Here is a 54,721-nt window from a genome sequence, read left to right as displayed (position 1 = left end):
GAATGAGGTGACCGCAGTCCGGCAGCAGGTGCGTGGTCAGGTCGTCGGCAAGCGGGCGCAGTTGCCGTTCCAGCGCGTCGCCGACCGGATGCGCGCCGACCGTCATCGCCGGTACGGTCAGCCGGGTCCTCGCCGCCTCCTCGGTGAGCTGCCTGGCGTTTTCCGGGAACGCGCGGTAATAGCCGAATGCGCACCGCAACGCCTCCGGACCGGTGTAGGCCTCGGCGAAGGCCGCGCGCAAGTGCGGTGCGATACCGCGGCCGTGCGTGCCCTGGTCCACGAACCAGCCGACGTACTCCGCCTCGTGTCCGGAAAGGACGGTCTCGGCGAGACCGGGTACCGCGTGGAAGCCGAACCACCACGGCGGCCCGCCGGCGAGGAAGTCCTCGGCGCCCGGCAACGGGCCTGCCAGCGACTCCATCAGGACCAGCCGGCGGACCCGCTCCGGACGGCGCAGCGCGAACAGCAACGCTGCCGGCACGGACAGGTCGATCGCGACCACCGCGGCGTCCGGTTCGGACAGTGCGTCGAGCAGCGCTTCGAGATCACCGCCGATCGTGGCGGCGTCGAATCCACCTTCCGGACGGCTGCTCGCACCAAGGCCGCGCAGGTCCGGTGCGACCACGCGGTACCGCTCCGCCAGCGGGCCGAACACCTCGCTCCAGAGCTCGCGGGTGTGCGGAAACCCGTGCAACAGGACGACAACGGGGCCGGTTCCGGCGAGCGCCACGCTGAGCCGCACCCCGTGCACCGCGATCTCGCGCACCTCGACCGGCGCAGCGCCGGCGGGAACGAGGGTGTCCATGACTGCCTCCCGTGGTTACCATTGGTTACCAGCACACGTTAGGCAACCAGCGCCGTGCCGCCAAGAACGCACTTTCCGATCAGGTGGTGAACCCGAGGTGACCTCCCCCGCCCGCCGAGCTCCCGGTGCCCGCGGCGACCTGTTCGATCCGGCCTGCCCGACCCGGCAGCTGCTGGACCGGATCGGCACCAAGTGGACGTCGATGACGGTCAAGGTGCTCGCCGAGGCCGCACCGGACGAGGTCCGGTTCGCCGACCTGCGGCGCCGGATTCCCGGCGTGTCACAGAAAATGCTCTCGGTCACGCTGCGCAGCCTGACCCGCGACGGGCTCGTCGACCGCCGCGTCGAGGAGTCCGTGCCACCGCGGGTGCACTACCGGCTGACCGCGCTGGGCACGTCGCTGGAGGCGGCATTGGCGGTGCTGCGCACCTGGGCGGAGGACCACATGGCCGAGATCGACCGGACCAACCTCTCGGCCGACCGCCCCGGTTGAACGGCCCCGGTGCGGCGAGGCGCGTCCGCGGCAGCGGAACTGTCCACCCGGTACAGTCCGAGCGTGCTCAAGAAGACACTCTCCGCAAGTTTCGTGCTCGTCGCCGCCGCCGGACTCGCGGCCTGCTCCAACCCGACCGGGAAGTCCTGGGCGATCAGCTACGAGGTGACCGCCGACCACACCGCTACCGCGACCAGGATCAGCTACGGGCAGTCCGCCGACCGCTATCAGGACGACGTCGCCCAGCACGAGCTGACCGGCCCGCTCGGACTGCCGTGGAAGCAGGACGTGGTGGTCAGCGCCGGCCGTGACGCCTCGGTGACCGCGACCCCGTCCGGCGCCGTCACGCTCAGCTGCCGGATCCTGCTCGACAAGGAGAAGGAACTCGCGAAGTCCACCTCGCCCTCCCCCGGCAAGCCGGTGACCTGCACCCACACCACGGATTCCTGACCGCGGCACGACACCCGGCCGTCGACCGGGTGTTTCCGGCGCCCGGCCCACCCTGCCGGAGTCCGAAATGGAGGGACGGACCTGCTCGCCGGCGCACCCGGACGGCCACCGCTGCCCCGGGCATCTGCGGCCCCCGGATCGCCACGACGAACGGCGAGCTCGCGGCACAATCTCGGGCAGCCACCGGAAAGCGTGCGCATCCTGTCCACCGAACCCGCTGCGGTGGAGGACGGTCTGACCATCCAGTCGCCGTCCTCCCGACCCTCGCGCCCGCCAACGCCGGCCGCAAACGCGAACCGGTCGCGCCCGGCCGTCCAACCCTGCAGCGCTCCGCCACCGCTACGCAGACGCGCTCAGCACCAACCCCAGCACCCCGCCGACGCGCTGAACCGGGCACTTCCCGGGCAACCGCGCACCGGCCGGTGCCTAGGGGTGCCGGACAGACGTTTGTGGGTGGTGGCTCGGATGTTGCCGGGCGTGTCGGGGGTTTCAGTTGTTGCCAGATCAGCAGTGTGTGTTGATCGAGGATCTGCTGCCGGTGGGTACTGGTGAGCGAGTGCGTCCGTTGTCGGATGGCCGGTGACGGCATGGAGGGCACGGTGCTGCAGCGGTTATTGGCGGCAGCGGATGCGGCCGGGGAGATCGGCTGGGCGGTGTCGGTGGATTCCACGATCGCGCGGGCGCATCAGCGCGCCACCACCATCAGGCGTGTCACCGGGGACTGAGCCGAACTACACGGATCTGCTCACCGAGTCGCCTGACCACGCGAAGTGTCGCTCCCGCATCGGCTGGAGCACAAAGGCCCACCGTGATATGGCCGACGGCAACGGCCGGCCGCTGGTCACCGTGATCGAGCCCGGCCAGGCCGGATACGCAGCAAATGTTCCCGCACCCTCATGCGGCGGCTGCACGTCACTGGCGCGGTCGGGCCCGCACCCGGCCCGACCACGCCCCGGGCCGACAAGGCCTGCTCCCCACCAGCGATCCGCCGGCATGCACACCGTGATCACCCAGACCAACGCCTAGCCCGGCAGATCGCCCGTTGCGGCGAAGTCCAGGCGTCGCGAGACCGATACGGCCTGGTCGGCGAAACGCTCGTAGAACCGGGTGACCAGGGTCAGCGCCACTGCGACCCGCTGGTCGTGCGGCCACTGCGGTGCGGTGATCGTGGCCAGGACGCGGGCGTGCAGGGCGTCGACCGTCTCGTCGGTGCGGCGCAGTTCGGCGTAGCCGCCCTGTCCGCCACCGCGGATCAGCTCCGCCACGCGGTCGGCCATCCCTGCGGTTTCCGCGCCCAGTTCGGTGAACACCGATTCCAGCTCGGACGGCACCACCCGGTCCGGGTGCATCCGGCGGGCGGTGCCGGCGATGTGTGCGGCCAGGTCACCCATCCGCTCGACCTTCTCCGCGCAGTAGACCACCGCGAGCACGCCGCGCAGATCCCCGGCGACCGGGGCCTGCAGCGCCAGCAGGGCGTATGCGTCCTCCTCGCAGGCCGCGCGCCGCGCGTCGAGCTCGTCGTCGGCACCGAGGACTTGTTCGGCCACCGGCAGATCCGCGGTCAGCAACGCCCGGCTGGCACGCCGCATCGCCTCGGCCGCGGCGTCGGCCATCTCCGCCAGTTGCCGGTTCAGCCGGTGCAGATCGTCCTGATAGCCGTCGCGCATGTCGCGACTTTACTGACGCTCGCCGACCAAGTCGGCTTCGGCCGGCTCGAACCGGTGCCCGCCTTCGTGCCCGCCCGGCACGCGGCAGGCCACGCCGTCGTCCGACCGCGCCGCACACCCGGCCGCTGACTCGAGCACCCGGCGGCCCGGCCACCAGCGCAGCCACCACTGGCCCACTGCGACCGGCGCGGCATGTTCGTGCCCGTGCCCGGCTTCGAGCTCGCAGTACAGCTCCGGGTCCGTGCCGCGGACCGCCATGCTCCGCAGCACCGACCGTTCCCGTCCGGAAAGCTCCACCGATTCCCGGCACAGCACACCATCGGCCATGGCACCAAGCCTAAGCGCTGTGCGCCGTCCGGGCGCACCGGACGCCACCACCGGCGCGTCGCCGCAGGTCCCGGCCGGTCACCCGGCCACGAGCAGCTCGATCGCGGTGCCGACGGAGGCCAGCGCGGACTCGTCCCGGGCGGCCAGCGCGACCACGAACGCACCCTGGATCAGCGCGAGCACCGCGTCCGCCAGCAGCTCCACCGGAGCCTCGCCGCGGACCTCCCCACGTTCCCGGCCGAGGCGCAGCAGCTCCGCGATCCGTTCCCGCCAGCCGGCCAGGTCCCCGGCCAGCTGCTCGCGGAAAGCGTCGTGTTCCGCGGCCATCTCGGTGGCGAGCTTGCCGGTCAGGCAGGCCCGCCGGTGCCCGGAGGCGACGAACCGGTCGGCCATCGCGCGGAAGTACCCGGCCAGCAACGCGGGCACCGGCAGATCGGCACGCCCGCTCCATTCGGTCAGCTGGTCGAACTGGAACTGCATGTACCGCGTGAGCACCTGGCGGGCGAACGTCTCCTTCGACCCGAAATGGTGGTAGAAGGACCCCTTCGGCACACCGGAACCTTCGAGGATCCGGTCGATCGTCGTGCCGTGGAACCCGTGTGCGTACAGCTGCCGCAAGCCCTCACGCAGCAGCTTCTCGCGGTGCGGAACGGTGGTCGGCGTGCTCATCGGCGGCCTTCTTCGCGGTCCGGTGTCGGCGCCCGAGAGTGTAGCGTCGGTGATCTTCGGCAGCAGCCCTCCGGCGACGCCGCGAAGCCGGACCACCGGACGCCAACCGTCCACCCGGTCCTCGACGGCCGCCGGTACGCGGCTTCGCCCGGCCGTCCACACCGGAGCCGGCACCGGCCCGGAAGCGCGGGCGGAAGCGGATTTCCGTTGCCGGGAAACACTTCCCCCGCAGCCCGGACCGGCAGACGGCAGTGGATCAGCCGTTGACCCGCGCCAGGAGCGCGAACAGGTTCTCCCAGTGCCGCTTCTCGCCTTCTTCGTGATAGGCCGCGGTGTCGGTCATCGTGTAGCCGTGCTCGGCGCCCTCGTAGACCTCGGAGCGGTAGGTGACCCCGGCATCGTCCAGCGCCTGTTCGAGGGTCTTGATCTGCTCGGCGCTCATCGAGTGGTCCTGGTCGGCGTGGCCGAAGTAGACCTCGCCGGTGATCGCGCCGACCCGCCGGTGCGGGCTGTCCGGTTCGTCGGTGGCCAGCCGCCCGCCGTGGAAGCTCGCGATCGCCTTGACCCGGTCCGGCAGCGCCTCGATCACCTTCAGCGCGTTCAGCCCGCCCATGCAGTACCCGGTGATCACGACCGGGTCCGCGGCGACGCCGTCCTGCGCGTGGAAGTAGTCCAGGTACTTCTCCGCGTCCCTGGTGATCGCGTCGGTGTCCAGCTGCCCGATCAGCGGCATGATCTTGCCGAAGATCGCCTCGCGCTTGCTCGCGTCGGCCAGGTCCGCCATGTCCGGCACCAACGGCGACCGTGCGCCGCGGTAGAGCAGGTTCGGTACGAGCACCGCGTAGCCCGCTTCGGCGATCCGGTCCGCCATCTCCTCGAGCCGCGGGCGGACTCCGAACGCGTCCATGAAGAGCAGCACTCCCGGGTGCGGCCCGCCGTCCGGGACGACCAGGTACGAGTCGGCGACCCCGTCACCGGCCGGAACGTCCACGTTTTCCTTGCGCATGCGCTGTCACTCCTGACACTCGTCACTCGTGTGCGCGATCAATCTATCCCCGCTCGGCGCAGCGGCGTTCTGCGGGGATTGGTGCCGCTCCCGGTGCTGCGAGGCGGAAAAGATCAGCGCCCGAAGAGTCCGGAGGAAGTGGTGAAGTCCGCTTTACCCGGCTGTGGACCGGGCCGCCGCCAGCTCCCGCACCCGGCCCCGTGCCGCGGCCAGTGACGCGGCGGCGAGATCTGCCAGCCCGGCCAGCGCCGGAAGGTCACCGACCCTCGTCAGCTCCGCGTGCACGAACTCCAGCCGCCCCGGCGACACCCCCAGGTTGGTCAGGTAGGCCCGCAGATACGGCTCCTGGAAGTCGAAACCCTCCCGCGGGGTGCCCGGACCGTAACCGCCTCCCCGCGCGCTGACCACGACGAAGTCCTTGTCCGCCAAGAGCTTCCGGCCGGTCTCCGGATCGGTGAACACGCCGGGGAAGGAGATCCGGTCGATCCACAGCTTCAGCGCGGCGGGCACGCCGAAGTTGTACATCGGCACACCCAGCAGCACGGTGCCCGCATCGCGCAGTTCGGTGACCAGCGGCCGGGTCAGCTCCCATTCGCGCCGTTCGGCTTCGTCGGCGACCAGACCGGCGATGGCGGCCAGGGACAGCACGCCACGGCGTTCGGTGCGGCGGCCGAGACGGGCGTAAGCAGCACTGATCAGCGCTACCGGATCGGCCGAAAGGTCGCGGTGGCACACCTTCCCGCCGCCCCGCCGCCATTCCCCGGCGAACTGCGCGGTCAGCCGCCTGCTCACGGATTCCGCGCGGTCCGCACTCGAATCCAGGTACAGCAGGGGCGCTAACATCTCGGGCATCCGGCTCCTCTCCTCGGCACGGCCATCCGGGGTTCCCACCTGCACGACGGATCAGGACGGGGAAAGGTGACCGATGAGTGATCACGACCGGCTCGCACGCGGGTTCGAGGCACAGCGCCCACGGCTGCACGCGCTGGCCTACCGCATGCTGGGCTCCGCGGCCGAAGCCGAGGACGCCGTACAGGAGGCCTGGCTGCGGCTCGGCCGTGCGCCCGAGCCGGGCAACCTCGCCGGATGGCTCACCACCGTGGTCTCCCGGCTGTGCCTCGACATCCTGCGTGCCCGCCGGGAGACGCCGGTCGAGCAGATCCCGGAAACCGCCGCACGGAACGCGCCGGAGGACGAGATCGTGCTCGCCGGAGAGGTCGGGCGCGCACTGCTGGTGGTGCTCGACCGGCTGGCCCCGGCCGAACGGATCGCGTTCGTGCTGCACGACCTCTTCGCGGTGCCGTTCGACGCGATCGGCCCGATCCTCGACCGCACGCCGGCCACCGCGAAGAAACTCGCCAGCCGGGCGCGCGGGCGCGTCCGCGGCACGCCGGCGGTGCCCGCCGCGGACCTCGCCCGGCATCAAGAGGTGGTGACAGCGTTCCTCGCCGCCGCCCGCGGCGGGGACCTCGGGACCCTGCTCGATGTGCTCGCGCCGGAGGTGGTCCGGCACGCCGATCCGGCCGCCCTGCCGCCCGGCGTCCCGGCGGTGCTGCGCGGCAGGGCCGACGTCGCCCGCGGGACCAGGACTTTCGCCGGCCGGGCCGCATTCGCCGAACCGGCGCTGATCGACGGGGACGCCGGCCTGGTCCTCGCTCCGGCGGGCCGGCTCGTCGGCCTGCTGAAAATCGAGGTAAGGGCGCATCGCGTCGTTGCGTATGAAGTGGTTGCGGAGCCGGCACGGCTGGCTGCCAGCACAATTGCGCTGCTTACCGGCAACGCGGTATAGGTCGTTTTCTGTCCGCCCCCCGATCTACGGGTGAACAATCCGCAGGTCAGAGTGCAGTTTTCGGCCAGTCGGCGGGGTGTGAGGGAAACCGGGTTTTTCCCACAACTCCGCCGAAGGGGTAGCCTCCCCGTCTGTATGGGGTGGCCGCCCCGGTCCTGCCTGGTTTCGCGACCGGGAAGGACCCACTCGCATGACCAAGCACGACCTGCCGTACGGAGTCGAACGCTCCGGACGCGGCGCACTCCCGTTCAAAGCCCGCCTGAAAGACCCGATCACCGGCGAGCGATGGCGCGGCGGCGACGGTTTCCCCGGTTCCAAGAACTTCGCCGACGAGTGGGAAGCCGACGCGTGGCGGCGCGGCAAGCAACGCGAACTCGACGCCCTGTACAGCCGGTACCAGCCGCTCGACACGACCACCGCCGCCGGACGCCGCCGGGACATCCGCCTGTCGGCTCTGGCCGACGCGGCGCAGAAGTCCTATCCGAAGGGCAAGACCACCGGCGAGCTGTACAACCGGCGCGTCAAGTTCTGCGCAAAGCACCTGGGCGACCCGTTGATCCGCGCCGTGACCGAGGCCGACGCGCACCGGGCGATCATGTCCGGCGCAGCCTCGACCCGGCCCTACACGCTCTCTGCCCTGCGCACAGCGTTCAAGCACGCGGTGCGCGAAGGTTGGATCGACACCGACCCCACGGCCGAACTGGAGTACGTGCAGCCGCCGCGCAAACGGCAGCCGGTGCACCTGACCGACGCGCAGACGCTGGAGCTGGCCGAGCATCTCCCGCCGTCGCTGGCGATCGCCGCGAAGATCAGCCATTGGGCGGGTCTGCGCGTCGGGGAGATCCTGGGCTTGCGCGCGGACCAGCTACGCCTTGACGAGAGGGGTCTGTTCGTCAGCCGAGTGATGCTCGACAACGGGGAACTCCAGGACTTCCCGAAAGGCAGGGAGGTCACGTGGCGCGGCCTCACCGCGAAGCTGGCCGACGCGCTCGCCGAGCACATCGACGTCCACGGGGTCGCCGCCACCGGCGAACTGGTGCACCTGGACGGACGGCGGATGAAGAACCAGCGGGAGTTCCGCACGCTGTTTTACGCGGCGCGCGACGCGGCGGGAATGCCCTCCGATCTCCAGTTCCGTGACGGCAGGCCCGCGCTGGTGACCCGCCTCGCCCGTTCCGGCGCGCCGGTGCTGGCGGTCATGGACGCGGTCGGGCACAAGAACGTCGCCACGACCCAGCGCTACTACCGGGCCACCCCTCGCCGGGATCAGCTGGACATCCTCGACAAGGCTTTCGGCTGATCCCGGCAACACTTCGGCAGGCCCCGGTTCCCTCCACTCCGGAGCCGGGGCCTGCGACCGTTGGCGGACCCTCGCCTGCTGCCCGGTTGCCGCGACGCTTTCCGCGCCTGCCTCTCGACTGGACGCCGAGTGACCGCCGCTGCTACGGTCAGTATGCAAGTTGTTACGGCAATTGAGCGCCGCCCCTCACTGGGCGGCTAGAGCCCTAGGCGTCCCGAATGGACGGACGCACAAATCGGAATCGCTGTCCGAGGCTCGAATCTCGCTTTCGCGAGGAGCGCGCGGCTCCCGGCGGTGAGGCTGGCCCCCTGCACCGCACCATCCGGCAGGACGGTGCGGCCACCCCCTGCCCGAAGTGCGAAAGACAACACCCTCATGGACGACACCACTGTCGGCACCTACGCCGACCATTCCGAACGCACTGGCGTACCGGAAAACTCGCTCCGCTACGCAGTGTCCAAAGGCGACATTGCCGTGTTCCGCCAAGGACGCTACGGCCAGCCCACCCTGCTGACCAAGGCTGCGGTCGACGACTGGATCAACGCGAAAATCGTGGCCAGCAAACGCGAAGCCGCCCGTAAACGCAAACTCGCCACCGCCCGCGCCGCCCGCCGGGCCAAGACCCGCGCCGCCGCATGAACCCGACAGAACGAACCCGCCCGGCAGCAGATGACCGGGCGGGCACGTGCGACGCGATCGACACCGACGAAAGTTCGATCACAGTGGACGATACCGAAGTTGACGCGGTTGTGCGTCAACCGGAACAGACCTACGACCCCCGCGAACTGGCCACAGTCATCGAGAAGAAGCTGACACGGCGCGGCCTCGATCCGGTCGGCTACGACGACGGCACGTGGATCGCTAAATGCCCCGTCCACCGCGACGACGCCGAATTCGAATGGGCGATCGACGCCTACGGCGTGTACCTCGGCCGGTGTACCCGCGAATGCCTGCCGGGCGAGCTGATCGACGTTCTCGGCCTCGATCGTGGGCCCGCCTTCCCGTTCGTCACGCCGGAGAAGCGGGCAGCGCTGCGGCACGCCCGGCATGACGAAGCCGTCGAACTCGCCCGACGCGCAGCATCCGGCGAACCCGGCCGGTTCGGCGACGACACCGCCACGATCATGAAAAAGCTGCGCGTGGCGCTGAAAGACGGCGGCCTGTGGTTCGGCCGGTCCCCGCAGCGGTGGAAATGCCCCAGTTGCGGCGACACCGAACACGGTGGCATGAGGGTCACGCAGAAGCAGCGCCGGGTGCTGGCGCACTGCTACCACTGCGGCGACGAACTCGCCGGGCTCGCCCGCCTGGGCATCACGCCCGCCGACCTGTGCGTGCCGGGCCTCCGGCGCGACTACGACGGGTCCAGCCTCTTGTTCGAGTACGAAGATGCCGAAGGTGCTAAGCACTCAAAACACGGAATCTTCGGAACCTTCGTGGAATCTTCGGGCACCGCGGACAACCCGACGGAATCTTCGCCCGCTGTGGTGCGGACGCTCGCCGACGTGGAACCGGAGACCGTCACGTGGTTGTGGGGGCCTAACCGGCTGCCCGCCGGAAAGCTCATTATCCTCGACGGCGACCCATCCCAAGGGAAGTCCACCCTCGCCGTCACGCTCGCCGCGCACCTATCGACCGGCACGACATGGCCGGACGGGCAGCCATGCCCACTCGGTGACGTCGTCCTCATGTCCGCCGAAGACGGGCTAGGCGACACCGTCGTGCCTCGCTTGCTGGCAGCAGGCGGAGACCGCTCCCGGGTGCATGCCCTCACGTCAATGTCCACCGTGGACGAAGACGGCAACCGGTACGAGCGGCCCGTCACCCTCGCCGACATGGGCACGATCCACGAGACCGTGAAGCGGTACCGTGCCCGGCTGCTGATCGTTGACGTCCTCATGGCCTACATGCCGGGCACGGTGGACTCACACCGAGACCAAGACGTGCGGACCGTCCTCGCCCGCCTGGCAGCAATCGCCGACGAAACAGGCTGTGCCGTTCTTCTCCTGCGGCACCTGAACAAAGCCAGCGGCGGAAACGTCGTCTACCGGGGTGGTGGGTCCATCGGCATCATCGGCGCGGCACGTGCCGGATACGTTGTCGCACCAGACCCCGACGACGAAACACGGCGAGTCTTGGCGTGCACGAAAAACAACCTCGCCCAGATGCCGTCGAGCCTCACATACCGGCTGGAATCCACGCCGGACAGTCACGTAGCGAAAGTGGTGTGGTATGGCGAATCAGCGCACCAGGCATCCGAGTTGTTGACCACCACCACCGAAGAGGCGTCCGAGCAAAGCGACGCCGTCGCGTTCATCGACAAGTACCTCGTTGACTGCGGCGGAAAGTCCCCCGCCAAAGACGTCCTTACGCAGGGCGAAAAAGGCGGATTCACACGGTCCACTATGTACCGAGCCGCAAAGACCCTCGGGGTGAGGAAGGAGAAGGACGGTATGCGCGGCCGGTGGTGGTGGACTCATCCGGCCGACGCACCCGCCGAAGATTCCACAGACTCCCCCTCAGCTCCCGAAGATTCCACGAAGGTTCCGAAGATTCCGCGTTCTAAGGGCCTAGCACCTTCGGAACCTTCGCGGGGTGCGGCATGAACCGGGCCGAACGCCGAAAGCTGGGCCGGAAAACCTCACGCCTCCACACCCGTCACTACGCACCCGGCACGCTCGCCACCCTCATCCTCAACGCGCCCGTATGCCCGGACTGCAACTCGACGCCCGGCGTGTGGCACGACGACGCCGGGCGGGTCCTCACCGCCGGGGACCAGCTCGTGGTCGGCATCGAGCACGCCCCCACCTGTCCGACGTGGCAGCAGATCACAACGCACCGGCCGGCGTAACGGCCGAGGCACGCGGCCGGCGGGGAACCCCGACGGCCTGACCAGATGCTCCACCCCAATCCGAGAAAAGGACAGAACGAAATGACCGCAATGAACGAACCGTCCCCCAGTGCCCTGTACGCCCCCGGCACGGCGACCTTGTACGACCGGTACATGGACCGGTTGCCGGATTACCCGGCCACCCCCGGCGGGATCACGACGCCAGTCGTGGAGCAGGCGAACGCGGCGGCCGCAACGGCGATCAACGCGGTGAACGAGCTGCTGGCCGAGCACTACGACGTGCTCACGCAGGACGTCGACCAGCTAGCCGAACGCCGATACCGGGAAGCCGTCGCCCTCGCCGTCCGCGCCGGGGAACCCACCGGCGGAATCGTGCACCCGCAAGCGGCACTCCGTGAAGAGCTGGCCCGGACGCTCGCGCAAGCCGACGACCTCATCGGGGCCGCCAGGAAAGCCGCCAGCAACGTGAAAACAGTGGTTCGCGCGGAGGCTCGGGAGTGCGGCCGAAAGGCGCTCACGGCCGCAACGGCGACCCGGAAAGCCTACTTGGACAAGGTCAACTCCTACCGCACCGCCGAAACCGAGTGTGCCCGTGCGTACGACGCCGTAGGGAAATGGCTCGTCCTCGGCGCGTGGGACACCCCAGTGGTGTCGCTGGGCAACCTGACCACGACGCCGTTCGGAGACGCCATCCGTCACCGCTCCCATGTCGACACCCCCGAAGACGCGGTGTTGCGACTGCTGGCCCGGCTCGAATCCTACGGAGTAACCGAGGAACGGACGGAGGACTGACCACTATGGACGTTAACGAACACCTCGACGGGCACCCGCCGGAACTGTCCCAGATCACCGACCGGGCCGACCTGAATCGGATGACCCCGTCCGAAGTGGACGCCGCCCGCAAGGCCGGACGGCTCGACACCCTCATGGGCAAGACGCCACCGCCGGTCGACGCACCCCCCGACGCGGCGTAGCCCCTGCCCGCAAGCCCGCCCCCGGCAGGCTCCCCGGTGTGCCCGTGCCCCGCCCCGGAGACAGCCACCTCCGGGGCGGGCACAGGGGAAACGGTGCGGGTCTGCTGCCTCTCACGTTGGCAGCAGACCCGCACCCCTGTGACCAGGGCAGAACGTCGCACGCTTGCTGCTGTTCGCCGAACGCGTGATCGAACCGTGATCAGCGATGCGGCGAACAGCCCAGCGTTCGCGGACCAGACATGACCGCAGGTAAACGAACCGTGCGTACTGTCCATTCAGGACGCAGCAGCAGAAGAGCGAAACGAAACACGTTGAGACGCAACACGAGTCGTTCGCGTGTCACGCGCTCGCGCAACTCACGGCGAAAACGTGCGTGAACGTCGGCGAGCGAGCAGGAAGGGGTGGGGTGGAACCCCTGGGGCCCCTGTCGCTCCCTGGTAGGTGCTGTGCTTATGCAAACGTACGGGTTCGACACTTTCGGCATGACCGCTCGCGCACCCCGGAATGCCCCTTCCTAGCGGCGCATCCGGCCGTAGACGGCACGTCGGCGGCGTCCGGCGTCAGGGGGACACCGGCGGGGGCGTGTCACCGTTCAGCGCGCCCCGGACGCACCGCCGGAGGCTTCACAGCATGAAGACCCTTCTCGTCGCCTCCTGGTCTTCCTCGGGCCGGGGGCGTCTCGTTGCACTTCCGGGATCAAGTCCCCAGTCGATGCCGGACGTACTGCCGGGCAACGTCGGTGAGTCCGGGGAACACACCACGGTAGGCCCACATTCCGAAGACCAGCACCGCGTATGCGGTCGCTGCGTCGGCGGGTGCGTCCCTGTACGCGGGGATCGTTTTCGCCCATTCTTCGGCCTGTTCCGGGGTGTGGCCGTCGGCGATGAGCCGCAGCACCAACGCGGCCGGGTCAAGCCATGGCGCGCCGACGCTCGACCACGCCCAGTCGACAACCCGCGCGCGGTCGGAGACGAGAATGTTGAGCGGGTGCATGTCGCCGTGCACGAGACTGTTCCCGCGAACGGCTTCGATCCCGTGCTGCTCCCAGTCCAGCAGTTCGGGCAGGTGGTCCTTGTCCCAACTGTCGAGTTCACGGTCTGATGTGGACAGTCGACGCCACGGGGCGGACCATGCCCATTGGTCCGTGGACTGTTCCAGTTCCACGGGGGACGGGGTCAGTTCCCGTGTCATCGCAGCGACGATGTCGGCGACCATCGGGAGGTCCGGCGATCCCGGCGCAAGACTGGGGTGGTGGCCGGTGACGGCCTCGAACCCGAGCACGTGCCACCTGTCGGCGGTCACGTCCCAGAGGAGACGCGGGGCAGCAGAGTTCGGCCGGGCCCCGACCCGTGCTTCCGTCTGCTGCGCCCGCGCTCGCCGTGTGCCGGTCAGGACGCCCTTGACGAAGCAAGGGCCTTGCTCGGTCTGGAGCGTTGCCAGGAAATCGGAGTTCCGGCCGTTGTCCGGGGACACCGTCGCGGCCACGGCACCGGTCCGGTTTTCGATCGCTCGCCGGACGGCGGCGGGGAGGTTCGCCCATTCCTGGCTGACCATGTCTGCCTCTTCGGTCTAGTTGCGGGCGGGAGGCGGGGGCGGGTCGTCGGTGCACCCGTTTTTGCACTGGGAGCACTTGGCGCATTTCGCCGCGCCAGTGAACCACAGGGGTTCGTCCACCGCGAACCCCGCCGCCCGGATGGCGTCGGTGGTTCGGCGCATCATGTCGGCGAGCGGAACGTCTCCGGTGTCGTCGCTGTCATTCGGCACGTGGTGGATGAAGCTTCCGGATATCCGTTCGCAGAATTCCGCGTATTCGTGCGTGTACAGAATGAACGTGTGCCATCCGATGTCGACGGTTTCGCTCGGGGCGAGGGGGCGGCTGGTCCGGGCGCACGCCACAAGGAACGCGAGCGCCTGGTCCATGATTCGTCCCGCGTACTCCAGGGAAACGACGTTCTCTTTCGCGATGCGGGCCCGGAGCCTGCGGAACAAGTCCTCCGGGATGAGTCCCTGCCCGGTCAAGTCCTCTACTGCGACAGTCAGCTGTGAACATCCTTCCGATCTAGTTGGCGCTGTTGCCTTACGTGCCAACGGAATCCCGGTAGTCGCCGCCGGTTCCCTGGCAGTCCAGTGGCCTTTTTCGTTGTCGAGCATGGAACCCGGCCGGTGCGGGGCGGTCGGGGAAGCGGCCCGCACCGGCTAGGCGTTTCAGGGCAGCGCTTGCGGCGGCAGCGGCGTGGCCGCAAGGCAGCGCACGCACGGCATCCCGGCGGGCCGCTCGCACCATTCCAGGTCGCCGGTCCAGAACTGCGCGCCGCAGAACGCGACGATGCCGCCGGGATACATGGCCGGTTCCGGGAACACGTGCATGACCCGCTGAGTTTCGCGGACCGTGCCGGGAAGCGGCCTGCCCAGCATGATCCGTCCCGTGGCCTGCTCGCACCCGTGTTTGCCCATGCGGTCCAGGTTTCGTGACTCGGGCGGTTCGGCAGAGGGACGCCGTCGGGGATGTCAAGGGGAGGATGAGGGGAGAGTTGCGGTTCGGTGGTTCTGTGCCGTGCTGGTTACACTCCGCGAAGAGGTCAGCCGGAGGGGGCGGTCATGCCGGACGCGAACGACGCACTGCGCGCTGCGCGGGAGCGCGTCGAGTCGCCGTCGTCGCCGGGGCACCCGATGACCCGGCAGGAACTCGCCGAGGCCGTGAACGCGCAGGTGTACCGCGCCAGCGGCGGGGACACGGTCACCACGGTGGACGCCAACCACGTGGGCAAGTGGGAACGCGGCGTGATCCGCTGGCCAGCGGCGTACTATCGGGCTGCTCTGCGCGCCATCCTCGACGCCGCGACGGATGCGGATCTAGGTTTCGCGCGCCCGACTACCGGCAAGCCTGACAACGTGGACCGCAAGACATTCCTCAAAACCGCGCTCGGCACGGGCGCGGGTGTCCTGGTGTCGCGCCACGCGCCGGGCCCGGCCGACGACCCGGGCGCACTGGCCGCCGCAATCTCCGGCCCCACCGCGCACTATCGGCGCATGGAATCGGCGGTGTCGTCGGCACAACTCGCACCGGCCGTCGACGCCCACCTCGCACTCGCCGCCAGCGTGGTCACGGGCAGTCTGCGCAACTCGACCGGGTACGCGGTGCTCGCCGAAACCGCCGGTCTGGCCGCGTGGATCGCCGCCGACCGGGGCGACAACGCGGCCGCGCGCCGCCGCTACAGGGAAGCCGTCGCCCACGCCGAACGCGCACACCACCCGCTGCTCGCGTCCTACATGACGGCAAGCCTCGGCTCGTTCGCCGTGGACGCCGGGCACCCCCGGCAAGGCGTGACCCTGCTGGACCGCGCCGCCGCCCAGCTCGACCCGACCGCCCCGGACGCCGCCCGCGCATGGCTGTCGTCGCTGCACGCCGTCGCGCACGCCGCGCTCGGCGACAAAACCGCGACACTGGCCGCGCTGCGCTCCGCCGAACGGTTGACCAGCCGCCAGTCCGGCGAGCCGCAATGGCCGTGGGTGTTCACGTTCGACCGCGCCAAGGCCGCCCGATACCAAGCAGGGGCGCTCGCCCGCCTCGGCGACCTCCGCGCCGCCAGCACCGCCTACAGCGCCGCAAACCCCGCGCTCACCGCGCCGAAACCGCGCGCGCTCGCCCAGCTCGACCACGCCCGTGCCCTCGCCGCTGCGGGCCGCGCCGGGGAAGCTTCCCGACTGGCCGCCGCCGCGCTCCGCATCGGGCGCGAGTACGGCAGCGAACGCATCACCGCACGCGCCCGCGACGTGCGCGCCGTGCTGCCCGCCCGCACCGCCGAGGCCGCCGAGCTGGACGACGCATTAACCGCCCTCTACGACACGGAGAGCTGAGAATGACCCGCATAGCCATCACCGGGCACCGTGGCCTGCCCGACGCGTCCACGCGCCTTGTGGACGCCGCGTTGCGTGCCGCGCTCGCCGAGAACGCGGACGGGCAGCTGGTGGGCGTGTCCTGTATCGCTGACGGCGCGGACACCCTGTTCGCCCGCGCCGTCCTCGACGCGGGCGGACGGCTGGTGGTCGTGGTGCCCGCACGCCAGTACCGGGACGGGCTGCCCGCCGACCACCACCCGGTTTACGACGCGCTCATTGCGCACGCGTCGGACGTGATCCGGCTCGACCATGAGGAATCCACCTCGACCGCGCACATGGACGCGAGCATCCGAATGCTCGACGGCGCGGACCGCCTCATGGCCGTATGGGACGGGCAACCCGCACGCGGCTACGGCGGCACCGCCGACGTCGTGGACGCCGCCCGCCAACGCGGCTTGCCCGTCACCGTCGTGTGGCCCGACGGCGCGACCCGGGACTAAGCCGCGCCGGTACGGACGACACCGCCCGAGGGAAAACGAGGGAAAAACACCCTCACTCCTGACTCAGGGCTGACTCACTGCTGTCCTGCGTATCTGCTGGTAGAGTCGCAAATCGACCGAAGAAACAGCAGGTCGCAGCACCAGGCTCGGTATAGGGCGTTATACAGCCGTGCTGCCGGGCGGGAGCTTGAGCAGGAGATCGGTGGCGCGGGCGAGGACCTCGGCCCGGCTGCGGCCGGGATGGTCGGCGGCGAGGAACTGGCTGCCGATGGCCGCGCAGAAGGCGAGCAGGCTGCGGGCTTCGACCTCGTCCGGGTCGTCGCAGAAGGTGCCGATCGCGTCCCGCGCCAGCTGGATGCGCTTGTTGTCCACCCGGCGCAGACGGGCGGCGACCGCATCGTCCCGGCGGGCCCAGTCGCGCACGGCGAGGTCGATCGGGCGCAGCCAGTCGCCGGAGAAGGTGAGCCGCCCGGCCGCCCGGACCCGCTCCCGCGGGTCGGGATACTCCCGTTCGACCCGTTCGATCACGTCGTCGGTGGCCTCGCGTTCCCAGGTGTCCAGCATTTCGCCGAGCAGCGCATCGCGATCGGCGAAGTAGCCGTAGAACCCGCCTTTGGTCACGCCGAGCCGTTTGGCCAGCGCCTCGACCCGCACGGCCTCGGCACCGCCCGCAGCCAGTACCCGCAGCCCCTCTTCGACCCACTTCTCCCGCGGTGTGCGCAATGCGCCCATCGATGCCCCGTTTCACCTTCCGACCCTGTTGTGCGTACCCGTACAACGGGGTTAACCTCACCTTGTACGCAATCGTATAACCTGGGGGAAGGCAGCACACCATGAGACTCCCGAAGACCGCGCACACCGGCCTGCCGTGGCGGATCCACGAGATCGCGCCCGATTTCCGGCTCATGGACGTCTGGGCGTTCCGCACGCCCGGCGCCGGGCCGGACGACTTCCCCGCGATGCTCGCCGCGTTGTGGAACAGCGGCGGACCGGACGGGCTGCCCGCGCCCGCCCGGTTCCTGTTCGCCGTGCGGTGGCGGCTCGGTGCCCTGTTCGGCTGGGACGAGCCGGACGCGAGCCTCGGCACCCGGGTCCGTTCGCTGCGCGAGCGCCTGCCCCAGGACCTGCGTGAGGCCCCGGCCGGGACGACACCGCGAAGCGTCCCGTTCGCGCCGGTCTACGAACTGCCCGACGAGAGCGCCCACGAGCTGGCCAACCGGACCGTCCACACGATCCTGCACCTCGGCTGGGTCCGCAGTTCCGGCGGTGACCACGAGCTGCGGATGGCGGTGCTGGTCAAGCCCAACGGCCGGTTCGGCGACCGCTACCTCGCCGCGATCCGGCCGTTCCGCCGGCTGATCGTCTACCCGGCACTCACCCGGCAATGGGAACGCGCCTGGCGGAACCGCCCGGTTGCCGAGGAGCGCGCATGATCAAGTGGGCGGGCCGGCTCATCACGCTGTACGGGGCGGCGCACACCTTGCTCGCGTTGACCCTGCTGGGTGCCGCGCGCCACGCGGGCGCGTGGTTCAGCGGGGCGCTGTGGCACGACGACCTCGCGCACATGAGCACCGCGAACACCGCGTACTGGCTGAGTGTGTTCAGTTTCGGACCACCGCTGGCCACGGTCGGGTTGATCGTGCTGTGGCTGGACCGTCGTCAGCTCGCCCCGCCGCAGTTCCTCGCCTGGGCGCTCGGCATCTGGACGCTGCTGGGCGCCGTGGTCCTCCCGCTCACACCCTGGCCGATCCCCCTCGTGGCCGGCGTCCTGCTGCTGGCCGGCACCCGCCGTGCGGTCCGCCGGGCCGCTTGACGAACAGGACTTTCGTCGGTTCCGCGGTCCGGGCGTGGTGACCAGGCTGTCCGGGTGTCCCCGCAGCCCGCCGGATCGTTCGCGGTCACGCTGGACGCCGCCATCGAGGAGTCCGGGCTTTCGCTGGAACGGCTCCAGCACCACCTCGCCGAACGCGGTGTGCCGTTGTCGCGTTCGGCGTTGTCCTACTGGCGCCGCGGCCGGTCCCGCCCGGAACGGGAAGCGTCGCTGCACGCGGTGATGCACCTGGAGCAGGTGCTCGGCCTCTCCCCCGGTGCGCTGACCTCGCGGCTCGGCCCGCGGGCCCCGCGCGGACGCTGGCTCGGCCGTCCGCCGGAATGCGTCGAACGCCGCCGGCTGTGGCCGGAGCTGCGTCCGCTGTCGGCCGAGCTCAAACCGCCGCCGGACGGGCAGGTCGTGTTCTGGTCGGTGCACGAGCGGGTGCTGATCGACGACGAGAGCCGCGAACGTTCACTGTGGACACACCTGGTGGCGGAGGCGACGCTCGACGGAGTCGACCGGTTGATGACCTACCACCAGTCCGACGGCCCGCTCACCGGCACGCCCCGCTACCAGGGTGTGCGCTCGGCCCGGCTCGGCCGGGTGCGGATCGACCGGGATACCGGGATGACCGTCGGCGAGCTGCTGCTGGACCGGGTGCTCGCGGCGGGCGAGGTGACCGCCGTCGACTACGAAGTGCTGCTGCCGCCGGGTGCGCCGACCGTGGAGTACGGGCGGCGGTTCACCCGTCCCGTTCCGGAGTACGTCTGCCAGGTCCAGTTCGGGCTGCGCGCACCGCACCGGGTGCGGGCCTTCGAACGGCGCGGGCCGGGCGGGCCGCGGCACCCCGGCGCGGCCCTGCGCGTCGGCTCCGGGCATCAGGTCACCCTCGCCATCCGCGACGTGCGTCCCGGCATCACCGGGGTGTGCTGGTCGTGGTGAGGCAATTCTGTGAACGCCGCCGGATGACCTGCGGATCCGTCCGGTCATCCGGCATCCGTCCACAGTTGTCTGGCACCGCGCGTCAGCCGCTGGCTACCTTCCGCCGCACTGGTTCCCGTCCCCCCCGGCACGAAAGGCATCCTCATGCGCCGTCTCACCAGAGCACTCACCGCGACCGTCGCGGCGGCCGCGTTCGCGGTCACCGGAGCCGCCACCGGGGCCACCGCTGCGTCGGCGGCCCCGCAGGCGCAACCGGGGTCGATGGCCGCGGAGTTCGGTACCGCCGCGCCGAGTTCGTCGGTGCGGCTCATCGGCGACACCTACCCGTCGAAGTGGCGCGACATCCCGCAGGACTCCGTCGTCGACGACTGGAACATGTACAACCGCGAGTGCGTCTCCTGGGCCGCGTTCAACATCGACCAGCACGGCCAGAGCGCGAACAACTACGGCGACGCGAAGTACTGGGACGACAACGCAGGCCAGAACGGCTACCAGGTGGACGCCAACCCCACTCCCGGCTCGATCGCACAGACCGATGCCGGGCAGTACGGCCATGTGGCCATTGTGGACAGTGTGCACGGCGACACCGCCACGGTCGAGGACTACAACTGGGCCGGCGACGGGCACTACCTCGTGCACGACATCCCGATCGGCGACTTCCGCTACATCCACTTCTACGCGTGAGGCCCGCCGGGCGCGGGGTGCTGCGCCCCCGTGCCCGGCTCACCCGTCACGGCTCGGCGCCGCGCTGCGGCTCGGCACCCCGGCGCGGTTCGGCGGTGACCGGTGCGTCCGCTGCCGGGGCCCGGTTCACCACCGCGATCGCGACCGCGCCGATCGCGGCCACCACGGCGAACAGGTAGAAGCCCCACGGATAGGCCAGTCCCGCGGTGAGCAGCACCCCGGTCACCATCGGGCCGGAGATCCCGCCGAACCGGCCGATCCCGCTCGCCGTGCCCAGCCCGGTGCCCCGGGCGGCCGCCGGATACACCTGCGACACGTAGGCGTAGACGAGCACCTGCGCGCTGAAGGTGAAGATGCCGGCCAGCAGCACGCCGACGTACACGCTCGCCCCGGGCAGTTTGATGCTCAGCAGGGCCAGGAACACCGCCGCGGCGGCGAACCAGACGATCGCGGCGCGCCGGTGCCCGATCCGGTCCGCCACCCGGCCGCCGATCAGCAGGCCGAGTACCGCGCCGATGTTGAGCACCAGCAGCAGCGCCAGCGCCGCGCCCAGTTCGTAGCCTGCCGCGCGCATGATCTGCGGCAGCCAGGTGTTGAGCCCGTACACGAGCAGCAGCCCCATGAACGACGTCACCCAGAACGCAATGGTGGCCCGTGCGTACCCGTGCCGGAACAGGATGGCGATCGGGTTGCGCGCCGGTGCCCGCCTGCCGGATGCGGAGCCGCCACGGGTGCGCAGGAACGCGGCCGATTCGGGCAGGAACTTCAGCATCAGCGGGACCAGGACCACCGCGGGCGCGGCACCGAGCACGAACATCCATTCCCATCCGGACCGTTCGATCAGCAGGATGCCCAGCAATGCGGTGAGCACCGCGCCGACGTGGTACCCGGTCATCAGCACGGTGGTCGCGCTGCCACCGCGGCCGGCCCCGGCGTACTCGGCGATCAGCGCCAGCGCGGTCGGCAGCACCCCGCCGAGGCCGAGTCCGGCGAGAAACCGCAGCAATCCGAACAGCCACGGCCCGTCCACGAACGCGCACAACAGCGTGCACAGCGAGAACCAGCTGACCGTGAGCAGCATCGTGCCGCGCCTGCCGAACAGGTCGATGACCGGTCCGGTGGCCAGTGCCCCCACCGCAACGCCGAGGAGGCCGACCACGGAGATCAGCGATGCGGTGTTCGGATCGAGGCCCCAGTCCGGATCCTTCAGCAGCGCGGGCAGCACCACACCCAGCACCACCAGATCGAAGCCTTCCAACGCCACCGCCGCCCAGCAGAGCGGGGCGACCCAGCCTGCGTGCCGGGCCGGAACGGGGACCGTCATGTCATCACCTACGTCATCGGAGGGGACCGGGTCGGGAAACGCAGTACTGCGGGCGGGCACCGCGCCACGCGGCCTGCCGTCGCCATGCCGCAGTATGGCGGACCGGGCCGGATCCGGGCAGGGCTCGACCGGCGCTGCCCCGCGCCCGGTCGCGGCGAGCGGCTCCGCAGTGTCGGCGGTACCGGCCCGCCCGGCCAGCCCCGCTTCCACTGAGCGGAACGGCGGTTCACGGCTGCAGGGCGCGGGAGACCCCCATCGCGGCCATCCGGACCGCCGGCACGAGCGGCAGGAGGTTCGGCGTGCGGCTCGGCACGACCACCGAAATCGCCGCGACGACCCGGCCTGCGGGCCCGCGCACCGGCGCCGCGACCGACGACGCACCTTCGGTCATCTCGTCCCGCGACAGCGCGAATCCCTGCCGGCGGATCTCGGCCAGCGCCTCCCGCAACCGCGCCGGATCGGTGATCGTGCCGCTGGCCCGGCGTTCCAGTCCCGCCGCGAGCACCGGCTCCACGACGCCACGCGGGGCGTGCGCGAGCAGCACCTTGCCGGGCCCGCTGGCGTGCATCGGCAGCCGCAGGCCGACCCGCGAGGTCACCACCACATCCGGGTGCGCCTCGAGTTTTTCCAGGTACAGCGCGCGATCCTGATCGCGGACCACCAGGTGCACGACCTCGTTGCTCACTTGGAGCAGGTCCTGCAGGAACGGCAGGGCGAGATCCCGCAGCCCGCGGCCACCGGGGGCCTGCGAACCGAGCTGCCACAGCCGCAGCCCGACCCGGTAGCGGCCGCGGGCAGTGCGTTCCAGCGCACCCCAGCCGGTGAGCTCGGCGAGCAGCCGGTGCACCGTGGCCGGTGCGAGCCCGCTCGCTCTGGTGATCTCGCCGTGCGTCTTGTCGACGGGAGCGTCCAGGAAGGAATCCAGCACCGCGAACGCACGGCTGAGCACCGTGCGCCCGGGTTCGGCGGCATTACCCGCGATCGTGTGCCTCCGGGACCTCGGCGGGACGGGTGAGCCGCCCATCATCCGGCACCGCCGGGCGCCCGGCAACCCACCTCCGGACGGTCTTCGCCGCTACGTCCTTTGTGCACGGTCGCGGACGGCGATGTCGAGCAACGCGGCCGCGGTGGCGAACGCACCCGGCAGGTCGTGCGCGAGCCCGGCGACGAGCGCGTCCAGCTCCCGCAGACCCGCGCGGGCGAGCAGGGTTTTCTCGTTGGTCACCCATTCCCCGCGTGCGGCGAGTACCGCGTGCGCGGTCTGCAGGCCCGCGACCCCCACCGACGCAGCCGTTTCGGTGATCCGCCCGTGCGCGACGTAGCCCGACTTGGCGTAGGCCAGCGTCCGTTCCGCGGCGGCGTGCCAGAATGTGGGAGCGCTTTCCCGCAACGGTTCCGGGTACTGCGGGCGGGGCAGCTGTCCGCGCAGCACCCGGTTGCCCGCCAGCTCCGCCACCACCAGGTAGCTCGGGATCCCGGCGAGGTGGAAGGCGAGCGGTTCCCAGTGGAACCGTCCCTGCCGTGCCTCGGCGAGCTGGTGTTCGACCGAGGCGAGATCGCGGTAGTGCACGTCGACCGGGCGGCCCTCGACGGTGAGCCAGGCGCCGCCGTTGAACACGCCGCCACCCCACTCGCCCAGTTCCGACACCTCGCCCGGCAGCCCGAGCGCCCGCAGATCCGCGGGGTCGAACGAGCCGCGGTAGTAGAGGGCGAAATCCCAATCGCTGTCGTCGCGGTGCGTACCGGCCGCCCGCGAGCCGCCGAGTGCCACGGCGCGTACCCCCGGCAGTCCGGCGAGCAGATCGGCGACATGCTCGGCAAAGGTTTCCTCGAAGTTCTCCGGCATCTCGGGATGCTGCCACGAAACCCGGGCAGAATCGCTACGCTTTTTCCGGTTCGCCACCACGATCTGGGGGTTTCATGCACCGTTTCGCTCTCGCCGCGCTCGTTGCGGCCACCAGTGCCGCGCTCGTCACCGCCGTCCCGGCCTCCGCCGCGGCGCAGCCGTTCCCCTCGACGACGTTCCTGGCCACGCACAACAGCTACTCCGGCGACGTGGACGGCGCCAAGGGAGCCATCGGCTACCAGCTCGACCACGGCGTGCGCTTCGTCGAGTTCGACGTGCACGACAACGGCTACGCCACCGCACACGACTACGGGGTCGGCCACGGGTCCCCCGGCGATCTGGTCGACCACGACGGCAATCCGGCGTCGAACAACCTCCGGGACTGGCTCGACGTGGTCGGCAGCTGGTCCGCAGCGCACCCCACCGCAGCGCCGATCGTGCTGATGCTCGACCTCAAGGACGACCTCACCGACAATCCCTCGTTCGCCGACGGCAACCTCGCCGCGCTCAACGCGGAACTGCAGAGCGCGTTCGGCACCCGGCTGCTGCCTGCATCGGAGTACCCGGCGGACGCGACCACGGATTCGTTGCGAGGCAAGGTGCTCACGCTGCTGTCCGGCGACAGCGGCACGCGCGCGGCGTACCGGCGCGACGTCGGGCAGCACCCGGCGGTAGCGCTCAACGGACGTGGCCAGGTCGTGGAAGTGCACGACTCCGGTGCAGGCGCGCTCTGGTACTGGACCGGCAGCTACGGCGCGGACGGCCGGGTGAGCTGGACCCGGCACGGCCGCTACGACAGCGGCCGGACCCCGGCGATCGCGCTCGACGACTCCGGCCGGATCGTCGAGGTGCACCAGTCACAGAACGCGGCCACCCTGTGGTACCGCACCGGCCGGCTCGGCGCGGACGGCGAGATCACCTGGGCGGCGAGCCACCAGTACGACAACGGGGTACTGCCGACCGTCGCGTTCACCGGCGACGGGGTGCGGGAGATCCACCGCAGCGCGGCGAACGAGCAGAACTGGCAGTGGCACGGCAGCCTCGACGGCGACACCGTCACCTGGACCGGCAACGCCGAAACCACCGACCCGCGCTACGACCGGTCCTCCGCGACGTCCGGCAGCCGGCGGGTGAGTGTGACGACCGGTGCCGACGGTCCGACCCCGGCCGAGACGGTGCGCTACTCGACCGATCGCGTGTCCGGGGACCGGGTGCGGTACCCGCAGGTGGCGTTCGACGAGTACCAGAAGGGCGATCCGGCGGAGCTGCAGCAGGACGCACTGTTCTACGGCGCACCGGCGAGCGAGTCCGCGTTCCTGGTCTCCGCACGGCAAAGCGGCCACCTGGTCCGTGGCTGGGACTTCGATTCGGCTTCGCTGGCCACCGATCCGCCTGCGAACTACGCGGCGACCAACCACCCGTGGGACGACTGGTACCAGGACCTGACCCGGACCGCGGCACGCTGAAAACCCGGCACCGGTCCGGGCTCTCCCACCCCGACGGGGAGAGCCCGGACCCGCGGTGTCCGGTGTTCCTCCCAAGAACACCCGACACCGCATGCCCTGCCGGGCGACTGCGGCTGGTTCACGACGGCGCGGCTAGTGCCGCAGCACCACGGCCCCGAAGGACACGCCCCGAGCCTCGGCCCGGGGCTCCGGCACCTTCACCTGCACGCGGGCGGGCACGGAGTCCTGATCGCAATATCGCTCGAACCGCTCCATCAACACGGCAGCGACCATCAGGACCACGGGCGTAGCCAACGCGAACCACATGGTCGCAGTGATACCCACCGGTCCGGCCGGTCAACCGCACCTGCCCCACCCGGGTGATCACCGCGACCGCTCCCCGGCCGCACGTAAACTGGCCCGGTGCGCACCCGACCGACGCTGACCTGGGCCGCGCCCGGTGAACCACTTCCGGGTACGGGCAGTCTCGCCGACGTCGCCGAGATCGTCGCCCGCGGACGGGTCCTGGTGCTCACCGGTGCCGGGATCTCCACCGAATCCGGCATTCCCGACTACCGCGGCGAGACCGGCAGCCTGCGCAGGCACACCCCGATGACCTTCGACGAGTTCACCGGCAGCGGGCACGGGCGGCGCCGGTACTGGGCACGCAGCCACCTCGGCTGGCGCACCATCGCGCGCGCCGCCCCCAACGCCGGGCACCATGCGGTGGCGGCCTTGCGGGCCGGCGGGCAGGTCTCGGCAGTGATCACGCAGAACGTGGACGGCCTGCACCGCGCGGCAGGCACCCCGGGCGTGGTCGAGCTGCACGGCAACCTCGACCGCGTGATCTGCCTCGGCTGCCGCCGGATCACCCCGCGCGAAGAACTCGACATCCGGCTGCGCGCCGCCAACCCGGATTTCGGCGGTACCGCGACCCGGATCAACCCGGACGGCGACGTCGAACTCGCCGAGGACGTGGTCCGCACGTTCGCCGTCGTCGGATGCACCGGCTGTGGCGGCATCCTCAAACCGGACGTGGTGTTCTTCGGCGAGAACGTGCCGCAGCCGCGGGTGCAGCGGTGCTACCGGCTGGTCGACGAGGCCGCCGCGCTGCTCGTACTGGGCTCCTCGCTGACCGTGATGTCCGGTCTGCGGTTCGTCCGGCATGCCGCGCAGTCCGGCAAACCGGTGCTGATCGTCAACCGCGGGCAGACCCGGGGCGACCGGTACGCGGCGGTGCGGGTGGACCGCTCGCTCGGCGCGGCGCTGGCCGAACTGTGCGCGCTGCTCGGCTGAACCCGACGCGCGGCCCTTTCTCAAACGCAGTGCCATCCGGCCAGCCGAAAGGCGCCGAATGATCGCCGTTGTGCAACGGGTCTGCACGAATGTGCCACTACCCCGGGGTAGCCGATACTCCGTCCGGCGCAGTGCTCTACATTTGCGCGCCGTGAGGCAGCTCACACCTACTACGCCACGGGGGTCGTGTGAGGAACAAGCGGATGGCAGGCAGGGTGGCCAGGACCAAGGCACTGCCCGCGATGGCGACGGCCCTGCTCGTCTTGTCGGCCCAGGCGTGCGGGGTCAAGTCCGAGACGACGATCAACGTCCTCATGGTGGACAACCCGCAGATGGTGGAGCTGCAGCAACTGACCGCGACCGACTTCACCCCGCGGACCGGTATCAAGGTCCACTTCACCGTCCTGCCGGAGAACCGGCTGCGCGACGAGGTCCACCAGGAGTTCACCACTCAGGCAGGCAAGTACGACGTGGCCTCGATCAGCAATTTCGAGGTGCCGATCTTCGCGGGCAAGCAGCTGCTGAAGCCGCTCACGCCGTACTCGAGCGACGACGAGCAGTTCGACGAGAAGGACATCCTCGCACCCATCGCCGATTCGCTCCGTGGTGCCGACGGGCAGTTGTACGCCGCTCCGTTCTACGGCGAATCGTCGATGCTGATGTACCGGACCGACGTGCTCGGCAAGCTCGGCATCCGGTTGCCCGCCACCCCCACCTGGCAGCAGGTCGCGGACGCGGCGAAGGCGGTGGAGCAGTCGGGCAGCGGGATGCACGGGATCTGCCTGCGCGGGATGCCCGGCTGGGGCGAGATGATCGCGCCGCTGACGACCGTCGTGAACACCTTCGGCGGGACGTGGTTCGGCGGTGACTGGCAGGTCGGAACCGATTCCCCCGAGTTCGAGCAGGCCGTCGGGTTCTACCTCGACCTGCTGCGCCGCAGCGGCGAGGACGATCCGGTGCACACCGGATACCAGGAGTGCCTCGCCGACATGCTGCAGGGAAAAGTCGCCATGTGGTACGACTCGACGGCGGGTGCCGCGCAGCTCGAAGCCGCGGACAGTGCGGTGCGCAGCCAGATCGGCTACCTGTCCGCGCCCGTGGTCAAGACCGCCGCGTCCGGATGGCTCTACACCTGGGCCTGGGGGCTGGAACAGCGCAGCGAGAATCCGGACGAGGCCTGGCAGTTCATGTCGTGGGCCTCGAGCAAGGACTACGAGCGGCTGGCCGGGCAGGTGGTCGGCTGGGCGAAGACACCGGCAGGCAAGCGGTACTCGACCTACAACGACCCCGAGTACCTGGCCGAAGCCGGCGCCTTCGCGATGCCCACCTATCTGTCGATCACCTCCGTCGATCCGCGGAAGGCCGGTGTGCAGCCCCGGCCGACCACCGGCATCCAGTTCGTCGCGGTGCCGGAGTTCCAGGATCTCGGCACCCGGGCCTCCGAGACGCTGGCTTCGGTGATGACCGACGACCGCTCGCTGCGGGACGCATTCGCCGACATCCGCGCGATGGCGGACGAGGTCTCGGCGCGGTACCGCAAATAGCCCGCCGGGTGGTGGCACCGCGCCGGTCGCCGACGGGGCCGGGGTCACCGAAGTAAGCTCGGCGCCATGGAGCGATCGAGGCCGTGCGCGGACCGCGCCGGAACCGGTGGATGTGGCGGTTTCCGGCTTCGCTGCCCGGAAATCCGCGGCCGGCGGTCCGCATAGGAATGTCCGATCCCGGTTCCGGAAACCGGCGCCGCGCGCACCCACGGCGCCGTTTCCTGCTCGGCGCGGGCGCCGCGCTCACCGGTTCGGCCGCGCTCTCGGCCGTGCTGTCCCGCCCCACGGCACCGGTGGCACGTGAGGGTTTCGGCGCCGACTGGCTGTTCGGCCCGTACACCCAGGGATGCACCGATCCGGAGTTCGACGACCGCGGCCTGGCGCTGGTGTCCGTACCGCACTGCGTGGTCCCGTTGTCCTGGCAGGACTGGCATCCGGCGGACTGGCAGCAGGTCTGGGTGTACCGGCAGCATTTCCTGGCACCCGCGCAGCTGCGTGCCAACCGGGCGTTCCTGCGTTTCGACGGGGTGCTCAGCGCCGCCACGGTCTACCTCAACGGCCGCCGGATCGCCGCGCGCAGCGGTGGGTACCTCCCGCTGGTCTGCGAGGTCACCGGCGCGCTCACCGGCAGGGACAACCTGCTCGCGGTGGTCGTCGACGGCCGCTGGCAGCAGGACACCCCGCCCGATCTGCCGGAGTACCCGAACCCGACCGCGATCGACTTCTACCAGCCGGCCGGGATCTACCGCGCAGTGCAGCTGAGCGGCGTTCCGCAGGCGTATTTGTCCGATGTGCACGCCCAGCAGGTCGCCGTGCTGACCCCGAACCGCACGGTGCTGGTGCACTGCACGGTCGACAGCGCGAAGCCGGTCAAGGGCCCGGTGCGGCTCACCGCCACGCTCAGCCAGGACGGCACCGAGCTGGCGTCGTCGTTCACCGACCGGTCCGGCGTGGGCAAGGGCGAGACGACGGTGACCGTCGCCCTGCAGGACCTCGGCGCGGTGCGGCTGTGGGACGTGGACGATCCGGCGATGTGCGACATCCTGGTGACGCTTTCGGTCGGCGGGCGGAAAGTGCACACCTACCCGGTACGCACCGGGCTGCGCGACGCACGCTTCACTGTGGACGGTTTCCGGCTGAACGGCAGGCCGCTCAAGCTGTTCGGGCTCAACCGGCACCAGTGGTACCCGTTCGTCGGCGGCGCGATGCCCGGCCGGGTGCAGCGCCGGGACGCACAGATCCTCAAGGACGACCTGAACTGCACCATGGTGCGCTGTTCGCACTACCCGCAGGCCACCGCGTTCCTGGACGCCTGCGACGAACTCGGGCTCCTCGTGTGGGAGGAACTGCCCGGCTGGGACCACGTCGGCGACACCGCGTGGCAGGAACTGGCGGTGCGCGACGTGCACGACATGATCGTGCGCGACCGCAACCACCCGTCGATCGTCGTGTGGGGCACCCGCGTGAACGAAACGCTCGGGCAGTACGCGCTGTACGGCAAGACCGACCAGCTGGCCGCCCGGCTCGACCCGACCCGGCCGTGCACCGGCGCGGTGGCCGGGCAGCGCGGTTACGTTTCCCCGCTGTACCCGGTGAAAGCCGCCGGCGGGGTGTTCTCGTTCAACGACTACAGCCGTCCGCGGCCACCGGGCGCGCCGCCCACGCTGCGCCCGCCCCGCCACGGGGTCCCGTACCTGGTCAGCGAGGCGGTCGGCACGCTCGTCGGCTCGCCGCATGTCCGCCGCACGGACTCCCCCGCGATCCAGCGGCAGCAGGGACTGCTGCACGCCTGGGTGCACGAGCGCGCGGCCGCCGATCCGCGGTACTGCGGGCTGCTGGCGTGGTGCGCGTTCGACTATCCCTCCGGCTGGTACCACTCCCAGCGCGGGGTGAAGTACCCCGGCGTACTGGACTTCTTCCGGATCCCCAAGCCGGGCGCCGGTTTCTACCGGGCACAGCGCGATCCGGCCCGCGGGGCGGTGCTCGAACCGGCGTTCTTCTGGGATTTCGGCCCCGGCTCACCCCGCACCGGACCGGGCCGCGACGCGATCGTCTGGTCCAATTGCGACACCCTGGTGGTCACCGTCACGGGCCGGCGCCCGCTCATCGTGCGGCCGGACCACGTGGCGTTCCCGCATCTGGCGCACCCGCCGTTCCGGGTGGACCTGCGGGTGGACGGGCGCGCACTGCCCGAGCTGAGCATCGAGGGCCGGATCGGCGGGCGCACCGTGCTGCGCCGCCGGTTCAGCGCCGACCCGGCGTTCGACACCCTCGCGGTGACCGCGGACGATCCGCAGATCACCGCGGACGGCGAGGACACCACCAGGGTCGCCCTGCGCTCGGTCGACCGTTACGGCGCACCCCGCCCGCACGCCCGCGGGGTGCTGACCGTCGCGGTCGACGGACCGGGCGTGCTGATCGGCGAGCCGTACCTGGACTTCGGCGCGCTGGGCGGTGCCGCCGCGGTGTGGATCCGCTCCGTGCGCGGCACGCCCGGGACGATCACCGTCACCGCGACTCACCCGTTCCTCGACGCCGCCACCGCGACCGTCACCGCCGGGTGAGGACGCCGGGGGCCGTCCTCACCAGACGACCGGCACCTGGTCCACCCCGCCGGTGAACCGGTTCGCCCGCACCTCCAGTTCCGCCGCCGGCACCGCGAGGCGCATCCCGGGGAACCGCCGGAACAGCGAGCCGAACACCACCCGCAGTTCGGTGCGCGCCAGGCTGGCGCCGATGCAGAAGAACCCGCCGTGGCCGAACGAGATGTGTGCGTTCGGTTTGCGCTGGGCGTCGAACTCCTCGGGAGCGGAGAACACCGACTCGTCGCGGTTGGCCGAGCTGGTGGAGATGATCACCGCGTCGCCGCGCGCGATCCGGACGCCGCCGATTTCCGCGTCCTCGCGTGCGTAACGCAGCAACCCGAGCCCGCCCGGCGCGGACAACCGCAGGATCTCCTCGACGCACGCGTGCAGCCGCTGCTGCGGGTCGGCAGCGAGCGCGTCGCGCCGCTCCAGGTCGGTGAGCAGGTACAGCACGCCGAGGTCGATCCGGTTCGAGGTGGTCTCGTGCCCGGCGAACAGCAGGCCGGCGGCCAGCCGGGAGAGATCTTCGTCGGTGAACGTCGGGTCCTCGGCCTGCGCGGCCACCAGGTCCGACACGACGTCCTGGCCCGGCTCGATCCGCTTCGCCGCGGCCAGCTCCGCGGTGTAGGCCATGAATTCGTCCATCGCCACCTGCGCATCGCCGTCACTGTCGAGCACGCCGATGCGGTCGGACAGTGCGCGGAACTTCTCGCGGTCGGCGTAGGGCACGCCGAGCAGTTCGCAGATCACCAGCACCGGCAACGGGAAGGACAGGTACTCGTGCAGGTTGACCGGGGCGCCGCCGGCCGCGTCGTGCGCCGCTTCGAGTTCGTCGAGGCAGCGGTCGGCCAGTTCCTGGATGTGGTCGGCGAGGCGGCGCATCCGGTTGGCCGAGAAGGCGGGTACGAGCAGCCGCCGCAGCCGGGCGTGTGCGGCTTCCTCGCTGTCGTAGTCACCCTGCGGCCCGCTCAGCAACGCCGCGTCCGAGACCGTCGAGGCCTCCTCCGGCGCCGGGTGCGAACGGCCGAACCGGGCGTCGGCGAACACCTCGCGGGCCTGTTCGTAGGCGGTGACCAGCCAGGCCGGATCACCGGCGGGCGTCGTGACCGGCACGATCGGCCCTTCCCGGCGCAGCACCTCGTACAGCGGCGCGATCTCCAGCACGTTCGGCCGGGCGAACGGCAGCCGGGGCGCGCGTTCGGTGGTCGTCATCAGGTGTCCTCCTCGGGTGGGCCGGAACGCTGCTCCGCCCGCGTCCGCAGCGACGCGAGCCAGTCCTGTTCGTGTTCGGCGCGGCGGCGGACCTCGGCCAGCACGAGCCTGCTCCACGGATCTGCCTGCCCGGTGCCGAGCTTGGCCATCCGTTCCCGCTGCCCGGCAACGGCCTTCTCACGCGCGTCCAGCACACGCAGCCGTTCGGCCGGCTCCAGCCTGCCGAAGCCGGCGAGCCGCGCGAGGAACTCCGCCGGATCACCGGCCAGTTCGGCAGGCAGGTCGGCGAGCAGGTCGTGCAGCAGTTCGCGGCCGACGTCGGTGATCGTGTACACGTGCCGCGGCGGCCTGCCCTCCTGCGCCTGCGCGGTCCGGGTGACCGCACCGGCCTCGGCAAACCGCCGCAGCGCGGGGTAGAGCGAGTTGTTCGACAACGCGCGCCCGCTGGACTCCTCGACCTGTTTGCGCAGCTCGTAGCCGTGCCACGGGCGCTCGGCGAGCTTGGCGAGGAGGAGCACGTCGATCCACATCTAGGTCACCGTAACCTAGGTTCCCGTAACAGAGCAACGGACTCACGGCCGGTTCCGCGGAAACCGGCCGAGGCCCGGACACACCCGCGGCGCGATCCCCGGCGGGCTATCGTTGCCCGGATCCTGGCGGCGGAGCCCGAGGAGCAGCGGTGCACGAACCACGGTACGGGCTCTACCTGCCCCCGTTCGGGCCGTTCGGCGACCCCGCGGTGCTCGTCGACCTCGCGGTACGGGCCGAAGCCGCGGGCTGGGACGGGGTGTTCCTCTGGGATCACGTGGTGCCGGCGCAACCGCCGATCGCCGATCCGTGGACCACGCTCGGCGCAATCGCACAGGCGACCTCGCGCCTGCGGCTCGGCCCGATGGTCACCCCGCCTGCCCGGCGCCGCCCGTGGGTGCTCGCCCGGCAGGCCGCGACGGTCGCCCGGCTCTCGCGCGGCAGGCTCGTGGTCGGTGCCGGGATCGGTTCGGACGAGACCGGGGACTTCGGCCGGTTCGGCGATCCGGTGGACGCGCCGGTGCGTTCGGCGCGGACCGACGAGGCGCTCGCCGTCGTGCGCGCGATGTGGGCCGGACAGCAACTGCGGCACCAGGGCGATCACTATCGGGTGAACCTCGACGCCGCCGAACCCGAGCCGTATCCGATTCCGTTGTGGACGGCCTGCGGCAGCAGCCATCCGCGGGTGGTCGAACGAGCCGCCGCGAGTGACGGCATCTTCCCGTTGCCCGGCCCGCAACCGCCCGCGCCCGAAGCGCTGGCCCGGATCGTCGCCAGGGTGCGCCCGTCCGGACGGCCGTACGACGTGGCCGTCTCCGGCAACGCCAGCCCTGCATGGGACGAGCCGGCACGGGTCGATCTGACCGCACTGGCGCAAGCGGGGATGACGTGGTGGATGGAGTCCCTCATCCACTTCGATCCGCTCGCACTGTCGCTCACCGTGGTCGACGCGGGCCCGCCACGCACCGCCTTCCGCCGGCCGGCGTAACCGCGGTTCACTCGGATGCCCGCTCGGCGGTTCCCTCCCCGCCCGTCCCGGGTTACCGTGACAGTCGGTTGAGCCCCCAGCCGCGCGCAACCCGCGCACCGGAAGCCTCGTGCTTCGCCGGCTCAAAAAGGAAGGGCCGCTATGAGCGCCCCACACCACATCGCCAGATCCACCACGCTGCCCCTTGCCGATCCGCTCGGGACGCTGGTGCTGCGCGTCCACCATCCGGGCCCCCGCACCGCACTCGTCGAGGCGATCGGGGAGGTGGACCTGGCCAGCTCCGCCCGGCTGGCCGAGGTCGTCGAATCCCGGCTGCGCAGCACCGTACAGCTGGTGGTCGTCGATCTGCGCCGCACCACGTTCCTCGCCGTGTCGGGGTTGCGCACGCTGCGGCTGCTGCAGCTGCGCGCCGCGGCACTGGGGGTGCGCTTCGCCGTCGATCCCGGCGAATCGCCCATCGTCTGCAGGCTGTTCTCGCTGGCGCCGCTGGACTGCGCGCGGCCCGGTGCCGCCGCGAGCCTGACCGCGGCCAGGGTGCCACCGCCGCGGTCGATGCCGCCCGGCTGAGCCGTCACTCCCCGCCGGGGTCGATGAAGTCCTCCGGGCTCACCTCGTCGAGCAGATCGCGGAAACGCTGGATCTCCTCCTCGTTCGACTCGCCGGGCTCGCCCTCGAGCATCGATTCGTCGCCGGCCGCCACGGTCACGTCGACCGCAGCTTCGTCCAGCACGGCTTCGGCGACCTCCAGCGGGACCCGCGAGCGCAGCCCGATCGCGATCGCGTCGCTCGGCCGCGCGGACACCCGCAGGTCGCCGGTCAGCACGAGGTCGGCGTGAAACACGCTCTCCCGCAATTTGGTGATTTCGACCCGCACCACCTGCTGCTCCAGTGCGGTGAGCACGTCGATGATCAGCTCGACCGTGCCCGGCCGCGCCGAGACGACGTTTTCCTGCGCCGCGGCCAGTTCCTGCGCTTCCGGCGCGCCGATGGTGATCGCGAGCCAGCGGCGCGCCCCGCTCTCCTCGCGCAGCAGCACGACCGGCGCCGCCTCCCGCGCGACCACCGCCAGTCCCTGCACCCGCACCTGCACCATGGGGATCACCCTGCCTCCCGGGAAGTTCTCGATGGTGAACTACCCATCCGAGTCCGCTTTCTCACCTGTCCGCGGCCGGTACCGCGCCCGGATGTGGAACCGCTCGCCCTGCGGGCCGAGGATGCTGAGGAACTCCACCGGCCGCTCGTCGGCGTTGCCGAACCAGTGCGGCAGGTGGGTGTCGAACTCGGCCACCTCGCCCGCGGTGAGCACCAGGTCCTGGTCGCCGAGCACCACGCGCAGCCGCCCGCTGAGCACGTACAGCCAGTGGTAGCCCTCGTGCGAGCGGGGATCGGGCTCCCGGCCGAAGCGGCTGCCGGGCACGATGTGCTTGAACGCCTGCAGCCCGCCGGGGTTGCGGGTCAGCGGCACGACGGTCATCCCGTGCCGGGTGAACGGCCGGGGGTAGACCCGCGGATCGCCGGTGGCCGGCGCGGCGACCAGGTCGTCGAGCGGCACCCGGTACGCCTTCGCCAGCGGGAGCAGCAGTTCCAGACCCGGCTTGCGCTGCCCGGACTCCAGCCGGGACAGCGTGCTGATCGGGATGCCGGTGGTCTCCGAGAGGCCGGCCAGTGTCGTCCCGCTGCGCCGGCGCAGCTCCCGCAGCCGCGGGCCGACCGCGGTCAGCACCGCATCGAACTCGTCGGTCGTGGATCCGGTCATGGCACCACTGTGCGCCCGGTTTTGCGGTTTCCGCAAACGGCTTTGTCACTCCGTCCGGGGAACCGACAGTGTGACTTCCGTGGACAGACAGTTCTGGGAAGACCGGTACCGCGGCTGCGAGCAGGTGTTCAGCGGTGCACCCAACGGCGTGCTCGCTGCCGAGGTGGCCGGCCTGGCGCCGGGCGAGGCACTCGACGTCGGCTGCGGCGAAGGCGCCGACGCGCGGTGGCTGGCCCACCGCGGCTGGCGGGTCACCGCAGTCGACCTTTCCCGGACGGCCTTGCGCCGCGCGGCCACCACCGGTGCGGACGTCGCCGCGCGGGTGGCCTGGGCCGAGGGTGACCTCACCGCGGTGGCGCCACCGGCCGGTGCGTTCGATCTGGTCTCACTCCAGTACTTCCCGCTGCGCCGCAGCCCTGGCCATCGGGCTCTGCGCGGCTTGCTCGACGCCGTCGCGCCGGGTGGCACGATGCTCTTCGTGAGCCACGCACTCACCGGCCTTTCCTCCGAGCACGCCGGGTACTACCAGCCCTCGGACGTCGCCGCGCTCCTCGGTGCCGGCTGGACCGTGCTGGCCGACGAAATCCGTGCCCGGCCCGGACCACCACCCGAGGGCACGCAGCACACCCACGACACCGTGCTGCGCGCCGAACGCCTGCGGTGACCCAGAACGGCGCCGGGTGCTCGCCCCAGTGGTCGCCAGCAGTGCCGGGCCAACCGGAACCCGTTTCCGGGGAAGAGGTTTCGAGCAGTTCGGTACTGACACCGCCACGGCACACCGCGGCCCGTTTCCAGCCGAGGTCGAACGCTTCCCGCGGTCCGGTGTTCCTGCCCTGACCGCGGCGCCGGCTGCCGCGTAACCCCGGCCCGGCGCGACGCGGATCCCCGAAGGGCTCCGTGACCTTGGCGACGACCCGGACGCGGTGGTCACGCTCTGCTACCGGGAAGCCCTCGGCGCCTCCGCTGCCCAGATCGCCGCTTCGCCGAGCAGCTCGCCGCGGAAGTGCGGATCCTGGCAGGGCAACAACATTTCGCCCCGCGCACCGCGCCGGAGCTGCTGGTATCGGCGATCACTGACTGAGCGCGGGCAACAGCTCCTTCTCCGCGAACCCGAAGAATTCGTCCTGCCGGTCGCCGCCGATCTGCACCAGAGCGACGTCGGTGAACCCGGCGTCGGCAAACCTCCGCACGGCGCCGGCGATCGGCTCCACCTCCGGACCGCACGGAATCCCGGCAGCGACGTCGTCCTCGGTCACCGCCTTGGTCGCAGCGGCGAACCCGGCGACCCCCGGCAGTTCCGAATTCACCTTCCAGCCGCCGGAGAACCAGCGGAACTGCTCGTGCGCGCGGCGGATCGCGGCATCCCGGTCGCGGTCCCAGGACACCGGCAGCTGTGCGATCTTGCGCGTCGGCGGACCGAGCCGGGTGGCGTCCCAGTCCGCGCACAGCGAGGCGTCCGGCTGCACCGCGATCATCGCGTCCGCCACCGGGGCGAACCGGCGGACCGACTGCGGCCCGGACACCGCCACGCCGATCGGCACCCGCTGCTCCGGCAGATCCCACAGCTTCGCCGAGTCCACCCGGAAATGCTCGCCTGCGTAGGTGAAGGGCCCGCCGTCGAACAGTCCGCCGATGATCTGCACCGCCTCGGCGAGCATTTCGTGCCGCACGGTCACCGCGGGCCAGCCGCGCCCGACGACGTGCTCGTTGAGGTTCTCCCCCGAACCGAGGCCGAGGGTGAACCGGCCACCGGACAACAGCTGGACGGTCGCCGCCTTCTGCGCCACCACGGCCGGGTGGTAGCGGAGCGTCGGACAGGTTACGTAGGTCATCAGCTCCACGCGCTCGGTCACCTGGGTCACCGCCCCGAGCACGCTCCAGGCATAGGGCGCGTGGCCCTGCTCGGCGAGCCATGGTGCGTAGTGGTCACTGCTGACCTCGAAGTCGAAGCCGGCGGCCTCGGCCGCCGCCGCGTGCCGGACCAGTTCGGCGGGCCCGGCCTGTTCGGTCATCAGGGTGTAGCCGATGCGCATCTGCACTCCTCTCCGGTCCGGCGCGGTTACCCGGGACCCGCGCCGGGTAACCGCGCCGGTATGAGTGGCGCACGGACACTGGCCGGCAAGCTGATCGACGAGCACCTGATCTCCGGAAACCCGGTGCCGGGCGAGGAAATCGCGCTGCGGATCGACCAGACGCTCACCCAGGACGCGACCGGCACGCTGGTCATGCAGGAGCTCGAAGCACTCCGGCTGGACCGGGCGAAGACCCGGCTCAGCGCGCAGTACGTCGACCACAACCTGCTGCAGGCCGACGAGAAGAACGCCGAGGACCATGCCTACCTGCGTTCCGCCTGCCGCCGGTTCGGACTGTGGTTTTCCCGTGCCGGCAACGGGGTTTCGCATCCGACGCATATGCAGCGCTTCGGTGTGCCGGGCAGCACGCTCGCCGGATCGGACTCGCACACCTGTGCCGCCGGATCGCTGGGCATGCTGGCCGTCGGCGTCGGCGGGCTGGAGGTCGCGCTCGCCATCGCCGGGCAGCCGCTGTACCTGCGGATGCCGGAAATCTGGGGGATCCGGCTGACCGGGGACCTGCCGGAGTGGGTGTCGGCCAAGGACGTGGTGCTCGAAATGCTGCGCAGGCACGGCGTCCGCGGCGGCGTGCACCGGATCATCGAATACCACGGTCCCGGTCTGCGCGGGCTGTCCGCAATGGACCGCCACGTGATCGCGAACATGGGCGCGGAGCTCGGTGCGACCGCGACCGTGTTCCCCGCCGACGACGCGGTGCGGGCATTCCTGCGAGACCAGGGCCGTGCGGACGATTTCCGCGAACTGGCCGCGGATTCCGGCGCGGACTACGACGTGACCGACGAGATCGACCTCACCGCGCTGGAACCGCTCGTCGCGCGCCCGTCGTCGCCGGGGAACGTGGTGGCAGTGCGCGAGGTCGCAGGCACCCCGGTCGACCAGGTGGTGATCGGGTCTTCGGCCAACCCCGGCTTCCGTGACTTCGCGGTGGCGGCTTCCCTGGTGCAGGGCCGGCAGGTGGCGGGCACGGTCAGCTTCGACGTGAACCCGACGTCCCGGCAGACACTGGTGGACCTCACGCACGCGGGCCACGTCACCGACCTGCTCCGCGCCGGCGCGCGCATCCACCAGGCTGGCTGTCTCGGCTGCATCGGCATGGGCCAGGCACCGGCACCCGGCCGCAACTCGCTGCGCACGTTCCCCCGCAACTTCCCGGGCCGCTCCGGGACTCCGGACGACTCGGTGTGGCTGTGCTCGCCGGAAACCGCGGCCGCGTCCGCGGTGACCGGGAAGATCACCGATCCGCGTGAGTTCGCCAAGGAGCACGACCTCGCCTGGCGGGCACCCGCGGAGCCGGACCGGCCCGCGGTGCTCGACGACGTCGTGACCGCGCCGTTGCCGCCGGAACAGGCCGCCCGCACGGAGCTGGACAAGGGGCCGAACATCTCCGGGCTGCCCGATTTCACCGGGCTGCCCGCCGACCTGAGCGCTCCGGTGCTGCTGAAACTCGGCGACGACGTGTCCACCGACGAGATCTCCCCCGCCGGTGCCCGCGCCCTGCCGCTGCGCTCCAACCTGCCGAAGCTCGCCGAGTTCACCTTCACCCGGATCGACGAGGACTACCCGCGCCGGGCCGGCGAGACCGGCGATCACTTCGTGGTCGCCGGGCGCAACTACGGGCAGGGCTCCTCGCGTGAGCACGCCGCGATCACCGCCCGGTACCTGGGGCTGCGCGCGGTGCTCGCACTGTCGTTCGCCCGGATCCACTGGCAGAACCTGGCGAACTTCGGCGTGCTCGCCCTCGAATTCACCGACGAAGCGGACTACCAGGACGTCGAAGCAGGCGACATGCTCGAGTTCACCGAGCTGCCCGGCTGCCTCGCCGCCGGATCCGAGGTTCTCGTGCGCAACACCACGCGCGAACGCCGCTACCGGCTCCGGCACCGGCTCTCCCCGCGCCAGGTCGAGGCGGTCGTGGCCGGCGGGCGCATTCCGCAACTTGCGCAGGCCGGGTGAACCGACGTGTCAGCCGTCCGCCGAACGGGTATGCGGCACACATGGACGACGAGGCACCCGGCGGCTCGCCGCTGAGCGAGCTGCCCGCGGACAGCAGGCCGCTTGACGACGTGATCGAGCTCCGGCTGCCCGCGGACACCAACCACATCCCGCTCGTGCGCATGCTGGCGCAGGCAGTGGCGGCCAGGTCCGACTACGCACTGGACGCGATCGCCGACGTCAAGATGGCGGTCGACGAAGCCTGTGCGCAGCTGGTCGGCACGGCCGAACCGGGTGCCGCGATGAACTGCCGGTTCCAGGCCGGTCCGGAGAACATCCGCCTCGCCGTGGACGCGCGGACCCGGCACTCGCAGCCGCCGAGCGACCGCAGCTTCGGCTGGCACGTGCTGAGCACGCTGGCCACCGGCGTCTCGGCGCGGTGCGAGCCGGATTCCGGTGGCGCCTACCGGCTCTACATCGAACTCGATCTGAGTCCGGGGGCCGCCTGGTGACCCCACCGCCGACCGCCCGACGCCGGGACGAGTACGCGCACACGGCACCGCTGTTCGAGCAGCTCGCCGCGCTGCCCGCGGACGATCCGGGCCGGGCTCGGCTGCGCGAACGGCTGGTGACCGAGTTCCTGCCGGTGGCCGAGCACATCGCCACCCGGTTCACCGGCCGTGGCGAACCCCGTGAGGACCTGGTACAGGTGGCCAGGATCGGCCTGATCAACGCGATCGACCGGTTCACCCCCGATCGCGGGCCGGACTTCCTGTCCTTCGGCGTGCCGACCATCATGGGCGAGATCCGCCGGTACTTCCGCGACACCGGATGGTCGGTCCGGGTTCCGCGCCGGCTCAAGGAGCTGCACCTGTCGCTCAGCCAGGGCTCGGCCGCACTGTCGCAGTCCCTCGGCCGCGCCCCGACGCCCAGCGAGCTGGCCGAGCACCTCGGGCTGGAGCTGACCGAGGTCCACGAAGGACTGATCGCGGGCAATGCCTACCAGACCCTCTCGGTCGACCGGCCGGTGCACGACGAGGCGGAACCGCTCTCGCTCGCCGACACCCTCGGCGAGGACGACGTCGAACTCGAGCACATCGAAAACCACGAGGTGCTGCAGCCCCTGCTCGACGAACTGCCGCGGCGCGAACGCGCGATCCTGGTGATGCGGTTCTTCGGCGGGCTCACCCAGACCCAGATCGCCGATCGCGTCGGCGTCTCCCAGATGCACGTCTCCCGGCTGCTGTCGCAGACCCTGGAACAGCTGCGCGGGAAGCTCACCGACGAAGCCTGACCCGGCGGGCGGGATTGAGCAGGCCGGTGCCGGGTACCCGGTGGCACGAGCACGTTTCCAGGACGAGGAGGTGCCTCGTGCGCCACGACGAGGTCCAGCCGGACCCGGCAGGCGGACAATCCGCGAGCGATCTGGTGTCGCAGCTGAGCGATCAGGGCCGCAGGCTGATCCGCGACGAACTGCGGCTGGCCGGATTCGAGCTGCGGGACAAGGGAAAGCGGATGGGCCTCGGCGCCGGGATGGCCGGCGCCGCCGGGCTGCTCGCGCTGGCGGGCGGCGCCGTGCTGGTGGCCGCCGCGGTGCTGGCGCTGGCACTCGTGCTGCCCGGCTGGGCGGCCGCGCTGGTCGTGGCCGGCGCGCTGTTCGTGATCGCGGGCGCGGCAGGCCTGCTCGGCCGCGCGAAGATCGCCGGCGCATCCCCGCCGCTACCGGAAGAAGCCATCGAGGGCGTCCGCGCCGACGTGGAAACCGCGAAACAGGGGGTGCACTCGTGACCGGCTCAGCCAAGGATTTCCCCCGCGACGCCGAGGAAGCCCGCGCGGACCGCGACGTCACCCGCCAAGAACTCACCGAAACGCTGGAAGCGCTCAGCGGCAAGCTGGACGTGAAAACGCGGCTGCACGAGGGTATCGACGCGAAACTCGACCACGCGCAGGCCACGATCGCGGACAAGGCAGGCAGCTCCGCGGCGGAGAAGTTCCGCTCGGGCGCGGACGCGGTCCGCGCGAATCCGCTGCCGATGGCCGCCGGGCTGCTCGGAATACTGATCGTCATCCGGTTGCGCATCCGGCGGAGCGGCGCGTGAGCGCAGCCGGACGCAACCGTGCCGAGGGTCGCCCGTGCGGGCGGCCGCGCGTTGTCGCACCCCTGTTGATCTGCGAGGATTCGGTTCCGCTCGTCGACCCGAGGAGGATCCGATGACTGCCCGTCTCAACCCGTACCTGAGCTTCCGGGACGACGCCCGCGCGGCGATGGAGTTCTACCACAGCGTGTTCGGCGGCGACCTCGCGCTGAACACCTTCGGCGAAGCCGGCGCCCCGGCCGACGGCGGTTACGCGGACCGGATCATGCACGCCATGCTGGAGACCGACAACGGGTTCACGCTGATGGCCGCGGACACGCCGCCGGGCATGGAACACCAGCCGGGCACGAACATCTCGATCAGCCTGAGCGGCGACGAAGGCGATCTGCTGCGGGGTTACTGGGCGAAGCTCGTGGAAGGCGGCGCGGTGGCGGTTCCGCTGGAGAAGCAGATGTGGGGCGACGAATTCGGCTCCTGCACCGACCGGTTCGGTATTTCGTGGATGGTCAACATCGGGCAGCCGGAAGGCTGAGCCCGGACGTGGGAGGAGGAATCCGATGCGGGTCGTGATCGTCGGAGGCGGTTTCGCCGGCTACCACGCCGCGAAGGAACTGCTGGGAACCGTGCGCGGGGAGGCCGAGGTGGTCGTGGTCAACCCCACCGACTACTTCCTCTACCTGCCACTGCTGCCCGAGGTCGCTGCCGGGATCCTCGACCCCCGCACCATCACGGTGTCCATTCCGGACACCCTGCCGGGTGCCCGGCTCGCACTCGGCACGGTGACCTCAGTGGACACCCAGGGCCGGATCGTGCACTACACCGACCCCGAGGACCACGAAGTGCACCTCCCCTACGACCGTCTCGTGCTCGCCGCGGGCAGCGTGAACAAGCTGCTGCCGATTCCCGGCGTCGCAGAATACGCGCACGGCTTCCGCGGCGTGCCCGAGGCGTTGTACCTGCGCGATCACATCACGCGGCAGATCGAACTCGCCGCCGCCGCGAGCGATCCCGACGAACGGAACGCGCGCTGCACGTTCGTCGTGGTCGGTGCCGGCTACACCGGCACCGAAGTGGCCGCGCAGGGCCCGGCGTTCACCGCCGCGCTCGCTGCCCGGCATCCGGAGCTGGCCGGGCAGCCGATCCGCTGGCTGTTGCTGGACGTCAAGAAGCGGGTGCTGCCCGAACTCGCCGAACGGCTCGGCCGCACTGCCGACGAGGTGCTGCGTGCACGCGGGGTCGAGGTGCTGATGGGCACCTCGGTCGACGAGGCCGGCGTGCACGGTGTCACGCTGACCTCCGGGGCACAGGTGCCGACCCGCACGCTGGTGTGGTGCGTCGGCGTCCGGCCCGATCCGCTCGTGTCGGATCTCGGGCTGGAGACCGACCACGGCCGGATCGTGGTGACCACGCAGCTGGGCGTCCCCGGCCTGCCGGAGGTGTTCGCCTGCGGTGACGCGGCGGCGGTGCCGGACCTCACCAAGCCCGGTTCGGTCACCGCGATGACCGCGCAACATGCGCAGCGGCAAGGGAAACTCGCCGGCCGCAACGTCGCGGCCTCGCTGGGCCACGGCAGTCCGCGCGCCTACCGGCACCACGACCTCGGGTTCGTGGTCGACCTCGGCGCGGGCCGGGCGGCGGCGAATCCGCTGCACATCCCGCTGTCCGGGCTCCCGGCGAAGGCGCTCACCCGCGCCTACCACCTGCTGGCCATGCCCGGCAACCGGGTGCGCACCGTGGCGGGCTGGCTGCTCGCCCTGCTGACCCGCCGCCCCACTGTCCAGCTGGGCCTCGTCCGGGGCCCGGCGGTGCCGCTCGACACCGGCACCCCGGAGCTGCCGCATCTGCGCGGCTGACGGAAAATCCCTGTCCGGAAAGGAGATTCCGGTGTCCGATCCGACCGATCCCCGGCGCGCCGAAGGTCCCGCCGTGGTCACCGCAGGCGTGGCGGGCCCCCAGCTGATCGTGCTCGATCCGGCGGGCCTCGGCAAACACGGCGAACTCCCGGCGACCTGGCGGCCGCTGACCGGCGACCGGCGTGTCGCGTGGTGCCGGGAACCGACTGAAGGCGCACTCGGCGAGGCCGAGGATCTGCTCGGCGGCGGTTCCGGAGAGTCGTCGGCCGACATCGTGGCGAGCGGTCCGCTGGCGGGCGAAGCGCTCGGGCTCGCCGAACGCCATCCCGGCGCCGTCCGGCGGATCCTGCTGGTGGACCCGGCGGCGGAAGGGTTCCTCGAGGCGGGCCGGGCCGCCGATGCCGACGCGGACTGGATGGACGTGCACCGCGACCGGCTCGCCGCACTGCACGACGAAGGCACCGACGTGCGGGTGATCGCGCACAGCACCGGCGGCGCCCGCGACCAGGTGCCCGCTCCCCTGCCGCTCGGCCACCCGGACGTCGCCGCCGCAGTGGCGGGCGCACTACGGGATTAGTCCGGCCACAGCTGGGTATTCGTTGCCAGGCAACGGAAAGGAGAGTCCCTCATGGACGCACATGCGTTCGGAGAGCTGACCTCGGCGCACGGGCCGTTCGCGTCGGTGCACTTCGACGACTCCCACCACAGCGAGGACTCCGACAAGCAACTTCGGTTGCGCATCAAGGAAATCACCACCGCACTGGCGGATCAGGGCGCGGACGCGGAGACGGTCGACGCCCTCGTGCGGGCGATCGAGGACGCCCCGCCCCCGGTCGGCGAAAGCGGCCGGAGCCTCATCGCGGCACAGGGCACGGTGCTGCTCGACCACCGGCTGACCGCGCCGCCACCCGAGCTGATCGTGCGCTACTCCGCACTGCCCTACCTGGTCCCGCTGGCCAGTCACGAGGCCGAGTGGCCGCCGCACGTGGTCGTCGTCGCCGATTCGGTCGGCGCGGAGATCACCCGGCACAGCCGGCACGGCACGCACACCGAAACCGTCAGCGGCAGCGACCATCCGGTGCACACCGTGCGCGGCGGTGGCACCGCGCACAAGGATCTGCAGAACCGCACGGAGGAGACCGCCAAGCAGAACCTGGCGAAGATCGCGGACGCGGTGGGCAAGGCGGCCGGACGCATCGGTGCGGAGATCGTGGTCCTCGCAGGCGAAGTGCAGACGAGGTCGGCCCTGCAGGACCTGCTGCCCGAATCGGTCCGCCGCATCACCACGACGGTGGAAGGCAGCTCGCGCACGGAATCCTCCGACGAGCTCGGCAGCCAGGTCACCGAGTTGCTGCTGAGCCGCCATCTCACCGATCTCGACGACCTCGCCGAACGGTTCCGCGCCGAAACCGGCCGGGAATCGGGCCTCGCGGTGTCCGGGCTCACCGGCGTGACCGCCGCGCTGTCGGAGGCGAGCGTGGCGACGCTGCTGATCGGCGAACCCGGTGACGCAGTGGTGTTCACCGGACCGGAACCGGCCCAGGTGGGCACCGACGGCACCCGGCTGGACGCACTCGGCGTGCCCGAACCGTCCCGGCACCGCGCGGACGAAGCCCTGCCCTACGCCGCGGTCGCCACCGGCGCGGATGTGGTGGTGATGGACGAACGCCTTCCGCTGCCCGACGGCTTCGGCGCGATCCTGCGGCACTCCTAGTCTCCGGAGCCGGCCGGGCCTGCCGTGTCGCCGGGCCCGCCCGGCTCCGCACACCAGCCCGTCGGCCCCGTCCCTACGCGTGCACCTCCACTGCCGAGCCCACCGGGAGGTGGTCGAAGAAGGCCGTGGCGTCGGCGGCCGTCAAGTGGATGCAGCCGTGCGACGGGCTGTCCAGCGGGCCTGCGTGGAAGGCGACGCCGCCGGGTGCGAAGAAGACCGAATCAGGCATGTCGTCGCCGTACTCGCTGCTTCGGTGGACTTTGTCCTTCCACGACACCCTGAACGTGCCCACCGGGGTCGGCTGCACAGCGTCGCCCGGCTCCATCGGGACCGGTCCGTGCACGACCGTCCCGTCCCGCAGCAGCCACGCCAGGCGCAGGGACAGGCTCGCGCAGGCCCCCGTGGTCACCGCGCACGGCGGAGGCGGCGGTGCCACAGACGTGGTCGCCGGTGACGGAGCAGGGCCCGACACCTCGGGTACCTCGACCCGGGCGCCCGCTTCCGGGCCGGCACATGCGGACGCCACCGCCGCCACCGCGATCACCAGCGCGAGAATTCTCATCCGGCCCTCCCTCTCCCGGGTTCCACTGTCCTCGACGAGCCAGTGACGCGGAAGGTTGCCGTCTGCCGGGCCGAGCAGGCAGCACCTGGGCAGCGCGGTACCCGATCTCGCGGTTCCCGCGGAGGGAGATCGAACCGCCGGAAAGCGGCGCCGGGTCTGCAGGGACTTCGACGAACCGGCTCAGCAGGCCTGGACAGTCGACAGTGCGGCCTTCGCGATCGCCGTGGCCAGGAGGTCCTCCGGCGCACACCAGGTCTCGACGAGCCCGGCGGCGAACGCGGCTTCCGGGCCGAAGGTGTGCCCGGCCCGGATCCGTGCCCAGTGCGGCCCGGCGTGCGCACGCAGCAGGTCCTCCACCGGTCGCGGCAGCGCGAACGAGCGGCCCAGCCCCAGCCGGCCACCGGCCATCACCCGGACGGCGGCGGCCGCGGCGAGGGCGTAGCCCGCACCCAGTACGTCGCCCTCGAACGCGGCCACCACCGGCCGCGGATGCCGGGCGATCGCGAAGACCGCGTCGGCCAGCTGTTCTGCCGGTGCGGCTGGGCCTGATCCGGTCAGCACGATCGCGTACCCCCCGCCCAAGTACCGCACGGCCGCGGCGATCCGGGCCGGGCCGTCCGGCGCGCCGGTGGCGGGGATGCGCACCAGTGCAACGCCGGGCGCGCCGCTGAGCTCGATCATCGTCCTGCCTTCCCTGCCGTCACGACCGGATGTCGATGCCGTAGTCGCGGATCTTGCGGTAGATGGTGGCCCTGGACATGCCGAGTGCGTGCGCGGCGCGGGACTTGTTGCCGTCCGCGTCCACGAGGCTGCGCACGATCGCGTCCCGTTCCAGTGACTCCAGCGGGTTCAGCACCCGCTTGACCACGGTGCGGCACTCCGGCGGCAGGTCCTCCGGCTCGATCACCCCGGCCCGCCGGACGTACACCACCTTCCGCAGCACCTCGCGCAGCTGGGTGACGTTGCCCGGCCACTCCGAACGCAGCAGCAGCTGCAGCGCGGCAGGCGAGCAGTGCAGCAGCGGACCTTTGCCCAGCTGCGACAACAGGAACGGGATGAGGGCACGGACGTCCTCGACGTGGTGGCGCAGCGGGGGCACCACGACCGACGCGGGGAAGTGCCGCATCAGATCCGCGTCCAGCTCCTCCTGGCCGCCCTCGGCCACGGTCGCCACTCCCCACACGCGGGCGTCGTCGCGTGCTTCGTCCAGCACTGCGGCCAGTGCCCGTTGCTGCGCGCGGGGAAGCAGATCCAGATGCCGGAACACCACCGTGCCGGGTCCCTCGCGCAGCGCACGGCGCACCGGCGGCTCCCACGCCCCCGGTGCCGTACCGGCGCATTCCACCACCTCGCACGGGGCACCCACCTCGACCGCCGCATGCGCCGCCCTGGCCAGCGCGAGCTTCCCGCTGCCCGGTTCGCCCTCGGTCACCGTCCACCGGCGATCGCGTGCGTAGCGGCCGATCGCGTGACACGCCCGGGTCCACAGCGCCCCGCGGCCGACCAGCCCCGGCAGCCCCGGCTGCCGCCCGCCGGACTGCGCGGCCAGCACCTCCGGTTCCTGCAGCAGCCGCGCCCGCACCACCCCGCCTGCCGGGCCGACGTCGCTGGACACCGGGCTGTAGGACAACCGGGCCCTGGCACCGCTGGGCAGGTCCATCGACAGCGACCGGTCGGCGTCCGAACCCAGCGCGTCGACGGCGCGGGCCAGCAGCGCGGCCTGGTCCGCCGGCGCCAGCAGCTGCCGGGCGTGGTCGTTGAGCATCACCAGATCGCTGTTGACCGCGAGCACGATGCCCTGCCCCCGCCGGCACGCCCGCAGGTAGGCGGAGAACAGGCTCAGCTCACGCAGCCCCACCTGGTTGGTCAGTTCGGTTTCGATGTCGTGCGCGGTCGCCTTGGCCAGCGCCAGCAGCAGCGGCCCCGCGTCCTTGCGCCAGCAGGTCAGGTCGAGCAGCCCGAGCACCTGCCCGGACACCGGATGCCGGATCGGCACGCCGGCGCAGGCGAGCGAGTCCAGGTTCTCCGCGTAGTGCTCGTGCCCGAACACCGCGGTGGCCTGACGGCCCTCCAGCGCGGTGCCGATCCCGTTGGTGCCCACGAACTCCTCCGCATAGCTGAACCCCGGCGCCAGCTGCACCCGGTCCAGATAGCGTTCGAGCGAGCGGTCCTCGGTGCGGCGTTCCAGCACCAGCGAACTGTCGTCGGTGAGCACCACGCTCACCGCGAGATCGCTCAGCTTGTCCTGGAGCCCGTCGAGCACCGGCCCCGCGCTGCGCGCCAGCGGCGTCTCCGGGTCCGGATCGGCCACGAACGGTGTGTGCACGTGGTCCGCGGCGACCCGGTGCGTGCGCGAGCGCCACCACGAAGCGAGGATCGTGGTGCGCACACTGGCGGAATCCACCTCCTCGGTGCAGAGGAACCGTTCCCTCGCCGTGGCGAGCCCGTCCGCTCGCGAACGGGAGCCGGCGGAATCGGTCACTGCCCCACCTCCCGGCGTCCGGACGTCGCGCGCCCTCGGCCGGCCCACGACGTCGTGTCCCGGCAACCATAACCGGACCGCCCGCCGCCGGTTGTCTCAAATTGAGACCGCCATCACACCCGGCACGCGCTGTCATGACCTGCATCCGAGCTGGAGGTTACGGCGTGAGTCGACAAAGCCTGAGCAAGGCGCACAAGAAGATCACCGAACTGTCGTGGGAACCGACGTTCGCGACCCCCGCGAAGAGGTTCGGCACGGACTACAAGTTCGACAAGGCCCCCAAGAAGGATCCGCTCAAGCAGATCCTCCGGTCCTACTTCCCGATGGAGGAGGAAAAGGACAACCGCGTGTTCGGCGCGATGGACGGCGCGATCCGCGGCAACATGTTCCGCCAGGTCCAGCAACGCTGGATGGAGTGGCAGAAGCTGTTCCTCTCGATCATCCCGTTCCCGGAGATCTCCGCCGCCCGCGCGATGCCGATGGCCATCGACGCGGTGCCCAACCCGGAGGTGCACAACGGTCTCGCGGTGCAGATGATCGACGAGGTCCGGCATTCGACCATTCAGATGAATCTCAAACGCCTCTACATGAACCACTACATCGACCCGGCCGGGTTCGACATCACCGAGAAGGCGTTCTCGAACAACTACGCCGGCACCATCGGACGGCAGTTCGGTGAAGGGTTCATCACCGGCGACGCGATCACCGCGGCCAACATCTACCTCACCGTGGTGGCCGAGACCGCCTTCACCAACACCCTGTTCGTCGCCATGCCCTCGGAGGCCGCGGCGAACGGCGACTACCTGCTGCCGACCGTGTTCCACTCGGTGCAGTCCGACGAGTCACGGCACATCAGCAACGGTTACTCCATTCTGCTGATGGCGCTGGCCGACGAGGACAACCGGCAGTTGCTGGAGCGCGATCTGCGGTACGCCTGGTGGAACAACCACTGTGTGGTCGACGCCGCGATCGGCACCTTCATCGAGTACGGCACGAAGGACCGCCGCAAGGACCGCGACAGCTACGCCGAGATGTGGCGGCGGTGGATCTACGACGACTACTACCGCAGTTACCTGATCCCGCTGGAGAAGTACGGCCTGAAGATCCCGCACGACCTGGTCGAGCAGGCGTGGGACCGGATCATCAACAAGCACTACGTGCACCGCGTCGCGCAGTTCTTCGCCACCGGCTGGCCGGTCAACTACTGGCGGATCGACCCGATGACCGACACCGACTTCGAATGGTTCGAATCGAAGTACCCCGGCTGGTACAACGAGTTCGGCCGGTGGTGGGAGGCCTACAACCGGCTGCGCTACCCGGGCCGGAACAAGCCGATCGCGTTCGAGGACGTCGGCTACGAGTACCCGCACCGCTGCTGGACCTGCATGGTGCCGTGCCTGATCCGCGAGGACACCGTGGTGGACAAGGTCGACGGGCAGTGGCGCACCTACTGTTCGGAGACCTGCGCCTGGACCGACACCACCGCCTTCCGCGGTGCGTACGAGGGCCGCGCCACCCCGAACATGGGCAGGCTCACCGGCAAGCGCGAATGGGAGACCCTCTACGACGGGATGGACCTGGCCGACATCGTCAGCGATCTCGGGTACGTCCGCGACGACGGGAAGACCCTCGTCCCGCAGCCGCACCTCGACCTGGACGACCCGAAGAAGCTGTGGACGCTCGACGACGTCCGCGGCATCACCTTCGCCAGTCCGAACGTCGCGCTGAACAAGATGTCCGACGCCGAGCGCGAGGCGCACATCGCCGCCTACCGGGCCAACCCGAACGTGACCCCGGCCTGAGGCCGCACCCACCCGGTTCCCGCCGGGCCGCCCGCACCACCGGGCGGCCCGGCGGGGCCCCTACCCAGGAGCGGCGTCCATGGGCGACAAGCACCAGATCCGGTTCGAACCCGTCGGCATCGACATCGAGGCCGACGAGGACGAGACGATCCTCAACGCGGCCTTCCGCCAAGGCGTGATGCTGATGCACGGCTGCAAGGAAGGGCAGTGCTCGGCGTGCAAGTCCTTCCTGCTCGAGGGCGACCTGCAGATGGACCGGTACTCCACGTTCGCGCTGGCCGACTACGAGAGCGAGGAGGGGTACGTGCTGCTGTGCCGCGGGCACGCCTACTCCGACCTCGAAATCGAGCTGGTCAACTACGACGAGGACATGATCCGGTCCGGGCTGCCGGTGTGCACCGCAGCCACCACGGTCGAGTCGATCGAGCCGCTGACGCACGACATCTCCCTCGTGCGGCTGCGGCTGCGCGAGCCCGGCCTGCGGTTCCACCCCGGCCAGTACGTGGACATCCGGATCCCGGGCACCGACGAGCACCGGTCGTTCTCGATGGCCAACGTGTCCGCGGCGGGCGGGCTGCTCGAGTTCATCATCAAGCGCTACCCCGGCGGGAGGTTCTCCGGTCTGCTCGAGGGCGTGCTCTCCCCCGGCGATCCGCTGGAGCTGACCGGCCCGTACGGCACGTTCACCCTCCGCTCGGCGTCGGACCGGCGGCTGGTGTTCGTCGGCGGCGGCGCCGGGATGTCGCCGATCCTCGCGCTGCTGCGGCAGATGGCCGAGAGCGGCAACGAACGGGAGGCCGTCTACTACTACGGCGCCCGTACCGAACGCGATCTGTTCCACCTCGAAGAGATGGCGCGGCTCGCGCGGCAGCTGCCGGGTTTCCGCTTCGTCCCGTGCCTGTCGCAGGACGCGCCGGCGGGCTGGGCGGGGGAAGCCGGTCTGGTCACCGAGGTGCTCGAACGGTGCGAGCCCGCGCTCGCCGAATGCGACGTGTACCTGTGCGGCCCGCCGCCGATGGTGGACGCCGCGCTGCCCCTGCTGGAGAACCTCGGCGTCCCCGGCGACCGGGTCTTCTACGACAAGTTCACCACCACGGCCGCCGCCGGACAGTAGCGCCCCGTCCCGGCCGCCATCCGAAAGAGGTCTGCTCATGGTCAGCACCGAAAATCCCGCACCCAGTTTCCCCAAGCCGGAGTTCACCGGCGCCGAGGCAGGGCTGCAGGAGTTCCCGAGCTCGAAAAGCCGCAGCTACAACTACTTCAAGCCGCGCAAGATGCGTGCAACGGTGTACGAGGACGTCACCTTCGACGTGCAGCCGGATCCGGAGCGGCACCTCTCGCAGGGCTGGATCTACGGCTTCGCGGACGGCCCCGGCGGCTACCCGAAGGACTGGACCGAACTCAAGTCCTCGGACTGGCACCGCTTCCTCGATCCGAACGAGGAGTGGGAACAGACCATCTACCGGAACAACTCCAACGTCGTCCGGCAGATCCAGCTGAACCTGGAAAACGCGAAGAAGGCGGGGGCCTACCGGAACTGGGCGGGCAGCTGGGTCCGGTTCGTGGAACGGCATCTCGGCGCCTGGATGCATGCCGAGCACGGGCTGGGCATGCACGTGTTCTGCTCGGAGCAGCGGTCCGCGCCCACGAACATGATCAACAACGCGATCGCGGTGAACACCGCGCACAAGCTCCGCTTCGCCCAGGACCTCGCGCTGTACAACCTGGACCTGACCGAGTCGGAGCTCGCCTTCGACGGTTCGGTGCACCGTTCGGTGTGGCACCAGGACCCGGTGTGGCAGGGCGTGCGCGAGGCGGTCGAGCGGCTCACCGCGATCGGGGACTGGGCGGAATCGCTGTTCGCCGCGAACGTGGTGTTCGAGGCACTGGTCGGCGTGCTGTTCCGCAGTCACCTGGTGATGCAGGTGTCGGCCCGCAACGGCGACTACGTCACCCCGACGCTGGTCGGTGCGGGCGAACACGACTACGAACGGGATCGCTCCTACACCCGCACGCTGTTCGGCATGCTCACCGGCGACGAGACGCATTCCGCGCACAACAAGCAGGTACTGGGCGGCTGGCTGGACAAGTGGGTCCCGGTGGCCGCGCACGCGGCGCGGGAACTGCAGCCGATCTGGTCGCAGCCGCAGGAGAAGGTGGTCACCTTCGCCGAGTCCTGGGACGCGTCGGTGAACGGCCTGCGCACGCTGCTGTCCGAACTCTCCCTCGACGAGCCGAAGGGCCTGGCATGACCTCGAGCAAGCAGTACACCGTCGACCGCACCGCTTCCAACATGTGCGGCGTGACCCTGATGAACAACCAGAACGGCTACGTGGTGGCCGAGGTGATGCGCGGCAAGCCGGGGGTGACCGTCGCCGAGTACCCGTCGATGATCCGGGTGGACGGGCGCAACCGGATCGTCTTCGGCTGGGACGAGATCTCCGAGGCGATCGGCTTCGAGTTCGGCCAGCCCGACTTCGAGGAGATCATGTCCACCCACTACGGCCGCATGGTGCACCTGGACGACGAGACGATCCTGTTCGCCAATCCGGAGGACGCCGCCGAGTACATCGACTTCGATCTCGAACCGGTCGAGTAGCCGCTCGCCCCGGTTCTGCCCGGGGGACCGGCCGGGACGGTACCCGCCGTCCCGGCCCGGTGCCCCCGTTCGAGGAAGAAGGATCCCCATGTACCGCAAGGACGGCGAGAGCTACTTCATCGTCGACAGCCACGTGCACTTCTGGGACGGCAGCCCGGCCAACCAGGCGAACCGGTACGGCAAGGGCTTCATCGAGTGCTTCTACGACTACCACCGCAACCTCAGCCCGGCGCAATGGCAGTGGCCGCCGGAGAAGTTCGGCAAGTACACCGAGGACGACCTGATGCACGACCTGTTCACCGCAGGCTACGTGGACAAGGCCATCTTCCAGCCGACCTGCCTGAACGATTTCTTCGTCAACGGCTTCAACACTACCGAACAGGACGGCGCGGTCGCCGAGCACCATCCCGGCCGCTTCATCGTCAACGGGACGTTCGACCCGCGCGAGGGCGAAGCCGGACTGGAAAAGCTGGAAGCACTGGCACAGCGCTGGCACCTGCAGGGCGTGAAGCTCTACACCGCGGAGTGGAAGGGCGATTCGAAGGGCTGGAAGCTGTCCGACCCGTGGGTCTACCGGTACCTGGACAAGTGCGAGCAGCTGGGCATCCGCATCGTGCACGTGCACAAGGGCCCGACGATCTACCCGCTCAACCGTGACGCGTTCGACGTGGCCGACGTCGACGACGCGGCCGGCGCCTTCCCGAACCTGACCTTCGTGATCGAGCACGTCGGGCTGCCGCGGCTGGAGGACTTCTGCTGGATCGCCACGCAGGAGCCGAACGTCTACGGCGGGCTCGCGGTCGCCATGCCGTTCATCCACAGCAGGCCGCGGTACTTTGCGCAGATCATCGGGGAACTGCTGTACTGGCTGGACGAGAACCGGATCACTTTCGCGAGCGATTACGCGATCTGGCAGCCGAAATGGCTCGTCGAGTCCTTTGTGGACTTCCAGATCCCGGCGGACATGCAAGCCGAGTACGGCACGCTCACCCCGGAGATCAAGAAGAAGATCCTCGGGCTGAACGCGGCGAGGCTGTACGACATCGAGGTGCCCGCGGAGGTCATCGCCGGGCTGTCGCCGGAGCCGGCCGCGGCGCCCGGCCCGGTGCCGAAGGTGTCCGCATGACCGCGGCGACCAGGGAAACCCTGACCAGCCGGGTCCGGCGCGCGCTGGCGACGGTGACCGATCCGGAACTCGACGAACCGATCACCGAACTCGGCTTCGTCGCAGGCATCGAGGTGCGGCTGCGCGAGGACCGCGGGCACGAGGTCTCGGTACGGCTGCGGCTGCCCACCTCCTTCTGCGCACCCAATTTCGCCTGCCTGATGGTGGCCGATGCGCACGACGCCGTGCTCGCGCTGCCGTCGGTGGATGCGGTGGACATCGTGCTGGAGGACCACTTCGCCGCCGAGGAGATCAACGCGGGCGTGGCGGCCTCGGCCGGGTTCGGCGGCGTGTTCCCCGGACAGGCCGGCGGCGAGCTGACCGAGCTGCGGGAGACGTTCCGCCGCAAGGCGCACCTCGCCTGCCTGGAGCTGGCGGTGCGCAAGCTGGTCGAACAGGGCTGGCAGGTCGACGCACTCGGCGCGGGCAGCCTCGGCGACGTGCCGGACTCGCCGGAGCGCCGGAGCCTGCTGCGCCGCCGCGCGGACCTGGGGCTGCCGACCGATCCGGCGGCGCCCCTGCTGGTCGGGGACGACGGCGGCCCGGTCACCGCCGATCGGGTGGCCACGAGGCTGCGATTCGCCAAGGCCGTCCGGGTCGGCATCGAGGGCAACGCCGGGCTCTGCCGCGGCCTGCTGCACACCCGTTACCCGCGAAGAGCCGAGGAGGTGGAGCCGTAACCGCCGACCGGTTGACCGCGACCACAACCCGTACGGAAAGGACCTGCCATGGCCAAGGACCTGCGATTCGACGTCGAAGCCCGCCAGCTGCTGGAGTCGGGCGTCAATGCGCTCGCCGACGCGGTGAAGGTGACGCTCGGCCCCAAGGGGCGCAATGCGGTGATCGAGAAACTCACCGGTGCACCCACCATCACCAACGACGGCGTCACCATCGCCAAGGAGATCCAGCTGCGTGATCCGTTCGCGAACATGGGCGCGCAACTGGTGAAGGAAGTGGCGATGAAGACCAACGGGGTGGCCGGCGACGGGACCACCACCGCCACGGTGCTCACCCAGGCACTCGTGCGCGAAGGACTGCGGGCGGTCGACGCCGGGGCCAATCCTCAGTTGCTCAAGAACGGCATCCAGCTCGCCGTGCGGCGGGTCGTCGCCGCGTTGCAGGAGGGCGCTCGCGAGGTGACCGAGCCGGGCGATCTCGCACACGTGGCCTCGCTTTCGGCGAACAACGACCCGGAGATCGGCGACATCATCGCCGAGGCGATGGGCCGGGTCGGGCTCGGCGGCGTGGTGACCGTGGAGGAGTCACCGGCGTTCGGGCTGCAGGTGAGCTTCGTGGACGGGGTGGAGTTCGACAACGGGTACATCTCCCCCTACATGGCCACCGACAAGGACCGGATGGAGACCGTCTTCGAAGACCCGTATCTGTTGTTCACCAACGAGAAGATCTCGAAGGTGCAGACACTGATGCCGGTGCTGGAACAGGTCACGCGCACGCAACGGCCGCTGGTGGTGATCGCGGAGAACGTGGACGGGCCCGCGCTGGGCATGCTGGTGGCGAACAACGTGCATGACACCTTCCGTTCGGTGGTGGTGCGGGCACCCGGTTTCGGGCACCGGCGGCTGGCCGAACTCGCCGATCTCGCCGTGTTCACCGGCGGCGAGGTGGTGACCGGCGACGCCGGGCAGAGCATCGAAGGCGTGCGGCTGGCACAGCTCGGGCGCTGCCGGCGCATCACCATCACCGAGAACAGCACGACGCTGGTCGGCGGCGCGGGCGCGGACCCCGCGGTTTCCGCGCGCATCGAACAGATCAAACGGGAACTGGAACGGGC

The 54,721-nt window shown here is 70.6% G+C and carries 61 protein-coding genes (2 of these 61 running past the window's edge); 39 read left to right on the top strand and 22 right to left on the bottom strand.

The genetic code is table 11. From position 1 onward, the window contains the following. On the bottom strand, positions 1-805 hold the 5' portion of the coding sequence (locus ABD793_RS28000) for an alpha/beta fold hydrolase (RefSeq protein WP_344865276.1). It extends 65 nt beyond the left edge of the window; the window shows 805 of its 870 coding nt (coding positions 1-805); the start codon lies at positions 803-805; the stop codon falls past the left edge of the window. Positions 806-902: 97 nt separating this feature from the next. Here ABD793_RS28000 and ABD793_RS27995 point away from each other — a divergent pair, with 97 nt between their 5' ends. From ABD793_RS27995 to ABD793_RS27985, 3 genes are all read left to right on the top strand, one after another. Continuing rightward, a complete protein-coding gene (locus ABD793_RS27995) occupies positions 903-1,298 on the top strand; it encodes a winged helix-turn-helix transcriptional regulator (protein WP_344865274.1) in 396 nt (131 codons plus the stop codon). Between the two features lie 63 nt (positions 1,299-1,361). Continuing rightward, positions 1,362-1,748 carry a hypothetical protein gene (locus ABD793_RS27990; RefSeq protein ID WP_344865272.1) on the top strand — a complete coding sequence of 129 codons (387 nt, stop codon included), beginning with the start codon at positions 1,362-1,364 and terminating at the stop codon, positions 1,746-1,748. A 587-nt stretch (positions 1,749-2,335) separates the two neighbouring features. After that, positions 2,336-2,473, top strand: a complete 138-nt coding sequence (locus tag ABD793_RS27985; RefSeq protein WP_344865270.1) for a hypothetical protein — start codon at positions 2,336-2,338, stop codon at positions 2,471-2,473. A 297-nt stretch (positions 2,474-2,770) separates the two neighbouring features. On the opposite strand, the gene ABD793_RS27980 is transcribed toward ABD793_RS27985, so the two are convergent. The 5 genes from ABD793_RS27980 to ABD793_RS27960 form a co-directional block, all read right to left on the bottom strand. Further along, a complete protein-coding gene (locus ABD793_RS27980; protein WP_344865268.1) occupies positions 2,771-3,415 on the bottom strand; it encodes a phosphate signaling complex PhoU family protein in 645 nt (214 codons plus the stop codon). A 9-nt stretch (positions 3,416-3,424) separates the two neighbouring features. Next, positions 3,425-3,742, bottom strand: a complete 318-nt coding sequence (locus tag ABD793_RS27975) for a hypothetical protein (RefSeq protein WP_344865266.1) — start codon at positions 3,740-3,742, stop codon at positions 3,425-3,427. A gap of 78 nt (positions 3,743-3,820) precedes the next feature. Further along, positions 3,821-4,411 (bottom strand): TetR/AcrR family transcriptional regulator, encoded by a 591-nt coding sequence (locus ABD793_RS27970; RefSeq protein ID WP_344865264.1) that lies wholly within the window; start codon positions 4,409-4,411, stop codon positions 3,821-3,823. Positions 4,412-4,667: 256 nt separating this feature from the next. Continuing rightward, positions 4,668-5,417: a dienelactone hydrolase family protein gene (locus ABD793_RS27965; protein WP_344865262.1), complete on the bottom strand. Its 750-nt coding sequence runs from the start codon at positions 5,415-5,417 to the stop codon at positions 4,668-4,670. Positions 5,418-5,570: 153 nt separating this feature from the next. Then, positions 5,571-6,269 carry an FMN-dependent NADH-azoreductase gene (locus tag ABD793_RS27960; RefSeq protein ID WP_344865260.1) on the bottom strand — a complete coding sequence of 233 codons (699 nt, stop codon included), beginning with the start codon at positions 6,267-6,269 and terminating at the stop codon, positions 5,571-5,573. Between the two features lie 73 nt (positions 6,270-6,342). Between ABD793_RS27960 and ABD793_RS27955 the strand changes: the two genes are divergently transcribed. The 7 genes from ABD793_RS27955 (at position 6,343) to ABD793_RS27925 (ending at position 12,328) form a co-directional block, all read left to right on the top strand. Next, entirely contained in the window at positions 6,343-7,206 is an 864-nt protein-coding gene (locus tag ABD793_RS27955) for a sigma-70 family RNA polymerase sigma factor (protein WP_344865258.1), read from the top strand. A 190-nt stretch (positions 7,207-7,396) separates the two neighbouring features. Then, positions 7,397-8,506 carry a tyrosine-type recombinase/integrase gene (locus tag ABD793_RS27950; protein WP_344865256.1) on the top strand — a complete coding sequence of 370 codons (1,110 nt, stop codon included), beginning with the start codon at positions 7,397-7,399 and terminating at the stop codon, positions 8,504-8,506. A 375-nt stretch (positions 8,507-8,881) separates the two neighbouring features. Then, positions 8,882-9,145: a hypothetical protein gene (locus ABD793_RS27945; RefSeq protein ID WP_344865254.1), complete on the top strand. Its 264-nt coding sequence runs from the start codon at positions 8,882-8,884 to the stop codon at positions 9,143-9,145. Beyond that, positions 9,142-11,109 carry an AAA family ATPase gene (locus ABD793_RS27940; RefSeq protein ID WP_344865252.1) on the top strand — a complete coding sequence of 656 codons (1,968 nt, stop codon included), beginning with the start codon at positions 9,142-9,144 and terminating at the stop codon, positions 11,107-11,109. The genes ABD793_RS27945 and ABD793_RS27940 overlap by 4 nt, the downstream gene beginning before the upstream one ends. Next, positions 11,106-11,354 carry a hypothetical protein gene (locus tag ABD793_RS27935; protein WP_344865250.1) on the top strand — a complete coding sequence of 83 codons (249 nt, stop codon included), beginning with the start codon at positions 11,106-11,108 and terminating at the stop codon, positions 11,352-11,354. Before ABD793_RS27940 ends, ABD793_RS27935 begins: the two co-directional genes overlap by 4 nt. Before the next feature lie 81 nt (positions 11,355-11,435). Further along, positions 11,436-12,146 carry a hypothetical protein gene (locus ABD793_RS27930; protein WP_344865248.1) on the top strand — a complete coding sequence of 237 codons (711 nt, stop codon included), beginning with the start codon at positions 11,436-11,438 and terminating at the stop codon, positions 12,144-12,146. Positions 12,147-12,151: 5 nt separating this feature from the next. Beyond that, positions 12,152-12,328 carry a hypothetical protein gene (locus ABD793_RS27925; protein WP_344865246.1) on the top strand — a complete coding sequence of 59 codons (177 nt, stop codon included), beginning with the start codon at positions 12,152-12,154 and terminating at the stop codon, positions 12,326-12,328. Between the two features lie 696 nt (positions 12,329-13,024). Here the strand turns inward: ABD793_RS27925 and ABD793_RS27920 are convergent. From ABD793_RS27920 to ABD793_RS27910, 3 genes are all read right to left on the bottom strand, one after another. Then, complete coding sequence (locus ABD793_RS27920; RefSeq protein WP_344865244.1) at positions 13,025-13,882, bottom strand: phosphotransferase family protein; 858 nt, start codon at positions 13,880-13,882, stop codon at positions 13,025-13,027. Positions 13,883-13,897: 15 nt separating this feature from the next. Beyond that, the gene (locus ABD793_RS27915) at positions 13,898-14,347 is read right to left on the bottom strand and encodes a glycine-rich domain-containing protein (RefSeq protein ID WP_344865242.1); all 450 of its coding nucleotides are present in this window, start codon (positions 14,345-14,347) and stop codon (positions 13,898-13,900) included. A 186-nt stretch (positions 14,348-14,533) separates the two neighbouring features. Next, entirely contained in the window at positions 14,534-14,782 is a 249-nt protein-coding gene (locus ABD793_RS27910; protein WP_344865240.1) for a hypothetical protein, read from the bottom strand. A gap of 144 nt (positions 14,783-14,926) precedes the next feature. On the opposite strand from ABD793_RS27910, the gene ABD793_RS27905 reads away from it, so the two are divergent. Both ABD793_RS27905 and ABD793_RS27900 read left to right on the top strand, forming a co-directional pair. Then, complete coding sequence (locus ABD793_RS27905; protein WP_344865238.1) at positions 14,927-16,186, top strand: NsdA family TPR-like regulatory protein; 1,260 nt, start codon at positions 14,927-14,929, stop codon at positions 16,184-16,186. Between the two features lie 2 nt (positions 16,187-16,188). Continuing rightward, the gene (locus ABD793_RS27900; RefSeq protein WP_344865236.1) at positions 16,189-16,668 is read left to right on the top strand and encodes a hypothetical protein; all 480 of its coding nucleotides are present in this window, start codon (positions 16,189-16,191) and stop codon (positions 16,666-16,668) included. A gap of 159 nt (positions 16,669-16,827) precedes the next feature. On the opposite strand, the gene ABD793_RS27895 is transcribed toward ABD793_RS27900, so the two are convergent. Next, positions 16,828-17,400 carry a TetR/AcrR family transcriptional regulator gene (locus ABD793_RS27895; RefSeq protein ID WP_344865234.1) on the bottom strand — a complete coding sequence of 191 codons (573 nt, stop codon included), beginning with the start codon at positions 17,398-17,400 and terminating at the stop codon, positions 16,828-16,830. A 101-nt stretch (positions 17,401-17,501) separates the two neighbouring features. Here ABD793_RS27895 and ABD793_RS27890 point away from each other — a divergent pair, with 101 nt between their 5' ends. The 4 genes from ABD793_RS27890 to ABD793_RS27875 all read left to right on the top strand — a co-directional run bounded on the left by ABD793_RS27890 (position 17,502) and on the right by ABD793_RS27875 (position 20,107). Next, positions 17,502-18,101, top strand: a complete 600-nt coding sequence (locus ABD793_RS27890) for a DUF2867 domain-containing protein (RefSeq protein ID WP_344865232.1) — start codon at positions 17,502-17,504, stop codon at positions 18,099-18,101. Beyond that, the gene (locus ABD793_RS27885; RefSeq protein ID WP_344865230.1) at positions 18,098-18,481 is read left to right on the top strand and encodes a DUF6463 family protein; all 384 of its coding nucleotides are present in this window, start codon (positions 18,098-18,100) and stop codon (positions 18,479-18,481) included. The genes ABD793_RS27890 and ABD793_RS27885 overlap by 4 nt, the downstream gene beginning before the upstream one ends. Positions 18,482-18,535: 54 nt before the next feature. Then, positions 18,536-19,423, top strand: coding sequence for an XRE family transcriptional regulator (locus ABD793_RS27880; RefSeq protein WP_344865228.1), 888 nt, complete (start codon positions 18,536-18,538; stop codon positions 19,421-19,423). Between the two features lie 144 nt (positions 19,424-19,567). Then, positions 19,568-20,107 (top strand): CHAP domain-containing protein, encoded by a 540-nt coding sequence (locus tag ABD793_RS27875; RefSeq protein WP_344865226.1) that lies wholly within the window; start codon positions 19,568-19,570, stop codon positions 20,105-20,107. 46 nt (positions 20,108-20,153) lie between these two features. Here ABD793_RS27875 and ABD793_RS27870 read toward each other — a convergent pair whose 3' ends face one another. From ABD793_RS27870 to ABD793_RS27860, 3 genes are all read right to left on the bottom strand, one after another. Continuing rightward, the gene (locus ABD793_RS27870) at positions 20,154-21,431 is read right to left on the bottom strand and encodes an MFS transporter (RefSeq protein ID WP_344865224.1); all 1,278 of its coding nucleotides are present in this window, start codon (positions 21,429-21,431) and stop codon (positions 20,154-20,156) included. A 226-nt stretch (positions 21,432-21,657) separates the two neighbouring features. Then, the gene (locus ABD793_RS27865) at positions 21,658-22,455 is read right to left on the bottom strand and encodes an IclR family transcriptional regulator (protein WP_344865222.1); all 798 of its coding nucleotides are present in this window, start codon (positions 22,453-22,455) and stop codon (positions 21,658-21,660) included. 51 nt (positions 22,456-22,506) lie between these two features. Next, positions 22,507-23,277, bottom strand: a complete 771-nt coding sequence (locus ABD793_RS27860; protein ID WP_344865220.1) for a nucleotidyltransferase domain-containing protein — start codon at positions 23,275-23,277, stop codon at positions 22,507-22,509. A gap of 74 nt (positions 23,278-23,351) precedes the next feature. Here ABD793_RS27860 and ABD793_RS27855 point away from each other — a divergent pair, with 74 nt between their 5' ends. After that, positions 23,352-24,743: a PI-PLC domain-containing protein gene (locus tag ABD793_RS27855; RefSeq protein ID WP_344865218.1), complete on the top strand. Its 1,392-nt coding sequence runs from the start codon at positions 23,352-23,354 to the stop codon at positions 24,741-24,743. A gap of 132 nt (positions 24,744-24,875) precedes the next feature. On the opposite strand, the gene ABD793_RS27850 is transcribed toward ABD793_RS27855, so the two are convergent. Beyond that, complete coding sequence (locus ABD793_RS27850; RefSeq protein ID WP_344865216.1) at positions 24,876-25,049, bottom strand: hypothetical protein; 174 nt, start codon at positions 25,047-25,049, stop codon at positions 24,876-24,878. A gap of 96 nt (positions 25,050-25,145) precedes the next feature. On the opposite strand from ABD793_RS27850, the gene ABD793_RS27845 reads away from it, so the two are divergent. From ABD793_RS27845 to ABD793_RS27835, 3 genes are all read left to right on the top strand, one after another. Continuing rightward, complete coding sequence (locus ABD793_RS27845) at positions 25,146-26,018, top strand: NAD-dependent protein deacetylase (RefSeq protein ID WP_344865214.1); 873 nt, start codon at positions 25,146-25,148, stop codon at positions 26,016-26,018. A 203-nt stretch (positions 26,019-26,221) separates the two neighbouring features. After that, positions 26,222-27,562, top strand: coding sequence for an extracellular solute-binding protein (locus ABD793_RS27840; protein WP_344865212.1), 1,341 nt, complete (start codon positions 26,222-26,224; stop codon positions 27,560-27,562). A 167-nt stretch (positions 27,563-27,729) separates the two neighbouring features. After that, the gene (locus ABD793_RS27835) at positions 27,730-30,126 is read left to right on the top strand and encodes a glycoside hydrolase family 2 protein (protein ID WP_344865210.1); all 2,397 of its coding nucleotides are present in this window, start codon (positions 27,730-27,732) and stop codon (positions 30,124-30,126) included. 18 nt (positions 30,127-30,144) lie between these two features. Here ABD793_RS27835 and ABD793_RS27830 read toward each other — a convergent pair whose 3' ends face one another. After that, positions 30,145-31,359 (bottom strand): cytochrome P450, encoded by a 1,215-nt coding sequence (locus ABD793_RS27830; protein WP_344865209.1) that lies wholly within the window; start codon positions 31,357-31,359, stop codon positions 30,145-30,147. Continuing rightward, entirely contained in the window at positions 31,359-31,889 is a 531-nt protein-coding gene (locus tag ABD793_RS27825) for a PadR family transcriptional regulator (RefSeq protein ID WP_344865207.1), read from the bottom strand. The genes ABD793_RS27830 and ABD793_RS27825 overlap by 1 nt, the downstream gene beginning before the upstream one ends. Positions 31,890-32,038: 149 nt before the next feature. Between ABD793_RS27825 and ABD793_RS27820 the strand changes: the two genes are divergently transcribed. Together ABD793_RS27820 and ABD793_RS27815 are read left to right on the top strand one after the other, a co-directional pair. Next, the gene (locus ABD793_RS27820) at positions 32,039-32,875 is read left to right on the top strand and encodes an LLM class flavin-dependent oxidoreductase (protein WP_344865205.1); all 837 of its coding nucleotides are present in this window, start codon (positions 32,039-32,041) and stop codon (positions 32,873-32,875) included. 141 nt (positions 32,876-33,016) lie between these two features. Further along, positions 33,017-33,442, top strand: coding sequence for an STAS domain-containing protein (locus ABD793_RS27815; RefSeq protein ID WP_344865203.1), 426 nt, complete (start codon positions 33,017-33,019; stop codon positions 33,440-33,442). A gap of 4 nt (positions 33,443-33,446) precedes the next feature. Here the strand turns inward: ABD793_RS27815 and ABD793_RS27810 are convergent, their stop codons facing one another. Together ABD793_RS27810 and ABD793_RS27805 are read right to left on the bottom strand one after the other, a co-directional pair. Further along, positions 33,447-33,968 (bottom strand): bifunctional nuclease family protein, encoded by a 522-nt coding sequence (locus ABD793_RS27810; RefSeq protein ID WP_344865202.1) that lies wholly within the window; start codon positions 33,966-33,968, stop codon positions 33,447-33,449. A 39-nt stretch (positions 33,969-34,007) separates the two neighbouring features. Further along, positions 34,008-34,631 (bottom strand): helix-turn-helix domain-containing protein, encoded by a 624-nt coding sequence (locus tag ABD793_RS27805; RefSeq protein WP_344865200.1) that lies wholly within the window; start codon positions 34,629-34,631, stop codon positions 34,008-34,010. A gap of 79 nt (positions 34,632-34,710) precedes the next feature. On the opposite strand from ABD793_RS27805, the gene ABD793_RS27800 reads away from it, so the two are divergent. Further along, positions 34,711-35,295: a class I SAM-dependent methyltransferase gene (locus ABD793_RS27800; RefSeq protein WP_344865198.1), complete on the top strand. Its 585-nt coding sequence runs from the start codon at positions 34,711-34,713 to the stop codon at positions 35,293-35,295. A 406-nt stretch (positions 35,296-35,701) separates the two neighbouring features. Here ABD793_RS27800 and ABD793_RS27795 read toward each other — a convergent pair whose 3' ends face one another. Next, positions 35,702-36,664 carry a TIGR03557 family F420-dependent LLM class oxidoreductase gene (locus ABD793_RS27795; protein ID WP_344865196.1) on the bottom strand — a complete coding sequence of 321 codons (963 nt, stop codon included), beginning with the start codon at positions 36,662-36,664 and terminating at the stop codon, positions 35,702-35,704. Between the two features lie 60 nt (positions 36,665-36,724). Here ABD793_RS27795 and ABD793_RS27790 point away from each other — a divergent pair, with 60 nt between their 5' ends. The 9 genes from ABD793_RS27790 (at position 36,725) to ABD793_RS27750 (ending at position 44,319) form a co-directional block, all read left to right on the top strand. Next, positions 36,725-38,677 carry an aconitate hydratase gene (locus tag ABD793_RS27790; protein ID WP_344865194.1) on the top strand — a complete coding sequence of 651 codons (1,953 nt, stop codon included), beginning with the start codon at positions 36,725-36,727 and terminating at the stop codon, positions 38,675-38,677. A 41-nt stretch (positions 38,678-38,718) separates the two neighbouring features. After that, on the top strand, positions 38,719-39,168 hold the full coding sequence (locus ABD793_RS27785) for an ATP-binding protein (protein ID WP_344865192.1): 450 nt from the start codon (positions 38,719-38,721) through the stop codon (positions 39,166-39,168). Next, complete coding sequence (locus tag ABD793_RS27780) at positions 39,165-39,950, top strand: SigB/SigF/SigG family RNA polymerase sigma factor (protein ID WP_344865190.1); 786 nt, start codon at positions 39,165-39,167, stop codon at positions 39,948-39,950. Before ABD793_RS27785 ends, ABD793_RS27780 begins: the two co-directional genes overlap by 4 nt. Before the next feature lie 77 nt (positions 39,951-40,027). Beyond that, positions 40,028-40,444 carry a phage holin family protein gene (locus ABD793_RS27775; RefSeq protein WP_344865188.1) on the top strand — a complete coding sequence of 139 codons (417 nt, stop codon included), beginning with the start codon at positions 40,028-40,030 and terminating at the stop codon, positions 40,442-40,444. Further along, complete coding sequence (locus ABD793_RS27770) at positions 40,441-40,755, top strand: DUF3618 domain-containing protein (RefSeq protein ID WP_344865186.1); 315 nt, start codon at positions 40,441-40,443, stop codon at positions 40,753-40,755. The genes ABD793_RS27775 and ABD793_RS27770 overlap by 4 nt, the downstream gene beginning before the upstream one ends. Positions 40,756-40,867: 112 nt before the next feature. After that, positions 40,868-41,284, top strand: coding sequence for a VOC family protein (locus ABD793_RS27765; RefSeq protein WP_344865184.1), 417 nt, complete (start codon positions 40,868-40,870; stop codon positions 41,282-41,284). 25 nt (positions 41,285-41,309) lie between these two features. Further along, complete coding sequence (locus ABD793_RS27760) at positions 41,310-42,605, top strand: NAD(P)/FAD-dependent oxidoreductase (protein ID WP_344865182.1); 1,296 nt, start codon at positions 41,310-41,312, stop codon at positions 42,603-42,605. A 31-nt stretch (positions 42,606-42,636) separates the two neighbouring features. Continuing rightward, positions 42,637-43,182, top strand: coding sequence for a hypothetical protein (locus tag ABD793_RS27755; RefSeq protein ID WP_344865180.1), 546 nt, complete (start codon positions 42,637-42,639; stop codon positions 43,180-43,182). 51 nt (positions 43,183-43,233) lie between these two features. Continuing rightward, entirely contained in the window at positions 43,234-44,319 is a 1,086-nt protein-coding gene (locus tag ABD793_RS27750) for an Rv2629 family ribosome hibernation factor (RefSeq protein ID WP_344865178.1), read from the top strand. Between the two features lie 73 nt (positions 44,320-44,392). On the opposite strand, the gene ABD793_RS27745 is transcribed toward ABD793_RS27750, so the two are convergent. The 3 genes from ABD793_RS27745 to ABD793_RS27735 form a co-directional block, all read right to left on the bottom strand. Beyond that, entirely contained in the window at positions 44,393-44,881 is a 489-nt protein-coding gene (locus ABD793_RS27745) for a L,D-transpeptidase (protein ID WP_344865176.1), read from the bottom strand. Positions 44,882-45,061: 180 nt separating this feature from the next. Beyond that, positions 45,062-45,562, bottom strand: a complete 501-nt coding sequence (locus ABD793_RS27740) for a hypothetical protein (RefSeq protein ID WP_344865174.1) — start codon at positions 45,560-45,562, stop codon at positions 45,062-45,064. A 19-nt stretch (positions 45,563-45,581) separates the two neighbouring features. Then, the gene (locus ABD793_RS27735) at positions 45,582-47,363 is read right to left on the bottom strand and encodes a sigma-54-dependent Fis family transcriptional regulator (protein WP_344865172.1); all 1,782 of its coding nucleotides are present in this window, start codon (positions 47,361-47,363) and stop codon (positions 45,582-45,584) included. A 164-nt stretch (positions 47,364-47,527) separates the two neighbouring features. Between ABD793_RS27735 and ABD793_RS27730 the strand changes: the two genes are divergently transcribed. The 7 genes from ABD793_RS27730 to groL all read left to right on the top strand — a co-directional run. After that, positions 47,528-49,165, top strand: a complete 1,638-nt coding sequence (locus ABD793_RS27730; protein ID WP_344865170.1) for a ferritin family protein — start codon at positions 47,528-47,530, stop codon at positions 49,163-49,165. A 79-nt stretch (positions 49,166-49,244) separates the two neighbouring features. Continuing rightward, on the top strand, positions 49,245-50,279 hold the full coding sequence (locus ABD793_RS27725; protein WP_344865168.1) for an FAD-binding oxidoreductase: 1,035 nt from the start codon (positions 49,245-49,247) through the stop codon (positions 50,277-50,279). Positions 50,280-50,316: 37 nt separating this feature from the next. Continuing rightward, positions 50,317-51,417: an aromatic/alkene monooxygenase hydroxylase subunit beta gene (locus ABD793_RS27720; RefSeq protein ID WP_344865166.1), complete on the top strand. Its 1,101-nt coding sequence runs from the start codon at positions 50,317-50,319 to the stop codon at positions 51,415-51,417. Then, on the top strand, positions 51,414-51,764 hold the full coding sequence (mimD, locus tag ABD793_RS27715; protein ID WP_344865164.1) for a propane 2-monooxygenase effector subunit MimD: 351 nt from the start codon (positions 51,414-51,416) through the stop codon (positions 51,762-51,764). The genes ABD793_RS27720 and mimD overlap by 4 nt, the downstream gene beginning before the upstream one ends. An 88-nt stretch (positions 51,765-51,852) precedes the next feature. Continuing rightward, positions 51,853-52,890 (top strand): amidohydrolase family protein, encoded by a 1,038-nt coding sequence (locus ABD793_RS27710; protein WP_344865162.1) that lies wholly within the window; start codon positions 51,853-51,855, stop codon positions 52,888-52,890. Next, a complete protein-coding gene (locus ABD793_RS27705; protein WP_344865160.1) occupies positions 52,887-53,609 on the top strand; it encodes an iron-sulfur cluster assembly protein in 723 nt (240 codons plus the stop codon). The genes ABD793_RS27710 and ABD793_RS27705 overlap by 4 nt, the downstream gene beginning before the upstream one ends. A gap of 48 nt (positions 53,610-53,657) precedes the next feature. Beyond that, on the top strand, positions 53,658-54,721 hold the 5' portion of the coding sequence (groL, locus tag ABD793_RS27700; protein ID WP_344865158.1) for a chaperonin GroEL. Its footprint extends 586 nt past the window's final position; only the first 1,064 of its 1,650 coding nucleotides appear in the window; its start codon is at positions 53,658-53,660; its stop codon lies off the right edge, out of view.

This window comes from Amycolatopsis ultiminotia, assembly GCF_039536925.1.
GTDB classification, from domain to species: domain Bacteria; phylum Actinomycetota; class Actinomycetes; order Mycobacteriales; family Pseudonocardiaceae; genus Amycolatopsis; species Amycolatopsis ultiminotia.
The sequence above is the reverse complement of the archived record's forward strand: the minus strand, read 5'-3'. Positions and strand labels throughout refer to the sequence as shown.

Bases quoted from the DNA above. Each gene is read 5' to 3' on its own strand.
- ABD793_RS27960 (WP_344865260.1), bottom strand. From the start codon at position 6,269: ATGCCCGAGATGTTAGCGCCCCTGCTGTACCTGGATTCGAGTGCGGAC.
- ABD793_RS27790 (WP_344865194.1), top strand. From the start codon at position 36,725: ATGAGTGGCGCACGGACACTGGCCGGCAAGCTGATCGACGAGCACCTG.
- ABD793_RS27955 (WP_344865258.1), top strand. From the start codon at position 6,343: ATGAGTGATCACGACCGGCTCGCACGCGGGTTCGAGGCACAGCGCCCA.
- ABD793_RS27815 (WP_344865203.1), top strand. From the start codon at position 33,017: ATGAGCGCCCCACACCACATCGCCAGATCCACCACGCTGCCCCTTGCC.
- ABD793_RS27970 (WP_344865264.1), bottom strand. From the start codon at position 4,411: ATGAGCACGCCGACCACCGTTCCGCACCGCGAGAAGCTGCTGCGTGAG.
- ABD793_RS27875 (WP_344865226.1), top strand. From the start codon at position 19,568: ATGCGCCGTCTCACCAGAGCACTCACCGCGACCGTCGCGGCGGCCGCG.
- ABD793_RS27890 (WP_344865232.1), top strand. From the start codon at position 17,502: ATGAGACTCCCGAAGACCGCGCACACCGGCCTGCCGTGGCGGATCCAC.
- ABD793_RS27860 (WP_344865220.1), bottom strand. From the start codon at position 23,277: ATGCCGGAGAACTTCGAGGAAACCTTTGCCGAGCATGTCGCCGATCTG.
- ABD793_RS27975 (WP_344865266.1), bottom strand. From the start codon at position 3,742: ATGGCCGATGGTGTGCTGTGCCGGGAATCGGTGGAGCTTTCCGGACGG.
- ABD793_RS27830 (WP_344865209.1), bottom strand. From the start codon at position 31,359: ATGACGACCACCGAACGCGCGCCCCGGCTGCCGTTCGCCCGGCCGAAC.
- ABD793_RS27825 (WP_344865207.1), bottom strand. From the start codon at position 31,889: ATGTGGATCGACGTGCTCCTCCTCGCCAAGCTCGCCGAGCGCCCGTGG.
- ABD793_RS27920 (WP_344865244.1), bottom strand. From the start codon at position 13,882: ATGGTCAGCCAGGAATGGGCGAACCTCCCCGCCGCCGTCCGGCGAGCG.
- ABD793_RS27785 (WP_344865192.1), top strand. From the start codon at position 38,719: ATGGACGACGAGGCACCCGGCGGCTCGCCGCTGAGCGAGCTGCCCGCG.
- ABD793_RS27935 (WP_344865250.1), top strand. From the start codon at position 11,106: ATGAACCGGGCCGAACGCCGAAAGCTGGGCCGGAAAACCTCACGCCTC.
- ABD793_RS27980 (WP_344865268.1), bottom strand. From the start codon at position 3,415: ATGCGCGACGGCTATCAGGACGATCTGCACCGGCTGAACCGGCAACTG.
- ABD793_RS27905 (WP_344865238.1), top strand. From the start codon at position 14,927: ATGCCGGACGCGAACGACGCACTGCGCGCTGCGCGGGAGCGCGTCGAG.
- ABD793_RS27945 (WP_344865254.1), top strand. From the start codon at position 8,882: ATGGACGACACCACTGTCGGCACCTACGCCGACCATTCCGAACGCACT.
- ABD793_RS27910 (WP_344865240.1), bottom strand. From the start codon at position 14,782: ATGGGCAAACACGGGTGCGAGCAGGCCACGGGACGGATCATGCTGGGC.
- ABD793_RS27895 (WP_344865234.1), bottom strand. From the start codon at position 17,400: ATGGGCGCATTGCGCACACCGCGGGAGAAGTGGGTCGAAGAGGGGCTG.
- ABD793_RS27710 (WP_344865162.1), top strand. From the start codon at position 51,853: ATGTACCGCAAGGACGGCGAGAGCTACTTCATCGTCGACAGCCACGTG.
- ABD793_RS27760 (WP_344865182.1), top strand. From the start codon at position 41,310: ATGCGGGTCGTGATCGTCGGAGGCGGTTTCGCCGGCTACCACGCCGCG.
- ABD793_RS27930 (WP_344865248.1), top strand. From the start codon at position 11,436: ATGACCGCAATGAACGAACCGTCCCCCAGTGCCCTGTACGCCCCCGGC.
- ABD793_RS27900 (WP_344865236.1), top strand. From the start codon at position 16,189: ATGACCCGCATAGCCATCACCGGGCACCGTGGCCTGCCCGACGCGTCC.
- ABD793_RS27745 (WP_344865176.1), bottom strand. From the start codon at position 44,881: ATGAGAATTCTCGCGCTGGTGATCGCGGTGGCGGCGGTGGCGTCCGCA.
- ABD793_RS27865 (WP_344865222.1), bottom strand. From the start codon at position 22,455: ATGGGCGGCTCACCCGTCCCGCCGAGGTCCCGGAGGCACACGATCGCG.
- ABD793_RS27765 (WP_344865184.1), top strand. From the start codon at position 40,868: ATGACTGCCCGTCTCAACCCGTACCTGAGCTTCCGGGACGACGCCCGC.
- ABD793_RS27985 (WP_344865270.1), top strand. From the start codon at position 2,336: ATGGAGGGCACGGTGCTGCAGCGGTTATTGGCGGCAGCGGATGCGGCC.
- mimD (WP_344865164.1), top strand. From the start codon at position 51,414: ATGACCTCGAGCAAGCAGTACACCGTCGACCGCACCGCTTCCAACATG.
- ABD793_RS27965 (WP_344865262.1), bottom strand. From the start codon at position 5,417: ATGCGCAAGGAAAACGTGGACGTTCCGGCCGGTGACGGGGTCGCCGAC.
- ABD793_RS27705 (WP_344865160.1), top strand. From the start codon at position 52,887: ATGACCGCGGCGACCAGGGAAACCCTGACCAGCCGGGTCCGGCGCGCG.
- ABD793_RS27725 (WP_344865168.1), top strand. From the start codon at position 49,245: ATGGGCGACAAGCACCAGATCCGGTTCGAACCCGTCGGCATCGACATC.
- ABD793_RS27850 (WP_344865216.1), bottom strand. From the start codon at position 25,049: ATGTGGTTCGCGTTGGCTACGCCCGTGGTCCTGATGGTCGCTGCCGTG.
- ABD793_RS27810 (WP_344865202.1), bottom strand. From the start codon at position 33,968: ATGGTGCAGGTGCGGGTGCAGGGACTGGCGGTGGTCGCGCGGGAGGCG.
- ABD793_RS27840 (WP_344865212.1), top strand. From the start codon at position 26,222: ATGGCAGGCAGGGTGGCCAGGACCAAGGCACTGCCCGCGATGGCGACG.
- ABD793_RS27795 (WP_344865196.1), bottom strand. From the start codon at position 36,664: ATGCGCATCGGCTACACCCTGATGACCGAACAGGCCGGGCCCGCCGAA.
- ABD793_RS27925 (WP_344865246.1), top strand. From the start codon at position 12,152: ATGGACGTTAACGAACACCTCGACGGGCACCCGCCGGAACTGTCCCAG.
- ABD793_RS27940 (WP_344865252.1), top strand. From the start codon at position 9,142: ATGAACCCGACAGAACGAACCCGCCCGGCAGCAGATGACCGGGCGGGC.
- ABD793_RS27950 (WP_344865256.1), top strand. From the start codon at position 7,397: ATGACCAAGCACGACCTGCCGTACGGAGTCGAACGCTCCGGACGCGGC.
- ABD793_RS27740 (WP_344865174.1), bottom strand. From the start codon at position 45,562: ATGATCGAGCTCAGCGGCGCGCCCGGCGTTGCACTGGTGCGCATCCCC.
- ABD793_RS27835 (WP_344865210.1), top strand. From the start codon at position 27,730: ATGTCCGATCCCGGTTCCGGAAACCGGCGCCGCGCGCACCCACGGCGC.
- ABD793_RS27885 (WP_344865230.1), top strand. From the start codon at position 18,098: ATGATCAAGTGGGCGGGCCGGCTCATCACGCTGTACGGGGCGGCGCAC.
- ABD793_RS27805 (WP_344865200.1), bottom strand. From the start codon at position 34,631: ATGACCGGATCCACGACCGACGAGTTCGATGCGGTGCTGACCGCGGTC.
- ABD793_RS27855 (WP_344865218.1), top strand. From the start codon at position 23,352: ATGCACCGTTTCGCTCTCGCCGCGCTCGTTGCGGCCACCAGTGCCGCG.
- ABD793_RS27720 (WP_344865166.1), top strand. From the start codon at position 50,317: ATGGTCAGCACCGAAAATCCCGCACCCAGTTTCCCCAAGCCGGAGTTC.
- ABD793_RS27870 (WP_344865224.1), bottom strand. From the start codon at position 21,431: ATGACGGTCCCCGTTCCGGCCCGGCACGCAGGCTGGGTCGCCCCGCTC.
- ABD793_RS27750 (WP_344865178.1), top strand. From the start codon at position 43,234: ATGGACGCACATGCGTTCGGAGAGCTGACCTCGGCGCACGGGCCGTTC.